Source organism: Marinomonas phycocola (genome assembly GCF_047525455.1).
GTDB lineage: Bacteria > Pseudomonadota > Gammaproteobacteria > Pseudomonadales > Marinomonadaceae > Marinomonas.
Genome location: NZ_JBLIXL010000016.1, coordinates 1 through 57671, shown reverse-complemented (window position 1 = coordinate 57671; position 57671 = coordinate 1). Strand labels below are relative to the sequence as shown.

The window sequence follows — 57671 nt, the reverse complement described above, 5'->3', positions numbered from 1 at the left end:
CTATCTGGTAACATTGTTCGAAGAGATCCCCAAACGAAATCACGATGACACCTTAAGGACCTACTCCCGTGGAATAGTAAACGCTAAGAGATAAGCAAGGTGTGGTTGCCCGTACGCTTATAATTTTAGTGGATAACCCAAAGTACTTGTATGTACCCAATTAACGCTTAATACAGAAGATGAAATGTGTGTAAAATGCCGTTAAAAATGCACATTCCATCTTTAAAATTCTTAATTGGTACGAATAGATATTCAACGAAGTAACAAACTGGGAAGTGGCTCCCAAAGGTTATTTTTATGTCTCCGCTTAGTGAATAATCTCTCCATCGAAACGCAACAGCGATTCATTTTTTTATACATTTTGGAGATTTATTATGAACACATTGACTAAAGCATCTTTGGCTCTTTTGGCTTCTTCTGTTATCGCGACGTCTGCTTTTGCAGCAGGTTCTACTGGTGAAACGTCTTACGAAGATTACCGCACAAACGTTTCCAGTGTTGAAGCATTGTCTAACACATTAGAATCTAAAGGCATTGAGTTTAACGCTGATGTGAACCTTCAAGGCGCGAACACATTCGCTAAGAAAGCCGACGCTTACAGCGACAAGTACCAAGAATTGCAAACGATTTTTAATGCCGCTCACTTCGCTAATTAATAGCAACATCTGAGCAATCAGTTAAAAATCGAGTTACCCTTCTAAAAATCAGATTTCTAAAAGGAATCTGATTTTTTTTATGTCTAGTATTTGTCTTTTAGACGCGATCTAAAAACGACTTGATGTAATATATCCCTCTACTTTAGGCTGCCAAAAAAGAGATAACCAACTGTAATATTTCTATCACATAAAGACTTTAAGGTATTTTTTATACTTCGCTTGTTATAAAGTATTTTTAAACGGTTGTTTACGTTTTTATTAAACAGTATTTATTTTGATAGCTAATAGCTAATAGCTAAAGGAAATGTCTAATGTTGAAATCCAGTTTCGCAGTAGCCACCATTGCCTCGTTAGGCCTAGTTGGTTGTGCATCTATTCCAGGCTCGACAAACCCTCTTGATCTAAAAATCGTACATATTAATGACCACCATTCACATTTAACGCCTGATAAAGGAGTCGATTTGAAATTAGGTGGTGATAAAACTCGTGTTGCTGTTGGTGGTTTTCCATCTGTCGTAACAAAGATAAATGAATTGACGTCTACTCATGGACCGGTTATTAAAGTTCACGCGGGTGACGCCATTACAGGGGATTTATTTTATACCCTATTTAAAGGTAAAGCAGATGCCGCTCTGATGAACGAAGTCTGTTTTGATGTCTTCACACTGGGTAATCATGAATTTGATGCGGGTGATGCGGGTTTAGTCACATTCCTTGATTGGCTAAAAGAAGATCCTACGTGTAGCACAGATGTTATTTCTGCCAATGTTAAGCCTGAAATAGGTGTATCGCCTTTAACCATGAAAGGTGCAGATGATTACTTTACGCCTTATACCATTAAACACTTTAACGGTGAAAAAGTCGGCTTTATCGGTATTGATATTGCGAACAAAACCAAGAACTCATCAAGTCCAGACGCCACTACGGTCTTTTTAGATGAAGCCGAAACAGCACAAAAATACATCAATGAATTGGAAAGTATGGGCATCAATAAAATTGTGCTTGTGACTCATTACCAATATGAAAATGACTTAAAACTCGCCGCCAAGTTAGAAGGCGCAGACGTGATTATCGGTGGTGATTCACACACACTTTTAGGCGATTTTGATGGTTTAGCGTTAGATTCTGCAGGGCCTTACCCAACAAAAGTAACCGGTGCTGATGGTAACACAGTCTGTGTTGCTCAAGCTTGGCAATACTCGGCTGTTGTTGGTGAATTGGATGTTAGTTGGGACAATCAAGGTGTCGTAACAAGCTGTATTGGTACCCCTCATGTTTTACTGGCGGACAGTTTCAAACGCAAAAACTCTGATGGCAAACGTGTTGAGTTAACCGGTTCTGATCGCGATGCGGTTTACCGCGACATTGCTAAGATCAAAGAATTCAGCATTGTCGAAGGCGATGCAAAAGCGTCTGAAACCTTAGCTGGATTCTCTGCTCAAGTAGATCAGATGAAAGGTCAAGAAATTGGTCAATCTGCCTCAAACTTATGCTTAGAGCGTATTCCAGGTCAAGGCCGTTCTAAGTTATGCGATCGCTCCATGACGGCAAGCCACGGTGCCGACATTACCAATATTGTTGCCAAAGCCTTCCGTGATATGAGTAAAACATCTGATATTGCGATTCAAAATGGTGGCGGTGTGCGTGTTGATATTGCTGAAGGCAAATTAACAATCGGGGATGCTTACACATTACTACCATTTGCTAACACCATTGTTGAGCTGGACATGACAGGCGCTGAAATTCACACCGTTCTAGAAGAAGCATTAGATTATGCAATGTCGGAAGGTGGTTCAACAGGTGCTTACCCATATGCGGCGGGCTTACGTTGGAAAGTGGATGCATCAAAAGCAAAAGGCCAACGCTTTTATGACATTGAAGTTATGAGGAAAGGTGAAAGCTGGAAAACCATCGATATGTCAGCTTCTTACAAAGTAGCAACAAACAACTATATCGCTGGCGGTAAAGACGGTTACTTGACCTTTGCGGATGTTTTAAAAGATGGTCGAGTACTGGATACGTATCTAGATTATGCTCAAAGCTTTGTGGATTATGTATCCAAAGTAGGCACAATTGATAAGCTACCTTTAGATGAATACTCTACGCAGTCATTCATTAATAAAGAAGGTGTACAGCAATAATTGTTGCATCACGTTTCTCTAGAGAGTAGCAAAAAATAAAACTGAGCCCATATTATTGGGCTCACTTTTTATCTTTATTAGGGTTTTCGACCGTGAGAACTCTCTCTCAATAGTAAAGATCCTTCTTTGTTGTCAGTCTCTCTAAACCGTCATCTGTTTTCTATCTCTGTGTTTTCAAGGGTCATCCATCGGTTTTTAATCGAGTTCAGGCGTAGACTTTAAAGTTTGTGTTAAACGCCTTTTTTGCAATCGCTTCCTGTATACTTCCCGCTTTCTTCTCTTGCTTTTTTGTATAACGCGAGATTAAGGTATACGAGTATAAGTCAGCGTCCACGTTAATGGCTTCGGTAATTTACTCGATTCTAATGTTGCGGAATATTCCAGCTCATTTTCATTACGCATTGTCCATTCGTTGGTACGCTTACCTCGGTCTGATTCAAGAACCACAACAACGCGCTCCCTTGCGTGTTCTAACGTACCCAAGACCTCTCGGCCATCATCCGTGAGGATTTTGCTTTTATTCGCCGATAGTACCAGCTCAGACGCTTTTTTATCGCCACATTGCCAGATGAAATGAGTATCATCACTAGACAAAGCCCACGTCTCACAGATTTTCGCTTCTTTTTCCAAAACAGGTCGTGCTAATGCGCGAATAAAGAAGTTAATCTTCTTCACCGATTCTTCTACGGCCATATCCAATTTTGCTTGGGTATTCGCTTTATCTTGCAGATACCATGTCCCTTCGATTGGGCTAGCTGCCCAAGTATGGCAAGCAAACATCAATGCACTGCCTATTACTAACGATTTTTTCACAGCGTAACCTCTATTATTTTTATTGTCAGAGTTTATTTTTAGCTTTGACATACCCAAATTGCAATAATTAAATTACGTAAAATAACCAATTCAAATAGCATAACTAAAATGATAAACGTGAAACATGAATCAATTCAACACCCTAGTCTCGGAATAGTGTATTCCAATAGACTACTTACGAAGTAGATCCTTTCTAATAAGTATAAAAAAAGACGTGCTGTAGCACGCCCTTTTCGCTGTCAGTTTATTTGACCACTAGAGTCGCTCGATTAAATACATCATTTAAAGCGGTTCGCTCTTACTTTTCTTTTGTAAACAAAGCCACTCGTTGTGCTTCTAAAATCTCATTAATGCCTTTACGAGCCACTTTTAACATCCCCATCATTTTCTCATCATCAAACGCAGCGCCTTCCGCTGTACCTTGAATCTCGATGAAGCCGCCTTTATCGTTCATAATAACGTTCATGTCTGTTTCAGCGTTTGAATCTTCAGGGTAATCCAGATCCAATACAGGAACGCCTTTATAAACACCAACAGAAATGGCCGCTATTTGCGATACGATTGGGTTTTCTTGAATTTTTTTGGTCTCAACCAGTTTACGAACCGCATCCGCAAGCGCGACAAAACCACCCGTGATAGATGCTGTACGTGTACCGCCATCCGCTTGGATGACATCACAGTCAATGGTCAGTGTGTGCTCACCTAGCTTTTTCAAATCAACCGCTGCGCGTAAAGATCGGCCAATTAAACGTTGAATTTCAACCGTACGACCACCTTGTTTACCACGAGCGGCTTCACGGTCCATACGACTGTGAGTAGAGCGTGGCAACATACCGTATTCAGCCGTGATCCAACCCTGACCTTTGCCTTTCAAGAAACGTGGAACACCTGGCACTAATGTTGCCGTACAAATAACTTTCGTATCACCACACTCAATTAATACAGACCCTTCGGCATGTTTCGTAAAGTTACGGGTAATCTTAAGTTTGCGTAACTGATCGGTAGCTCGGCCACTTGGTCGCATAGGTCTCTCTCTATCTTCATGAATATAAACATCGTATTATAGCGAAGACTAAGGCAAAAGCGCACCTATCTCGATCACTGTTCCTCAATCTTTGGCTGAGTTACACTATTTCATAACAGACTCATCACCTTACACACAAAATAATGATTGGAAATACTTTATGACAGCAAGCATGACCGCTTTTACCCGCAAAGAAACCGCTTTTGATTGGGGAACCATCAGCTGGGAAATTCGCTCCGTAAATCAACGTTTTCTAGAGCCACACTTTCGTCTACCAGAAAACTTCAGAGAGCTTGAATTTACCTTTCGTGACGTCCTTCGTAAGCAACTAAACCGAGGTAAAGTTGAATGCCAACTGCGTTTTCAAAGCGCAGACAAAGCCACAACAGGTTTGACAATTAATGGGAAAAACACACAGAACTTAGCGCAAGCATTGGCACGCATAAGCCAACATGTGCCTTCTGCCACGCAACCGAGTACGTTAGACATTTTGCAGTATCCCGGTATTTTATCGGATTCAAGCATCGACGCAGATGTAATGAAAAAAAGCATCATCGAATTGTTTCACGACGCAGTGAAAGACCTTATTCAAGTTCGAATTAGAGAGGGTTCAGCGCTAGAGCAACTGATTCACCAACGTCTAGACGACATTGACGTGATTGTGGAGCAAGTGAAAACCAAACTGCCAACGATTCTCGCCGCACAAAAGCAGAATTTAACCGACAAATTAGACGCTGCCAAGGTTGACCTTGACCCAATGCGCGTCGAACAAGAAATAGTCTTACTCGCTCAAAAAGCCGACGTCGCCGAAGAACTCGACCGCCTATCGACTCACACTCAAGAAGTCCGTCGGCAACTAGCACAAAAAGGCCCAATTGGCCGCCGCCTCGACTTCTTAATGCAAGAGCTCAACCGCGAAGCCAACACCTTATCCTCTAAATCCATTGTGATCGAAACCACTCAAAACGCCGTGGAACTGAAGGTATTGATTGAGCAAATGAGAGAGCAAATTCAAAACATCGAATAGTTTCCTAGGTAGAAAATTACCCGTCCAAGAATGTCTTAAAGCTCTGTATTACCATGTGAAGAGGATTGTAAATACAGGGCTTTTTTATTTTCCCTGTCCAAATCGGTTTGCAGATGTCCGTTACCAACTACCTGTTTAGTGGTGGGCAGAATAGTGAGCAGTCCCCTCATTTTGGCTCAATAAGCATTTTGCGGTGAGCAAATTGGTGAGCAGTAAGTTGCTCAATTTTCGCATTTAACTCGCCACCACAACAGGTTAGCTGCTGATTCAATAAGCAAATCGGTGGTGGGCAGCCATTATTGCCCCTCCATTATTTTCAGCAACTATGGAGTAAACATGGGAAAACTCACAGCAAAACAGGTTATTGTATACAGCAAAGCCGAGCCCAAAAAATATTCAGATGGTGAAGGGCTATACTTTTGCGTCCGCAAACAGGGCTCGCCTTATTGGATGATCCACTACACCACAGCTAAAGGAAGACGAGAAGCGGCCTTGGGAAAATTTCCTTTAATGTCGTTGGTCGACGCTAGAATTGCCGCAGCATATTTTCGAAAGAAGTACGCGACGGCATAGATCCTCTTCTGGAAAAACAGAAAATCGAATTACTTGACATTGAAACCGTGGATCAACTGTTCCATGACTGGTATCGAACCGATCTGAGCCGACGACTCAAGCACTCAAAGATTCCGTATCGGGTTTACACCAAAGACATAAGCCCAGTCATTGGCATTAAGTGTATTGCTAAGGTGACCACACGCGACGTGCGTGAAGTATTAGAGCGCATTCGAGAAAGTAACTGCCCTACCATTGCCAACGACACCTTGATGTACATGAAGCAGCTGTTTCGACATGCGATTAAGCTCGACTTAACGTTGAACAACCCAGCCGCAGCATTTACCGTTGACGATGACGGTGGCGTGGAGTCCAGTAAAGACAGAATGCTCAGCAAAGAGGAAATTCACTGCGCCTTCAGTGTGTTTCATACCCATATCAATAGCTTTGGCCGCGATAACTACTGCGCCAAGCCATTGACTGGTTTAACGAGCTGTAAATTCGTGCTTGTGGCTCGCCTTATGTTTTCCCAGCCAGACGAGCAAGCCATCGTCCGCATATGGGACCAGATACGCTTAACCGCGCCATTTCTAAACTTTTTGTACCCTAAACCAACCTCGCATCAAACTACAAACCGTTTGATTTTTTAAACCCAGAATGCAAACGATCGTTTGGCGTCTCGATTTTTTTGCACTAGTTGAATAGCACCAAACAGCGCCGCATTGGACGATATATTTCAAACAGTTAGCTGCGCACAGGCCATAACAAAAACCGATTTAACTGGTTAGTTTGATGGCCATTTCTTTCATCTATTTCACCACGGGGTCTGTACCAGACAACTGAAAATAGACAGTATGAAAAATCAACAAGGTGATAAGTAACGTGTTATGGGCTAGTGGCAACGATTGGGATAGAGAATGGATACGGCAGGTGGTCGGGTCGCTTTACTGGTTGGGCATGGCGCGTATACTCTCTATCCAGCACTAAGCCAGTGCGATAATGCAGCCGAACGCTTAACCCGCTGGCTGACCTATCAGTTACCGCGCGTTAAACAAGCGCACCCAGGCTGCCCGATTCACCAATGGCTGAACAGCATTGGCGCACAAGTGATCGTAGAAAAATGGCAGAGTCCCGAACAATGGCCAAACCTGTATTGGCTACCTTTACCTGAGGTTGATGGTCACGCGCAAGGCGGGTTGGTTTTGTTACCAGCACATTTGTTACCGGCATATGTGGATGGCACAATTCAAACCAACACATTGCAAGCAAACGCACCTGCCAACGCCTGTATTTTTTGGTGCATCACACCTTTATCTAAAACAGGAAAACGCGCTACCTTGCACCCCAAACAGCAAAACCGCGCCTTTTTCCTGCTCAGCTCGCCGGAGCAAATGGGCAAATCATGCATGGGGTTATTACTGAGAGGTTTGAAAAATGAGAGCCAAAAAAGAAACGGCAACGTGATCAGCCACCAGTTAAACCTAGCGCTGCTGCACCAGCTTTGTGGGCCGGAGAATGATGTGTGGTTGAAAGCGAATTTTGGTGCCATAACTCATTACGGTACCAAAAATTAGAAGCCGGAAAAAAGAGTAACCCCTCACAGGGCGCTGATCTAACGGATAGCGGGAGGGGCGTTGTTGATACGATTTTAATATCAAAAGTATCAAATAGCTCGATGTTTTTGGCTAGAGTGTTCTCTGTTAGGTTTTTACTCAGGCTTCACTTTGAACTATTCGGAATTTCCAGATGGTTGCGTTTTGTACAGCTCTACCAGCTTGATTATATGACTCTTAATAATTAGCTCTTCCCTCTCAATACAGCCAGGTATCCGGTCAATTCAAGCATTTCCAAACGCCATCCCAAAAAAACAAATTTACAGTAACGGCGTTTTTGCAAAATAAATATTTGACAACTTGTGGATCTCAGCTTAAACTTACTAAAAAGTTGCAGAAACGCCATTACAACGCATTTGAGGTGACAATGAAAGTTAATTTGAAAAAAATTGCCTCTGTACAGATGGGGCACTCTTTTAGGTCAAAGCTTGAGCCAGACGCTAATGGAAATATCTCTGTTATCCAGATGAAGGATTTAACTGAAGATAACCGACTAAATGTCCAAGAGCTAGTGCAGATTGTTATGCAAGATTTGAAGGATCATCACAGAGTTAAACATAACGACTTAGCATTTCGCTCTAGAGGTCAAACTAATACGGCAGCATTGATTGACCAAGAGTTGAATGATGCTGTTATTGCTGCACCACTGTTGCGAATTCGAGTTGAAAGTGATTCGGTTATACCAGCGTATTTATGCTGGTTTATTAATCAACCGACTTCACAAGCAGTATTGCAAAGTAAGGCAACCGGAACGGCGGTAAGAATGATTGGCAAACCTGCACTTGAAAATCTAGAGATAGTAGTCCCTAGTCTCGATGTACAGAAAAAGATAATTGAGATTTACCAATTATCCATCAACGAGCAGAAGCTAATGAATGCATTAGCAAAGAAAAAGGAGGTGTTAACTGACGCAATATTAATGAATTTAGCAGTGAATACCCAGTAATGACAGTTACTGGGTTTAGACGAGCCGAAAGTGTGACAGCACTTTTAGCAAAACTTTAATCCACATTTCATTTGAAAAACAGGAGCCGAAATTATGGCAAAGAATACATCATCAAGCAAGGGCAATACCCGACATGTCGTACCACATCCTGATGGATGGGCGAACAAAAAAGGCGGTGCCGAACGCGCTTCAAGCGTACACAGCACCAAACGAGAAGCCGAAGCTGCGGCGCGCGAACAAAGCAAGCGCGAAGGATCTGAGCTTGTTGTACATGGCAAAGACGGCCAGATACAACGCCAACGCAAAGATAGCCATGGTAACGACCCAAAAGACATTAAAGGATAGTCGCCCTTATGAGTGATGAATACAAAAAGAAAATAGGGTTACCTGAATCGCATACCCTCAACATCGTAGGTAGCCAGTGGTCGCAAAGAAAAGGCCAAGACATTGATACATACGAATGTGAAGAGCTAAACGATCAAGGTGACGTCATTGCACGGTACACCATAAAGGACAGTACATCGATTTACCCTTCATTTGGGCGGTCGATTACCTGGACTCAATCTACCGTACTCGATTCTTAACCTTTTAACTTACAGCTAGCGGGGCGCTACCGGTATAGCCTGCCCCGATTTATTGATACTGACCAAATTTGAGGGACATTTATGAATAAGAACATGAACAAAAGCATGACTCATGATATGAACGACAAGATTCAACAAAAAGACATCAACAATGCAGCATGGGCTGCATGCGATACTTTCCGTGGCGCGGTAGACCCTGCGCAATACAAAGACTACATCCTAGTAATGCTGTTCGTAAAATACATCTCCGATGTGTGGAATGATCACTACGCAGAATATAAAAAACAGTATGGTGACGACGATGTTCGTATCAGACGTAAGCTTGAGCGCGAGCGCTTTTTACTGCCAATGGTTGAACTCACAGAAGAAGTTGAGGACCCAGCAACCAAAGAGAAGAAAACCGTCGTTACCGACACTTTTTTGGCCAACTACTATTCATTGTTAGAGCGTAAAAACGAACCCAACATTGGCGAGCTGATCAACATTGTTTTAGAGCACATTGAAACCGCGAACAAAGCCAAGTTAGAAGGCGTATTCCGTAACATCGATTTCAACAGCGAAGCCAACTTAGGTAAAACCAAAGACCGAAACAGTCGCCTTAAAAACCTACTGGACGACTTTAACAAACCTGCTCTCGACATGAGCCCAGCTCGCGTACCTGAAGACGTAATAGGCAATACCTATATTTATCTTATTGAGCGCTTTGGTTCGGATGCAGGTAAAAAAGCCGGTGAATTCTACACCCCCCATAAAGTCTCTGAGCTGGTTGCGCGTCTGTCAGCACCAAAATCGGGGGCACGTATTTGTGACCCAGCCTGTGGCTCAGCTGGGCTATTGATTGAAGCCGCACGCCAAGTGGGTGACCGCAACTACTCACTCTATGGCATGGAGGTCAACGGCAGCACTTGGGCGCTTGCACGTATGAACATGTTTTTGCACGGCTCAGACTCTGCTCGTATCGAATGGTGTAATACCCTTACTTCTCCGGCCTTGGTCGAAAACGATAGACTGATGAAGTTTGATAACGTGGTTGCCAACCCTCCGTTTTCACTCGATAAATGGGGCGCGGACGATGTTGCCGAAGACAGATACAACCGCTACTGGCGTGGGCTACCGCCTAAATCAAAAGCCGACTTTGCCTTTATCAGTCATATGGTTGAAGCCGCCGTTGAAAAAGAAGGTCGTATTGCCGTAGTGGTGCCTCATGGCGTGCTATTTAGAGGCGCAGCCGAAGGCCGTATTCGTCAACAACTGATTGAAGAAAACCTACTGGATGCCGTGATTGGTTTACCTGGTAACTTGTTCCCAAGTACCGGCATTCCCGTGGCAATCTTAATATTTGACCGCTCACGTGAAAAAGGCGGTGCCAATGAAAACCGCAAAGACGTGCTGTTTGTTGATGCCAGCGGTAAAGATCATTACCAAGCAGGGAAAAATCAAAACATCCTACTGGATAAACACCTAGACAAAATTGTTGCGGCGGTAACAGCCCGTGAAGAGGTAGAAAAATACGCCCATTTAGCCACCTTTGACGAGATCAAAGAGAACGACTTTAACCTGAATATCCCGCGCTACGTCGACACCTTCGAAGAAGAAATCGAGATTGATATTGTGGCGGTACAGGCTGAGATCACCAGCCTTGAAAGCGAACTTGCCGATGTTCGCAGCAAAATGGCGGCGCTGTTAAAGTATATCGTACCTAACGAGGCGCAAAGCAACACAACGGAGGTGGCTGAATGAGTATGACGAACAACAACCATTTTGTTGACGCCAACAAAATGGTGTCTAAGTGTGAGTACGGCACTACAAACCAATTGAGTGAAGTCACGAAAATAGTGGGAGGTGCGCGATGAGTAACAAGCAACTTACCCAACCAGAACACACCAGCTTTGAAAGCTTAAAGCATGAATCTGAAGGTAACGAGTTCTGGTATGCCAGAGAGTTACAGACTGTTCTTGACTACAGTACTTGGGACAAGTTTGAGCGTGTTATCAAAAAAGCGATCACAGCCTGTGAGGGCTCTGGCCAGTCGAGTGAAGACCATTTTTCCCAGGTGGGAAAAATGGTCGATATTGGCTCGGGGGCTAAGCGAACTACCCGTGATTATCAGCTTTCCCGTTACGCCTGTTACCTCATTGTGCAAAACGGTGATGCCAGCAAGCCGGTAATCGCCAATGGGCAGACCTATTTTGCCGTTCAGACTCGTCGCCAAGAGCTACAGGATGACACTGGTTTTCAGCAACTAAATGAAGACCAAAAACGCTTAATGCTGCGCAATGAATTGGCCGACCACAACAAGCAACTGGCTGCGGCGGCCCGTGATGCAGGTGTTGAATCGGGTTTGGACTACGCCATTTTCCAAAACCATGGCTACAAAGGCTTGTATGGTGGGTTAGACAACAAAGCCATTCACCAGCACAAAGGCTTAAAAAAGAGCCAAAAAATCCTCGATCATATGGGCAGTACCGAGCTTGCCGCTAACCTGTTCCGTGCCACGCAAACAGAAGAGAAGCTAAAGCGTGATCAGGTCAGCAATAAAGCCCAAGCAAACCAGACTCATTTTGAAGTGGGCGCCAAAGTGCGCACCACCATTGAGGAGCTGGGTGGCACTATGCCAGAAGATTTGCCAACGCCAGAAAAAGGCATTCCCCAGTTGGCGCGTGCGCAGAAGAAGTTGGAGGGTGATAAATGAGTAGATTACAAACAACGCCTTCAGGTTGGAAATTAACAACTCTTGGTACCTTTATTGATTTTAAAAACGGCATTAATGCAGATAAAAATGCCTATGGCTCAGGTACTGAATTCGTAAACGTAATGGACATCTTCAAAAGAAATTTCATAAAAAAGTGCAATATTCTTGGAAAGGTGGAAATTACTGAAAAACAAAAAGCAGAGTACTCAGTAAAATATGGAGACATTCTATTTAACCGTACATCAGAAGTACCAGACGAGATTGCATTTTCATCCGTTTATCTTGATGAGACAGAAATAACATTTGGCGGTTTCGTTATTCGTGGTAGACAGAAAAAAGAGCTTCTAGATCCTTTATTTGCTGGTTACTGTTTCAACAATAGCAGTATTCGAAGAGAGATGATCCGACGTTCACAAGGTGTGGTAAGAGCAAATATAGGCCAAAAGGATCTAAATAAGGTTCCAATCCTTATACCACCTAAAGATGAACAGAAGAAGATCGCTAGTGTGCTAGCTCTTTGGGACAACGCCATCGCTAAAACTGAGGCGTTAATTGCAGCCAAGGAAAAGCAGTTTGAGGGCTTAACACAAAAGCTGTTTAAACCAAATCATTCTTGGAAGCCTTATAGGCTCGCAGAACTATTTGATAACCGCAAAGAATCTAACAACACAGATCTACCGTTGATATCAATCACAAGAGATAAAGGTGTTATTCCTCATTCTGAAACCAATAGGAAAGACAATTCTAGCGAAGACAAGTCAAAGTACTTAAGAATCCACCCTAATGATATTGGTTATAACACTATGAGGATGTGGCAAGGCGTATCTGCATTATCTGGTATTGATGGAATTGTGAGCCCTGCTTATACAATTTGCATACCTAAGAAAATTGTCGATCCTGAATTCATTGCTTTTTTGTTTAAAACAAAGCCAATGATTCATAAGTTTTATAGATATTCTCAAGGTTTGACTTCCGATACATGGAACTTAAAGTTCCACCATTTTTGCGAAGTGAAAGCAGAGATACCTGATATTGAAACTCAAGTTGAGATTGCGCAGATACTCAATACGGCAAAACATGAAATTGACCTGATCAAAAAAACCTTAGAGCAGTACCGCAGTCAAAAACGCGGCCTGATGCAAAAGCTGCTTACCGGTGAGTGGCAAGTGACCAGTGCGCAGCCCGCTGCTGAGGGTGAACTTCAGGATCGTACAAAGGAGAACGTCGCATGAGCACACCTCCAGTCAATTACGCAGCAAACTCGGAGCCTTCGGGCTTCGAGTTTAACGAAAAGTACTTGTCGCAAATTCCTGCCCTGCAACAGTTGATCAATTTAGGTTATCAGTACCTCACCCCTGAGCAGGCTTTGGCTGAAAGGGGTGGGCGCAGTGCCAATGTGATTTTGGAAGGGGTGCTTCGCCAGCAACTAAAAAAGATTAATCGCATTAACTATAAAGGTGGCGAGTATCTGTTTAGCGAAGAGAACATCCAAACCGCGATCCAAAAGCTCAAAAATATTAGGATTGATGGCCTGCAAAAAACCAATGAGTCGATTTACGATTTAATCACTTTAGGCTCAGCCATGGAGCAAACCATTGAGGGGGACTCAAAAAGCTTTACCCTCAATTACATTGATTGGAAAACGCCTTCTAATAATAGCTTTCATGTGGTGGCTGAGTTCTCAGTTGAGCGCGCACGCAGCACCGATACCGTGCGCCCCGATATCGTCCTGTTTGTGAATGGCATTCCCTTTAGCGTGATTGAATGTAAATCACCCAAAGTGGATGTAGAGCAAGCGGTATCGCAAAGCATTCGTAACCAGGGTGATGACTATATTCCGCGCCTGTTTACTTATGTGCAGCAAGTGTTGGCGGTGAATAAAAACGCCGCCCAATACGCGACAGCAGGTACACCTAAGAAGTTTTGGAGTATCTGGAAAGAGTCAGGGAAAGTGCAAGAAGACAAACCGGCCGATGTCGATAAAGGCGTAAATACCACCTTAGACGAAGCTACTAAAGCGCTGTTATTTAGTGGCGAGTTTGCTGCCGCACGGCCATTTCTTGATGCGCTAGAGGCTGAAGGTAAACGCTTGGTGACGGAACAAGACAATGCCATTCACAGCCTGTGCCGCCCAGAGCGTCTATTAGATTTGGTATATCGCTTTACCCTGTTTGATGGTGGTATTAAGAAAGTGGCGCGCTATCAGCAATATTTTGTGATTAAAGCGACCATCGCCCGAATTAAGCGCCTGACTAATAAAGGCAATGGCTCAAAAGAAAACCGCCAAGGTGGTGTTATTTGGCATACCCAAGGCTCAGGTAAGTCGCTCACCATGGTGATGCTCACCCGTGCGATGGCACTTGATCCGCAACTTATCAACCCCAGAATCATGTTGGTTACCGACCGGGATGATCTTGATAGACAACTGGGTAATACCTTTGCGGCCTGTGGTTTAAGCTGCGAACGTGCCACGTCTGGCCGTAATTTGGTGAAGCACCTGAAAAACAAAGTGGGCCTGATCACCACACTGATCCACAAATTTGACAAAGGCTGGGTGGCCGAGAAGTTTGTGGATGAGTCGCACGATATTTTTGTATTGGTCGATGAAAGTCACCGCACCAACTTTGGTTCATTGGCCGCCAGAATGCGCCAAATGCTGCCTAATGCCTGTTTTCTTGGCTTTACCGGTACGCCACTACTGAAAAAAGAAAAGAATAACTTTGCCAAGTTTGGTGGCCTGATTGAACCGCATTACACCATTAAACAAGCGGTTGCCGACGAAGCGGTATTGCCACTGCTGTACGAAGGCCGACATGTTGAGATGGAGCAGAATCAGTCGGCTATCGATCTCTGGTTTGAGCGCCACACCGCCGATTTAAGCAAAGAGCAAAAGGCCGACCTTAAAAAGAAATACGCCCGCGCTGAAATGCTGAACAAAGCTGATCAAGTGATATATATGCGCGCCTTTGATATCAGCGAGCATTTTCGTGCTAACTGGCAAGGCACTGGCTTTAAAGCTCAGTTGGTTGCCCCAGGTAAACAGGCTGCATTAAAGTATCAAGAGTTTCTACAGGATATTGGCATCGTCTCCAATGAAGTGGTGATTTCTGGCCCTGATACCCGTGAAGGCCACGACGAAGTGGACGAAGGACCAACAGACGCAGTGGGTAAATTCTGGGACAAAATGATGAAGCGCTTTGGCTCTGAAGAAGAGTACACCAAGCAAATCATCAACCAGTTTAAGCATGGTGATGACCCTGAAATACTCATTGTGGTGGATAAGCTGTTAACCGGTTTTGATGCACCGCGCAACACTGTGCTGTATCTATGCCGAACCCTGCGAGAGCACACGCTATTACAGGCTATCGCTCGGGTTAACCGCCTGTACGAAGGTAAAGAGTTTGGCTATATCATCGACTATGCCAGCGTATTAGGCGAGTTGGATAAAGCCCTAACCATGTATGAAGCCTTTGAAGGGTTTGACGAAGATGACTTAGCAGGCACGCTCACTTCCATCAATGAGGAAGTGTTTAAGCTGCCACAGCGTTACTCTGACTTATGGGATCTGTTTAAAGCCGTTAAAAACTCAAAAGACGAAGAAGCCTATGAGGTGTTGTTGGCCGATGACGAGTTACGTGAAGAGTTTTATGAGTGTTTATCGGCATACAGTAAATCTTTAGCCATCGCTTTATCGTCTGAGCAGTTCATCATGAACTCTGACGAAAAAAAGCTACAAACCTATAAAAACGATTTAAAACGTTTTCAGAACTTAAAGGCGGCGGTTAAGTTGCGTTACTCCGAAGCGATTGATTATCGCGACTACGAGCCGAAAATTAAAAAACTGTTGGATACTCATATTCAGGCTAATGAAGTGACTCAGCTTAATGAGCCAGTGAATATTTTTGATGAAAAAATGTTTACCGCCGTGAAAGAAGAGCAAGGGGTTTATCAAACCAAGACCACGGCGTCAAAAGCGGACACCATCGCCCACGCTACAAAGCGCAGTATTTCGGAGAATATGGACGAAGACCCTGCGTTTTATGAGAAGTTTTCGAAGCTGATCCAAGCCGCTATTGATGACTTTAAGGCCAAGCGCATCTCAGACTTAGAATATCTCAACCGAGTGATTGATATTCGTAACAAAGTGGCCACGAAGCAGCATGATGATATGCCTGATTGCATTCGTGAAAACGACGAAGCGTGTGCCTACTTTGGCTTGATTAAGCCGCAGTTTCAGCAAGTCGCGACACTCAACGAGTTAGATGATGCTCAACTTGATACCATTGCGGCACAAACATCGTTAGCAATTCAAAAGATCATTGATACTCATTGGAAAGTTGATTTTTGGGACGATGCCGACGTTCAAAAAACAGCAATGAATGATATTGACGATTTTCTTTATGACGAAGTCAAAGAACAGTACGGCGTGACGCTGAGCCTAGAGCAAATGGACGAAATCATTGAGAAAACTATGCAAGTTGCCAAATTCAGAACTGGGCACCGGAGGCATTCTTGAAGTCGTCAACCATCAAGCAGGCCGGGATACCAACGGCAAGTGCTGAAAAGCTAGCGGCTGTATACGGAGGGGGAGATATCCCCTTTCAGCTGGCTTTTTCTAAACGCAAGTCGCTAGAAATATCGGTTCACCCTGATAAATCAGTTTTTGTGAAAGCTCCTGAAGGCACCGACCGTGAGGCCATTGAAGCTAAGGTGAAAAAGCGCGCTCGGTGGATCAAACGTCAAATTCGCTACTTTGACCAGTTTGACCCAAGAACCCCTTCTCGCAAATACGTCAGTGGTGAAAGCCATTTGTATCTAGGCAAGAAGTATCGGCTAAAAATTGAAGTAGGTAGTGACAACGGTGTAGTGTTGAAAGCGGGCTTTTTTTGGGTAACGTCTGCCAATGGCAAACCTGACCATGTTGAGTCGCTACTTAATGATTGGTATCGAGAAAAAGCCGATTTTCATTTAAACAAGGTATTTTCGGATTGTTGGGAGAAGTTCAAACATTCAGATGACAACAAGCCAACCATTAAAATCATGCAACTCAAAAAGCGCTGGGGTAGCTTATCGAAAAGCGGAACACTGACCTTAAACCGTGATCTGATTAAGGCACCGAAAGAATGTATTGAGTATGTGATCATTCATGAACTGTGTCACCTAGAGCATCACAACCACGGCCCTGAATTCTATCGATTGCTCGAACGTTCTTTACCAGATTGGATGAAGCGTAAACATAAACTGGAAATGGCACTGATATAGTCAATACGCTGTATCGAATAGCTAAGTACACATCCAGTACGCTAGCGGTCTTGTCTGCAATGGACTCCAAACTGAGCCCAGCTCTTATGTTTACTGGCGGTACACTGCAAGGCGACAAGCCCAGATAGGCTTCATCGCCTCGCTAGTCATCCAAAATACTGCCTTTCACACAGTACATGCGTGGGCGAGTGTTGTCGGGCAGGCTGACTTTGCGCTGCGGCCGGTTGCCATCGGGGATTAGGTAGCCTGCGGCCATCAGTGCTTTGGCGGTACGATCTGGGCTTAGGCCTTCGGTGGCTTCACGCCAGCCAGTTGGGTAAAACAGGTAAAGGGTTTGTGAGCCGGTGACATCTATGCAACCCGCGCGTTGGCGTACTTGGCTGCTGTAACCGGTTTGTTTAGGCGTAAAGCGGCTTTCGCCATGCTGCTCAATAAAACTGCGTATTTGGCGAATGGCTTGTTGGTCTTCATTGGCGGCAACTCCACCGCGAGCGAGTATCCATTGGTTAAGCTGGCTAAAAAATGTTGGCGTACGTTTTGGAAAACGGGTCGCACCTGAGCGCTGTGCTGCGTTAAAAACTTTAACCAGTCCAAGGCCAAACTGCCGTAATGTTGGCGACTTTGTTGTTTTAGGTAATCAGCCAAATCGGCGGCGTTCATACCATATCTACGGTTAAACACACCTATTTGCGCTCCGGCGTCTGCACTGAGATCAATCACGCGCACTTGTTGCCCCGCTTTTACGCGCTTACCGATACTGGCAAGATGGCTTTCGAGTGTAATTTCGCCAGTGGATAAAAATACCAAGCGCCAACGGGCGGGTAAGCGCATTTCACCGTATTTGCCTGCACGGGTTTTACCTTGGCCATTGGCAAGCATATAAGCGACATCGCCTGCTTCTTTTGGGTCAACTTCGCCCATTTCGTCGAGCGCTAGCAAGGCATCGTTATGCGCTAATGCTGTGCCTTCTAAACCGTTGGCCGTGGCACGCCAACTATGGCGCAGTTGATTAGGCTCGCCCCACACCGATAACGCCGGATACAGCGCCGCGGTTTTACCGGTACTGCTGGCACCGTAGAGGTGTAAACCAAAACCATCCACCCCGCACAAGTGCAACAAAGGTGCAGCCAGTGCAGCGCAGACACCAACAATTAATAGCGGATTATCCAGACAATAACGGCCAACGTGTTGCCGCCAACTGTCGCTACGGCCTTGTTGAATAAAGCCTTCTATTGGGTGCATGGTTTGCAGCACCATGCGCGGGTTATTGCTGTGTTCGTTTGGGTAAAAGGTGAGGCGCGGATGCACATAAGCGTGGTGATGCCAGCCAATGCAGTTCACGCTGATAGCCTTTTGCGTGGCCAGTTCGCCCATTTGTTGAATAAACAGCGAGAGCAACTGCCGCGCTTTGACACTGTTGCTAAGCCGCATTCCTCGGCTGAGTAGGATTCGGCGGTACTCGCTGCCGTCTCCGGCCAATAGTTCTGCGGGCATAGCCCAGTAGCGATGGCGATTGTCATCGTCTAACCAGTGCAATAAATAGCCGTAGTTGTCCCCTTGCGGATCGCGGGTGCGGGCGGCCACTTGCAGCCAAGAGCAGATTTTAACTGGGCTATCTTGCCCTGCCGGTTGCATCACCAGCCAGTTTTGCGCGTTATAGGCAAAACCAGCCGGTAATGTTGGCATGTTGTTATTCATCTCACTGGCAGGTAACGGGGCTGATGCTGATGATTTATCCGCGGGCATAAGCAGCACCGATACGGTGGGTTTCAAGCCACTGGTCGATATCGCTTTCTAACCAGCCCACGGCACGCGCTCTAATACGAATAGATCGCGGAAATTCTCCGTTGGCCATCAGGGCATAAATGGTACTGCGGCCAAAGCCTGTTTTGGCTTTTACCTCGGGCAAGCGCAAAATCCGCTGTTGACGCGCTGGGTGTACTGAGTTTGTGGGTGATTGTGTAGTTGGGTTCATCGTTTGCTTCCTCACTGATCTGTTAAGTTCAGTTAGGAGTTTGCCAGTACTAATCGGACGCAGTAGGCAGATAAATGCCCAGATCATGCAGCTTTTTGAGGGTACAGGTAGCTAACTGCCCCAGTATTTACATAATGCCCCAAGTCATAAATACCCTGTGGGCAGGGTTAGTGTGTGGCTAAGTGGCGTGAATTAAGGTGTTGCCCAAACAGTCCCAGTTGCCCAAGAGGTAAGTGCCCAAAGCTATCTCAAAAGGGAAAGCCTTGCTCAACGAGAGCGCAAAAACATTTTTACGCGCATAAAAATGTAAAATATAACACTTTTATGCGCGTAAAAGTGTAGACTGAGCTATACTACAGGCAGTTAACAGTCTTAATTGGCGGGAAATGACAATGCAGCGCAACTTACTTAACGCCCTAATAGCATGGAAAAACCAACCTGTGCGCAAGCCATTATTGATTGACGGCGCAAGGCAAACAGGTAAAACCTATCTGCTGCAAGAGTTGTTTGGGAATACCTTTGCCAACATCCTTCGTATCGACTTCCTTGAAAACCCAGCTTACAAAGAGGCGTTCGATGGCTCGTTGTCACCTGACGAGCTAGTAATGAACATTGAGTTGTTAACCAACCAAGCGTTCACTCCAGAAACCGACTTGCTGATATTAGATGAAATTGGCGAATGTGAACGAGCCGTTACTTCGCTTAAGTATTTTGCCGAAAAAGCACCGTCCTATTTTGTCGCAGCCAGCGGTTCTAACATTGGTTTGCTCAATACCTTCCCTGTAGGCAAGGTAGAACAATACAATTTACGACCACTGACCTTCCAAGAATTTATTTACGCATCCAACGAGCAAGCACTGATCAAAGCATTTGATAGTCAAGCAAGCACACCGGCGGTGCATACTAAATTGATGGATAAACTAACCGACTATTTTTTTACCGGTGGTATGCCGGAAGCCGTTTCTGCTTGGTATCAGTATAAGGATTCAAGCATTCTAGAGCGTGTTGAACAAGTCACTAAAATTCATGCCGATTTAGTTGAAGGTTATCGCCGCGATTTCGGTAAGTACGCGGGCAAGGTCGATGCCACACTGATTGAATCGGTGTTTAACAGTATTCCTGCTCAGCTATCACTTGTCAGCGATGAGTCGGTTAAACGCTTTAAATTTAAGCATGTGCATGAGCGTAAATCTCGTTATAGCGACTTTGAAACCGCGATCCATTGGCTTAACTGCTGCCGCTTAGCTTTGCCAAACTACCCTATTGAAGGATTGCCGAAATCTCCGTTGGCGGCGTATAAAAAAGAAAACATGGTGAAACTGTTTCTGTTTGATGTGGGCCTGCTCAATCATATGCTGGGCAGCAGTTATAAAGAGATTAAGCAACAAAACTATGAATACAAAGGCTATGTGGCTGAAAACTTTGTGCAACAAGAGCTCACTGCTATTGGCGTTGACTCAAGCTATTCATGGAATGACGCCCGCGCCGAAATCGAATTTATTTTGGCAACCGATGAAGGCAATATCGTCCCTGTTGAAGTCAAAAGTGGTAAACGTACAAGAGCAAAATCGTTGGCATCCTACGTTGAAAAATGTGCTCCAAGTAAAATCTTTAAGTTAACGGGTACACAAGGCTCATCAGCGTTAGAACAAACCAATATCGTGATGCCTTTGTATTTCACGCAGTATTTACCTCAGAGATGGTAAAGGCGCGTTGCTTAGCCCCGAGGTCTACACAAAGTCACCTTGGGGGTAACAATTTGTAGACCTAATGCCTACCATTCGACACTCAGCCTTATCTCTCTTGGATACCATAGTATCCATAGTGAGCTTATTTTTATTAAAATGGACACCATAATGCCCATTTCAGGCTAGGTGAGTTTTCTGCTGACTCATTACTATCGCGTAGAACCAGTTAAAAAATGGCAAAGCTATGTTGACAAAAATCGTGCTCGATAACGCCTTTCAAAACTGCTATTTTTAGACCCTAACAGCAGCAAAAAAACGGAACTGTTTTTCCATTGCTAACCACTAAGATTTAGTAAAAGCCATAGGCAAGTGGTGGGCAGTTTGGTGGGCAAACAGGCATTTTTGAGCGGTTTATTTTCGATAAGTTGTTGAATTTTATAGGGTCTATGCCGCTACTCAATGAGCAAATTCAAAATACTGGGTAGAAAACGTATTTACTTCTGAATTCAAATTTGAAGTACAACCTTTTTTATTTCAAACAGTGAAACACATCGGTTTTAAAGATAACGACTGGTTGCTTGAACCCTAAATACGTCCTTGGACGATTGTTTGTTTCATCACGAAGTGGATTCTCTCTTCTGTAACACTTCTTTAAATCAGTGCTTTCAGCAGTTGGCTTCTTCTAGATTTCTTTTGCAGTACCGCGCTTATTATCTGAATTTAGGGAATTAAAAAGTTCTAAAAATGGTATAAATAGATCTAATGAAAAGTTAAAATTATTATAAAGTAAATTATATTTGATACTGTGTTTTTGTTCTGTGAATAAAAATATTTTAGAGAAAAATTTCTAAAAGATCGTTTAAAAAAAGTCGACCTTTTTCTGTTGTTTTTACCTTTTCTTTTTTCCATGAAGATGCGCATAACAGCTCTTTTTTAATGGCGGTATGGCATCCATGTATAAGCGCTTCTGGTGGTGACTGGTAACAGAATCGATGGTAGTCAGACAGTTCAAACTCTTCAAATAAACGCAAGCGATTCATCATAAATTCAAACGGTAAGTCGTCGGTGGCAATTTCTTCTTTAATGCAAAGCGCTTCTGCTAGGTTGTCTAAATAATGATTTGGGTGTCGGGTTTTTCGAGTGCGGAATATCTGGCCGTCTGCCAGAGTCAATTTACCATGAGCACCAGCACCAATACCGATGTAATCCCCAAACCGCCAATAATTTAGATTGTGGGTGGCTTGTTTACCTGCTTTCGAATTGGCGGATATTTCGTATTGTGTATAGCCATTCGCTTGGAGTTTGGCTTGGCCTGCATTCTGAATATTCCAAAGAGTTGTGTCTTCAGGTAATTCTGGTGGACGGCGATAAAATTCAGTATTCGGTTCGATTGTCAGTTGATACCAAGACAAGTGTTCAGGATTTAAATCAATGGCCGTTTGAATGTCTTCCATTGCCTGTTCCATTGATTGATCAGGCAACCCGTGCATAAGATCAATGTTGATGTTATCAAAACCGGCTAGACGGGATTTTTCAACGGCGGTAATGGCTTCTGCTCTACCATGGATACGCCCTAATGCTTTTAATAAGTGAGGCTGGAAGCTTTGAATGCCAATAGACAAACGATTGACGCCCGTTTCTCTGAATGCGCGAAACTTCTCTTGCTCAAAGGTTCCCGGATTGGCTTCCATTGTGATTTCAATGTTATCCATAAAGGGTATTTTTTGCTCTACTTGCGCTAATAAATGTTCATAAAAATGAGCGCTCATTAAGCTTGGCGTGCCGCCACCAATGAAAATACTTTGTAGTTTTCGGCCATAAGCAAAAGACAAGTCTTGGTCTAGGTCGGCAATCAACTGCGTTAAATAGGCTTCTTCTGGCAATTTCCCTTGCTCTTCAAATCGATCGACTTGATGCGAGTTAAAATCGCAGTAGGGGCATTTTTTGACACACCAAGGCAGATGAATATAAAGGCTTAACGGTGGAAGAGTAAGTTCATTGGTATGGGACATTAAAAAGAGGCTTTTGAGGTTAGGTGGGTGAGCAGTTGTGTTAATGCTTGTGCTCGATGGCTAATGGCGTTTTTAATTTCTTTTGGCAGGCTTGCTGCGCTGCAACCGCATGCGGGCACAAAGAAAACTGGGTCGTAACCGAAGCCCGCTTCGCCTTCAAGGTCTTCTAAAATACGGCCTTCCCATGAGCCATGAACCACAATGGGTGTCGGGTCGTCTTTGTGGCGCATGTAAGCCAATACACAATGGAAGCGAGCACTACGTTCAAGAGTGGGAACCCCAGCTAACTTTTCCAGCAACAGTTGATTATTGGCAAGGTTGTTACCGTGTTCACCGGCAAAACGAGCCGAGTAAATCCCCGGAGCGCCATTTAAAAAATCCACTTCTAAACCGGAATCATCGGCCAGTGCCGGTAAACCTGTTTGAGCACAGGCATTACGGGCTTTTAAGATGGCATTTTCGATGAAGGTGAGTCCGTCTTCTACGGCTTCTTCCACTTGATATTCACCTTGTGGTTTTACATCGTACCCAAGCGGTGACAGTAATTGATTAAATTCTGCAATTTTGCCTTTGTTATTACTAGCAAGAACAATGGTCGTGGTCATAACAATCCTATTTTGTAATAGCTATTTCTCTACGTATACGTGTCGCTGAAAATCGGCGCTCATTGGTACGGCATCCGCATTTAATTTTGCGTTAATAGAAAAACGTAAAATTTCATCGTTGGTTTTGGTGAATGTGGCGATATAGTAAATGGCATCGCCTTCATCAATGGTCACAAAAGACAGTTTGACGATTTGCCCAATGAGGTTGGTAACGGTGCCAGTGACAATCGCAGGTTGGGGAGAGGGTAGTTGGCCTGTTGTGTTTTTGGTTACAGCCACATTTAACAAACCTAAGCCTTTGCTACGAGTAAAGCCGTATTGTGTGGCAATGGCAGGTGTTAAAAAAGTGGACTCAAACGTATTGAAATGTAAGTCGTATTCACCAAACGATTTGACTTGATCCGCCATACTGAAGGTTGAAAGCAACAATGCAAAACAGGTAATTAAATATTTCATAATTTTTTCCTATTTACTTACGTAAAAAATAGCGGTCTCACTCATGACATTAGGGAAGGCCCTAATCCACCAGTGGTTTCTTAGGTGCCCGTCAACGGCTGCCCAGCGCTTAATGTTGATGTCTTTTTCTTTGCACAAGTTGGTGAAATCGACAAAGGTGCAAAAGTGGATGTTGGGCGTATCGTACCAGTTATAAGGTAAGAACTCAGAAACGGGCATACGGCCTTTTAACCCTAAGTGTAGACGGTTGCGCCAATGACCAAAGTTAGGGAAGGTAATAATGCATTCTTTGCCGATTCTTAACATTTCATCGAGCAGTAGATCTGGGCGACGAAACTGTTGCAGAGCGTGCGTCATTACAACCAAATCAAAGCTTTGATCACCGAAATTTTGCAAACCGTCGTCGATGTTTTGATCAATGACAGGAATGCCTTGTTCGATACAGTGATTAATGTCCTCGGCGTCAATTTCAATACCGTATCCTCGAACATTTTTTTGCCCAATGATGTGTTGCAATAATTCGCCATTACCGCAACCTAAATCGAGAACTTTGCTGTCTTCTTTGATCCAGTCATTAATAATATCTAAGTCAGAACGCATTAGCGGTTCTCCTTTTCAATGCTCAGATGCACTCTATTTAAGAAGCCACGTAGGGCAGACATATAACGAGGAATCGGGAATAAGAAGGCATCGTGACCTTTGTTTGAATCTATTTTTGCGTAACTGACGTGTTTGCCTGCCGCGACTAATGCATCGACAATTTCTTCACTTCGAGCAGGAGAAAAACGCCAATCCGTTGTGAAAGAGACTAATAAAAAATCACACTGAGCAGGGGCTAAGGCTTTGGTTAAATCGTTGTCGGTGGCCGCCGCCGGGTCAAAGTAATCCAGCGCTTTGGTCATTAATCGATAGGTATTGGCATCAAAGCGTCTGGTGAAGGCTTCACCTTGATAGCGCAAATAGCTTTCTACCTCAAAATCGATATCGTAGTTGTATTGGTATTCATCGTGACGCATGGTGCGCCCGAATTTTTTCCCCATCGAATCGTCTGATAAATAAGTAATGTGGCCCAACATGCGAGCCAAGCCAAGACCATTGACAGGAAGAGTGTTGTTTGCCGAATATTGCCCATCATGAAATTCAGGGTCTCGACAGATGGATTGTCGAGCCACTTCATTAAAGGCTATATTTTGTGTGGAAAGATTGGGGGCGGAGGCCACGATGACAGCATTCTTAATGCGATCAGGGAAACGGATACTCCACTCCAATACTTGCATACCGCCCAAACTGCCACCGATCACCGCCGACCATGTTTGAATACTAAGATAATCAGCAAGACGAGCTTGGCTTTCTACCCAGTCCGTCACGGTGACGATGGGGAAATCTGCTCCCCATTCTGCGTTGGTTTCAGGGTTAATGCTGGTGGGGCCTGTACTGCCACAACAACCGCCTAAATTGTTCAGGCACACAACAAAAAAACGATTGGTATCGATGGGTTTACCTGGACCAATTGCAGAATCCCACCATCCTGGCTTTTTATCGTCAGCAGAATGATAACCAGCGGCATGGTGATCGCCACTTAATGCATGGCAAATAAGAATCGCATTGGTAGCTTCAGCATTCAGTTTACCGTAGGTTTCGTACACGAGTTCGTATTGTGTAAGTGTGTGTTTGCCTGTTAAAACAAGGGGGGTATCAAATGCAGCAACGTGCGGGGTAACAATACCAACAGAATCGGCTGGAATGATGTCCGGCATAATACTTTGACTTCCTGATTGGAGTTGGATGTTCGAGAAAGGCGGCCACCTAATAGAGAGGCACAACTGGATGACAGTCTAACTTTTGCACTCATTTCCATCAAGGGGTTTAGAGGAGAAAGCCACAATGAAAAGGGAAAAGCATTGGGTAAAGAGTAAGGTTAGAAAGTTCAAAGGCGTTAGAGCAGTCGAATGAACGCTAGCGCCTTTTAATGTTTCTTAGGATAGGGTTTCAGATGACCTATTTATCTCAAATAGGCGATAGCAAAGCTGCCCTGCTATTTTCTCTTTCTTGAGTGTCCAGTGTGAGGGGAGCGTGGGTAGGTTGGCCTCTTTTTCCATTTCAATATAAACCAATGCCCGTGGTGCTAACCATTGATCATCAAGAAACGGTATGAGTTTTGTCAGCCAATCCTTTCGAAAAGGTGGGTCTAAAAAGAGAATGTCTAATGGTCTAGAGGGTGGTATTTTTACCAATTCGGCGGCATTTTTTGTGATCACTGTGCCTGCTGTTGATTTCAACGTGGCTAGGTTGTCTTGCATTTGTTGCGTAACCACTCGGCTGTTGTCGACAAATAAACAACTGGCTGCGCCACGAGATAAGGCTTCTAAGCCCAATGCGCCGCTGCCACAAAAAAGATCGCCACAGTGAGCACCGGGAATCCAGACTGAAATCCAGTTAAACAGTGTTTCTCGAACTCTGTTAGGCGTGGGTCTAAGACCTTCTACTTTTGGGATAGGTAAGGTTCTTGAGCGCCATTCGCCACCAATGATACGAAGTTTCGATTTATTGAGTGTGGCGGACTTATCGCTTTTTTTAGCAGGCTTCATTGATGTACTTGAACCTCATGTAATGGGTTTGTTTGAAGAAAGGTATTTCGTTGCTGCTCATAGATTTTTAATGAAAATTCACTAAGCTCGATGCCATATTGATTGATCCAGTTTTGCAACGTTTTAGTGTCTCCTTGAGTGACTTGGGAAGCGATGTTTGCCCACCATGCTGTTTGTGTTGCTTGGAGGAGAGTTCGTTGTTGGAATATTTCTAAGGAGTCGTTAAATTGATCTTCGTCCACAGTGAGCTGCTCTAAGATGGATTGAGAGTAATATTGTTCGGTGGGCATTTTATGGCTGTGCGCTGATTGAAGAACATTTGGCGCGTGCATGATACGCCACCATACCCATGGAGAAGATTGGGCGGCTTCGATATGCAATTCTATGTGATTGGCCGCATTTTCTGCATTGATTGCTTGCAGAAAATGCGTTGTCCAGAATTGCAAACTGAACCATTCTTTAGGTTGTATTAATGGCGCGATAGCAAAACTTCCATAACTTTCGACCAGCGCTTCGCCTGCATTTTTTTGTAGGCTTGGCAATGTATTGGCTTGCTTGTGAGGGGTGTTGTTAACAGCGGAAAAACTTGCCGTCATCGTGTTCGTAAATAATTGCATTTCTTCGACATTACTGAGTGAGCCAACGATGATAATGGTGTCGATTTTCTGGGTTAAGGTTTGATAGGTATTGCGAATGTCATCAAGTTGAATTGAATCATAAAAGGTCGTGCTGGTGGGGGCAGCATCGTAAGTAGCATCCAATAGTTGGGCTTTTCTCTGAGATTGGGTTTTGTGTGTATTTTGCCAATTGGCAAAGGTTCTGGGCTTAAATGTCGGGGCAGGTAACCAATCGATTAAAAAGTCTAAGCTGGGTTTGAGCAATTGAGGTCTATTATCAATGGAAATAGACAGTTCGCTTTTGTTGGATTGGATTTTATAACTAACATTTGCTGCTAAAGGGTTTAAGCGTTCGTTTATATGGGTTGTGCTTAATGGCAAAGTGTCTCTTAATAGGAGATCAAATGTGGATTCAGATAATGAGAGTTTGGCATCGCTGCTGTAGCCATGATTAAATAACACTCGCATTTCCAAACCATCGTGTGTTGTCCACTCGTATTGGTTTAACCAGATAACAGGAATACCGGAAGCGGTTTCCCATGTACGTATCTCTGGTGCCGGATATTCTGTATCTGGTGCTGTAAGGTTTAGTAACAGCACCATGGCAGGTATGATGATCATTAAGGCAGATAAAAAAGGACGACTAAATAATGGTTTTTGCGTCTTTGGCATTCTGTGTTGTTTCCAAAAAAATAGATTAAAGCGTTAGATAGACATTTCAGGACTGCTTGCCGTATTGAAAAATGTTAAAATCACGCGTTTTCTGTGTCTTTTTACCACAGAATAGCTAAAAAATTGAGCTTAACCGTTGAGTTTATTTATAAAACGGCTAAACGACATTCACCATAGAGATCGATTTGATGGAATTTGTAAACCAAATTATTAGTTTTTTTACACCTTATTTTGGCGAGTATGCTCGTTATGTTCCAACGGCTATTGGTTCGGCGATGGCATTGCTTGGATTGTACGTTAGACGCAGCTATGTAAAAAAAATAGATACAAAGATAAAAGAGGCCCATAAAAAGAATGCAGTCTCGCAAATTGAAGGCAATGCGAAGGCTCAAGAAAAAACTTCAGCGGTTGTGGATGATGCTGTAAAGGCGGATGTTGCTGATTCTCAAGCAACCGAAGCGGTCGCTTTTTCAAAAGAAGAAGTTCAACAGGAAGATCAAGCACTTGATCATGTTGAGCCAATGGATACTTCTACAATAGACACACCTATTGTGGAAATGCCAGTTGTTAACACCACTAATCAAGCACAACCAGAAGAAAAGAAAGAAAGTCTTAGCTGGGCGCAACGTATTAAGTTTGGTCTTTCTAGAACTCGGAATGGTTTGGGTAATGGCTTAGCGTCGTTGGTTGTAGGGCGTAAGCAAATTGATGACGAACTGCTTGAAGATATTGAAACTCAGTTATTAACTGCTGATGTTGGTGTCGAAGCGACACAAACGTTGCTGTCCTCTATTACTGAGAAGCTAGGCCGTAAAGAGTTGAAGGACTCGGATGCATTATTATCCTCCTTAAAAGGGGAACTGAAAACCATGCTTGAGGGGTCTGAGCAACCGTTACAGACAGATCTGAAAGAGGGGCCGTTCGTTATCTTGATGGTGGGCGTAAATGGTGTGGGTAAAACAACCACTATTGGTAAGTTGACGAAAAAATTCCAAGCAGAAGGTAAGAGTGTCATGTTGGCGGCGGGGGATACTTTTCGTGCTGCTGCGGTGGAGCAATTGCAAGTTTGGGGTGAAAGGAATGATGTGCCTGTTATTGCGCAACATTCAGGTGCGGATTCTGCATCGGTTATTTTTGACGCGATCGAGTCTGCAAAAGCAAAAGGTGTGGATGTTGTTATTGCGGATACAGCAGGTCGTTTGCAAAATAAGAGCAATCTAATGAACGAACTTTCAAAAGTCGTTCGTGTTATGAAAAAGCTTGATGTTCATGCTCCTCATGAAGTTATGTTGGTTCTTGATGCAGGAACGGGGCAGAACGCAATCAGTCAAGCTAAGCTGTTTACCGAAGCGGTAGGTGTGAGCGGCATTACACTGACTAAGTTAGATGGCACTGCAAAAGGCGGTATCATCTTTGCGATTGCCAAACAATTTGGTATACCTATACGCTTTATTGGAGTTGGTGAACAAGTAGATGACTTGCGACCTTTTGTTGGTGAAGAATTTGTAGAGGCTTTATTTGATGATGCTTAACTCTTTTTGAGTGGTGTCTTTTTATTTGTCTTAGTGTTTACTTTTTGATGATGTGAGTGGACTTTGTGGAAATAGAATTTCAACGTGTTGGAAAGAAATATGAGACTGGTCAAGAGGCGCTTAGTCAGGTAAGTTTTCATTTACAGCAAGGTGAAATGGCTTTCTTGACAGGTCACTCAGGTGCAGGAAAAAGCACATTATTGAAACTGATTATGATGATCGAACGTCAAAGTCATGGCAAAATCATCATCGACGGTGAAGACTTACGCACTCTCAATAAAAAATACATTCCCTACCATAGACGTAAAGTAGGTGTTGTTTTTCAGAATCATCAACTGCTTTTTGATCGTAGCGTATTCCATAATGTTGCTTTGCCTTTACAAGTCAGTGGTGCTGATCCACAGCATATTGCCAAACGGGTTAGGGCGGCGTTGGATAAAGTAGGTCTTTTAGGAAAAGAGAAATACAACCCTATGGCGCTCTCTGGTGGTGAGCAGCAGCGAATTGGTATCGCAAGAGCGGTCGTTAATAAGCCCCAGTTGTTGTTAGCGGATGAACCAACAGGGAATTTAGATCCTCGCTTATCTGCAGAGATAATGAATCTTTTCCAAGAGTTTAACCGTGTTGGTGTCACTGTTTTGGTGGCAAGTCATGATTTGTCATTGATCGCGCGGATGCATCATAGAGTACTGACTTTAAATCAAGGTCGAATAGTAAACGATGGAGGATTCTCTTAAATGTCTCAAAAACCAGAGCCAAGAGGTGCAACCAGACAGTCCTCAGTAACCACAACACCTAATGCTAAGATGCGTCTGCCGAACACATTTCATCTTTCTAGTTATCTAAGAGACCATCAAAAAACGCTACTTGAGAGTCTCATCCGCCTTGTGCATGACCCGTTAGCAAGTTTGATGACCGTAATGGTTATTGCGATTGCTTTATCTTTGCCTGGCGGTTTGTATGTAGGATTAAAGAATGTTCATTCGATCACCAATCAGTGGGATGAGCAATCCATCATTAGTTTGTATTTGTTTGCTAATCTTGAAGACACAAAAGCCTTGTCACTATCTCATCAGCTTTCTAGCCGTGCGGATATTGAGAATGTGATGTATGTGTCTAAAGAAGAGGGAATGCGTTATTTCGAGAGATCGAATGGATATGAAGAGATTTTATCTGCTTTACCTGAAAATCCATTGCCTATCGTCTTACAAGTTGTCCCTGTTTACGATGTGGCAATTGAAACCTTACCTAGCCTAGAAGCGTTACGGGATGAATTAGCCCGTTTTCCAGAAGTAGAATACGCTGAACTGGATGCTCAATGGTTGCATCGATTGGCCAGTGTGCTTAATTTTGGTGAGCGATTCGTGTATGCACTGTCGTTTTTATTGATTTGTGCTGTTTTATTAATTGTGGGTAATACCATTCGTATGGCAGTAGAAGGCCGTCGCGATGAAGTTTTGGTAATGAAGTTGGTCGGTGCAACCGATGGCTTTATTCGTCGTCCATTTTTATACATGGGATTCTGGTTTGGTGTTTTAGGTGGTTTATTAGCGTCTGTGACTATCCTGTTTGTTAGTTGGTGGGTAAGCACGCCAGCAGAACGAATTATTGCTTTATATCAAAGTGATTTTTCACTGCAATCTTTTAATGCAGATGAAGTTGTTTTATGCTTAACTATAAGCGCTTTAATGGGGGTCGTAGGTGCATGGATAGCAGTAAGTCGACATATTTCTGATATCGAATTGCAATAATCATTCATGTAATAGATTGTTTTTGCCTACGTATTTACTTTAATATCGCAGAAAATGCACATTTTAGTCACACTCGTGTACATTTTACTTGTTAATATCGGTTATAACTTATTTTGTAAGAGGTAGAAATAAAGATGGGTAAAGCTCTTCAGCCTATTGATTTAATGATTCCTGGGCAAAACTTAGAATCATACATTCAGGCAGTTAGCACAATTCCAATTCTGACTGCTGAAGAAGAAAAGCAGCTGGCAGAACGTCTTTATTATCATGAAGATCTGGAAGCCGCACGAACTTTGGTTATGTCTCATTTACGCTTTGTTGTCCATATTGCGAAAAGTTATTCAGGATATGGCTTAAATCAAGGAGACCTGATTCAAGAAGGTAACGTTGGTCTAATGAAAGCTGTGAAACGTTTTAATCCTGAAGTTGGGGTTAGGCTGGTGTCGTTTGCTGTGCATTGGATTAAAGCGGAAATTCATGAATTTATCCTTAAAAATTGGCGCATTGTTAAGGTTGCGACCACTAAAGCTCAGCGTAAAATGTTTTTCAATTTACGTAGTGCTAAAAAAACATTGTCTTGGTTTAGCCATAAAGAAGTAGAGTCTGTAGCAGAGGATTTAGGTGTTTCACCTGATGTTGTACGTCAAATGGAAGGCCGTATGAGTTCTTCTGATACGACATTTGATGCATCTTCTGATGACGATGATGACAGCGCATTCCAAGCACCAGCGAATTATTTAGAAGACCATCGTTACGACCCTGCTAAGTTACTGGAAAACGGTAATTGGGTTGAAGATTCGAATCGAAGATTACAAGAAGCAATGTCTGTATTAGATAGCAGAAGTCGTGATATCTTGGTTCAGCGTTGGCTTTCAGACAGCAAATCGACTCTACATGAGTTAGCTGATGAATATGGCGTATCTGCTGAGCGAATTAGGCAGCTTGAAAAAAATGCCATGAAGAAAATTAGAGATGCAATGGGTGAAAATCAATTTGCCTAATTGATAGGACTTTCTGTTATCGTTTTTAAAGAGCCTGTATTTCGCAGGCTTTTTTAGGTCTTATGTAAATAAAAATTAAACAACAATGTTACCGACTTTGTAGTTGGTTGTCAGAAAGAAACTGCCACGTACGAATGATTTCTAATTGATCGATTTCTTTCAGTAGCTCAGGCGGAAACCCTTGGAAAGGCTCGGCTAATCTAACTATGCGAATGGCTGCATCATCTAGCACTCGGACTCCAGATGATTGCAATATTTCAATGTCCTTAACATAACCATTTGATGCGATAGACACGGCCAGTCTTAATTTGCCGTAGAGTTTGTTTCTCTTGGCCTCAATGGGGTAGTGGATATTACCTATGCGTTCAATTCTTCGTCGCCAATCATCTAAATATTGAGCGTCTATGGAGGACTTTGCGGAAACAGAGGTTAGTCTTCTTATTCTGGGCCTTTTGGCAAATTCTTGACGCTGTTTATCGAGTAATGCTTCTAAACTGGCGATATCAGAGGATAAACGGCTGGGGGCTTGTGTCTGGCCTACGAACTGTTCTTCTAGTGTTCTATTATTATCATTCGGTTCATCTAAGACTTTGAAAAGAGAGTTGTTTTGTGACGACAGGGTTTTTTTATTTTGTATTGCACTATTTGATGCCAATTGAGGTTTTACTGGAGGGGTGATCTCTCTAATTTCATCTGCAATAAACTGAGCTTCTTCAGTGGATGTTAGTTTTTCTTTTCGTAACTCTGTGCCACTTGCTTGCTGATTTGCTTGAGCAATAAAGTCCGCTTCTTTTGGCGCTTCAGTCTTGTGCTGAACAATGGTGATTTCAAGTGTTTTTGACGGTGGTAGAGGGAAGTTAAAATCAAAACCAATAAAAACAACCATAAGCACATGCATGCTTATGGCGGTAAAGAGTGCGATCGAAAATCTATCAGCAGTACGCATAAAGGAAATTAATTCAATCGCTTCTCAATGGTTTGGATGAGATCCATCGCAATGTTTAAATCATACTGATTATTGAGTTCACGAACGCACGTTGGGCTTGTGACGTTGATTTCAGTTAGGTAATCTCCAATAACGTCTAGTCCAACAAATAGCAGGCCTTTTTCTTTAAGTGTTGGAATAACTTGATTGCAAATCCAAAGGTCTCGTTCAGACAGGGCTTTACCTTCGCCTCGCCCTCCAGCAGCAAGATTTCCACGTGTTTCACCTGAAGCAGGTATGCGAGCCAAGGCGTAAGGAACAGGAACGCCATCAACAATGAGAATTCGTTTGTCTCCTTGAGTGATTTCAGGGATAAATGTTTGAGCCATTATTTGTTCAGTGCCCATTTTAGTAAGGGTCTCAATAATGACACTTACATTTGGATCATCATGGCGCAACCTGAATATAGATGTTCCCCCCATGCCATCCAGTGGTTTGAAAATTACGTCGCCTTGTTCTTTGTGGAACTGCTTTAATAGGTCTGTACGACGGGTTACGAGTACCGGAGGGCAACATTCAGGGAATTGAGTAGCGAAAAGTTTTTCGTTGCAGTCTCTAAGACTGGATGGGCGGTTTACAACCAGGACGCCTTCTCTTTCTGCCTGCTCTAAGATCATAGTGCTGTAAACAAACTCTCCATCAAATGGTGGATCTTTACGCATTAATATCACGTTAAGTGCGGATAGCGATGTTTTGTTTTCTTCTCCTAACTCATAAAAGTGTTCTGGATCTTGAAAAACACTGAGTGGGCGGGTTATCGCAAAAGCTTTACCTGACTCTAGAAAAAGATCCTTTTGCTCCATATAGAAAAGTTCCCAACCTTGTTCCGCTGCGGCCCATAACATGGCTAAGGATGTGTCTTTTTTATAGTTTACAGATGCAATTGGATCCATAACTATGCCAAGTTTAATTGTCATTGAATATTCCTATAGATAAGATAAGGCGTATTTCTACGCCAAAAATGAATGTATAGGTAAGTATGCTATAGAAATATAAAGACTATGAGAAGTGGATGGTTGCAACAAACATTTCATTATTGCTGTTTTTCCATAATTAGCGTCTGTCTACACTATATATATCCCAGCGTTCTATTTTTGTTGTTGAGTGAGCGAATACTACCGCTATCCCCCGTCGGTTTTTAGATCTGCCCGCGTCCGAGTCGTTTGATGCAATGGGCTTGCTTTCTCCGTACCCAATAGCTTTGACTCGATCTGTGCTTATTTGAAAACGGTTTACTAAGACCTCTGATATGGCGGATGCTCTATTTTGAGACAAGCTTTTATTTAGCTCTTCTGACCCCACATTGTCAGTATGTCCTTCAATAATCGCTGAGCTCTCTGGATTGTCGTTTAAGAAGTCAGCCAGTTTCTTTACTTCACTGTAATATATAGGTTTTACTTCAGACCTACCTGTGTCAAAAAGAATGTTGAGTTCCGCAGACAGCAGTTTTGTATTTTCTTCGTGGCATCCAATGTTGTTTATGACTGCTTTTGCTGGTGTATTTGGACAAGCGTCTCTTATATTGATAACACCATCACTGTCTTGGTCGTTAAGGTTTCTAGTATCTACTTGATTTCCATAGACTGTCATTGCCATCAATTGAGAGGATACAAATATAATAGAGATAAATAAAACTATTGCCTTAATCATAATTACCAACCTCTTCCGTCTTCATAGTCTAGAAATAGATCACTTTCTGTTAGTGGGCTAGTCTGGCTGCCTGATGTATTAATTGGTTCATCACTTAGTAATGCGGATTCGGCTTGTTTTAGGCTTTCAATAGCGTCTTGTCTTGGTGTGGCAATATTTGATTCATCTTCAGGTGTATCGTTAAAGCCTAGTACTAGAGGGCTGTATACTCGAAGTGCTCTCATTAGTTGTCCTTTTGAATTAAATAGTCTAAATTCAGAGAATAGTTCATCATAATCGGTATTCACGTAATCTTGACGTGCTTGAAACAATTCATTTTCACTGTCTAAAACATCGAGTAGGGTTCGACGCCCTAATCTAAATTGATTTTCGTACGCCATTTGGGATTCTTTGGTTGCGATTACGTGTTGTTGCATGTACTTTTTTTGTGCTGCTGTGGCTTTATGTGCCGCCCAAGCAAGCCTTACGGTCAGTTCGGTACCACGAATGGTGTCACGACGTACTTCTTGTGCTTGAATTATTTGCTGCTCTGTAATGGACAGTCTTTGTTTGTCGGACCCACCACGATATAAGTTGTAGCGTAAGCGAACGACCGCAAGTAAATCTTCCGCGGGACCTTTCGTGCCATCAAAATTATTATTCCACGTTCTCTCTACATCAAAGTCTATTTGAGGGTAGAAGGCGGATTGAGCGGATAACTTAGCATGCTCTGTCGCCTGCGCATCAAAATTAGCAACCGCAATCGCAGGGTTGTTTTCTAGTGCTTGTTCAAGAGCCATTTCCAGTGATGTAGGCAATAAATCTCTATCTGGTACAGGTAGGATGAGGTCTTCAGGAGGAAGTTCCCCAACCACTCTGAGGTATTGACTTTTTGCATCTACAAGGTTGTTTATTGCTGCTAATCGATTTGAATGTGCTTTTGATAAACGAGCGTTAATCAAGGTAAGATCCGATTGTCGGCCAACACCCGCTTCGCTTTTTAGTTTTAACTGCTGATAAATTCTTTCATGTGCTTTCAAGTTTAATTCAGACAGTTTTAGGAGTTCTTTGAAGCGTAGTACGTTAGAGAAAACATCGGCAACATCAAGAGCGATATTTTCTATCGTAGTCAATGCCGTCCATCTGCTTGCTTCTGCTTCGTTTATGGATCTTTTAATTTCGTTTTGAGTTTGAAAACCGCGGAATAATGGCTGTGTAAAAGAGATGGATAACTCTCTCCTAGTTAATGAAACATCATCAGTATCTGTGTTATAAGTGGTTTCATGACCTAAGCCAGCGCTTAGGTCAAGACTTGGTTTATATCCAGATTTTGCTAAATCGACAGCTGCTTTGTTTTCGTGATAAATTGCAATCGACTGACGAACACTAGGATTGTTTTCGATCGCAATATAAGTTGCTTCCTCTAATGTCAGTGCAGAGCTTGTCGTGCTTAACAAGATCGAAGTCAGCAATATTGCTTTTGTATAGTAAATCTTCATTTTTGTCGTACTCAGTAGCTTTCCATAAATAGTAAGAACGATACGTTCAAATCAATGCTAATAAAAAAACTACTGGGAGTATGTACGTGTTTTGTATCTGTAATTGGAAATGTATCTATTAGTGTAAGTATGAACGTTAACGACTTATATAAGGTCTCCCCAGATTACGTTAAGCGCTGTTAATATGACAACGGGGGCCGTTTCAGTTCTGAGCACTCTGGGGCCTAGTGCAAGTGAGCTAAATCCTTGTTTATTCGATATTTCTACTTCTTTTTCTGTTAGCCCCCCTTCAGGCCCAATAAGCACTGCAACCTTGCAATCTTCAGGTTTATGTAGTTTGGTCAAATTTTTTTTTGTATGGTGATGTAAAGTTAGCCTTAACGTTTCCTTACAATTTACGACCCACTCTTCTAATAAAATGGGTCTGTATACTTTCGGAACAACCCCACGACCGCATTGTTCGGCGGCGCTTATCGCTATTTGTTGCCAGTGTTGTACTCGTTTTTCAATTCGGCTGTCATTCAGTTTCACTTCGCAACGATCACTAAATAAAGGCTGAATAGAGTAGACTCCAGCCTCTACAGCTTTTTGAATAGCGTAATCCATTCTTTCCCCACGAGACAGGCTTTGCCCAAGAGAAACCTTTATAGGCGATTCGTTGTGCAGCTCCATAAAACTACCAATAGAAATTTCTGCGGTGCGCTTTTCAACATTTTCTAGTGTGGCTTTGTACTGCCCTCCATGTCCATTAAAGACAATTAGAGGATGTCCAGATTTTAAACGTAATACTTTACATAAATGGTTAAATGTTGATTCTGGAAGGGGGTGGTGTGAATTTTCTGAAAGTGGTAGGTCGATAAATACTCTTGGAATGCGCATAAAAATAAAAGCCCTCAATGTAGAGGGCTTTTATAACGGAAAAAAAGGTTTTTATAAACCTGCAGAGGCTCTTAATGTCGCTGCTTTATCCGTTTTTTCCCATGTGAAATTTTCTTCTTCGCGGCCAAAGTGGCCATAAGCCGATGTTGGTAGGTAGATTGGGCGTTTTAGATCCAACATCTTTATTAAGCCTGCAGGTCGTAATTCGAAGTGTTCACGGACCAATTGACTGATCACTGCATCGCTCACTTTGCCTGTGCCAAAAGTATTAATACTAATGGATGTTGGCTCAGCAACACCAATAGCATAAGAAATTTGAATTTCGCATTTATCGGCTAAGCCTGCGGCAACAATGTTTTTAGCAACGTAACGGCCAGCATACGCTGCTGAACGGTCTACTTTTGACGGGTCTTTCCCAGAAAATGCACCGCCCCCATGACGAGCCATACCACCGTATGTATCTACAATGATTTTGCGTCCGGTTAAGCCGCAATCTCCGACAGGGCCGCCAATGATAAATTGACCTGTTGGATTGATGAAATATTTGGTTTCTGCAGAAAGCCATTCTTCTGGTAGCACTGGTTTGATAATTTCTTCCATGACCGATTCACGAAGGTCGTCTTGTTTTACGGATGCGCTGTGCTGTGTTGAAAGAACGACGGCATCGATCGCACATGGCTTACCGTTTTCATCGTATCTAAAGGTAACTTGGCTTTTTGCATCTGGGCGTAAAAAATCTAACGTGCCGTTCTTACGGACTTCTGCTTGACGCTGAACTAGGCGATGGGCGTATGTGACTGGAGCAGGCATTAGAACGTCGGTTTCATTTGTAGCGAAACCAAACATTAAGCCTTGGTCGCCTGCACCTTGTTCATGGTTTGATGCTTCATCGACACCCACTGCGATATCGGCAGACTGTTTACCAATGGCGTTCATTACCGCACAAGATTCCCAATCGAATCCCATATCCGAGCTGTTGTAACCTATATCACGAATAACACCACGAGCGATTTCTTCGATATCAACCCAGGCGTTTGTGCGAACTTCGCCTGCGACTAAAACCATGCCAGTTTTCACTAAGGTTTCACACGCTACACGGGCTTCTGGGTCTTCTGCAAGGATGGCGTCAAGGATAGCATCGGAAACTTGGTCTGCGATTTTATCTGGATGACCTTCTGAAACAGATTCAGAGGTAAATAAAGAGTATTCTGACATTTTAGTGCCTCGATCAAGAATGAATAAAGCGCTAAAACAGGTATAAAAAACCCGCTTAGCTTTAATATAGTTGCTAAACAGGTCGTAGTGCTTCTGTTTAGCTGATTTTATATAGCGTCCGCAAGCCGAAAACAAATCGACGCTTTTAAGTATGCAAATTCTGACCTAGAACAGATCTAAAATCAAGCCGACCACTCGGTTTTTGGCTTTCTCTTATGAAATTCTCATGAGATAGGGGACTTTTTTATGAAATAACCATCATAAAGGAAGGAGATATGGGTATTAGGGCGTTGCATAGGTTGGCGATAGAGGTGAGAATAGCGAGATATTTTAAAGCCATCAGGAGCCGAAATAGATGTCATCTCGTAAAGAACTCGCTAATGCAATCCGAGTATTAAGTATGGATGCAGTACAAAAAGCTAACTCAGGTCACCCAGGTGCTCCAATGGGTATGGCAGATATTGCCGAAGTACTTTGGAACGATTTTTTAAAGCACAATCCAACAAACCCTAATTGGGTTGATCGTGACAGATTTGTTTTATCAAACGGTCATGGGTCAATGTTGATTTATTCTTTATTGCACCTTTCTGGATACGCTTTACCTATTGAAGAACTTCAACAATTCCGTCAGTTACATTCAAAAACACCAGGTCATCCTGAGTATGGGTATACACCGGGTGTTGAAACAACAACTGGGCCTTTAGGTGCTGGTATTAGTAACGCCGTAGGTATGGCTATTGCTGAAAAAACTTTGGCAGCGCAATTCAATCAACCTGGTCATGATATTGTTGATCACTTCACGTATTGCTTTTTAGGTGATGGTTGTTTGATGGAAGGCATTTCCCATGAAGCATGTTCTTTAGCTGGAACCCTGGGTCTTGGGAAGTTAATTACCTTCTGGGATGATAACGGTATTTCGATCGATGGTCATGTTGAAGGTTGGTTTACAGACGACACATCTAAGCGTTTTGAATCATACGGTTGGCATGTTATTGCTGGGGTTGATGGGCATGATCCTGAAGCGATTCGTGCTGCGATTCTAGAAGCACAATCTGTAACAAACAAGCCAACTATGATTTGTTGTAAAACAATTATTGGCTTTGGTTCTCCAAACAAATCTGGCAGTCATGATTGCCATGGTGCGCCTCTTGGTGACGCTGAAATTGCAGCAGCACGTGAGTTTTTAGGTTGGGGTCACGCTCCGTTTGTGATTCCTGACAATGTATACCAAGGTTGGGATGCAAAAGACAAAGGAATAGCAGCAGAATCCACTTGGAATGAGAAATTTGCTTCTTACAAAGCCGCGTTTCCTGAGCGAGCGGCTGAATATGAACGTCGCGTACTAAAAGGTGAACTACCTGCGGATTTTGAAGAGAAGTCTCAGGCGTTTATTCAAGAATGCCAAGATAAAGCGGAAGGTATAGCAAGTCGTAAAGCCTCTCAGAACGCAATTGGATTTTATGGTGCCATGTTGCCTGAATTACTTGGTGGTTCTGCGGATCTAGCGGGTTCTAATTTAACGCTTTGGTCCGGTTCTAAGGGCATTCAAGATGATGCTGCGGGTAACTATATTTATTATGGTGTACGTGAATTTGGTATGAGTGGCATTATGAACGGTGCCTCTTTGCATGGTGGTTTTATTAACTATGGCGCTACTTTCATGATGTTTATGGAATACGCGCGCAATGCGGTGCGTATGTCTGCGTTGATGGGCATTCAAAATATCTTTGTATATACGCATGACTCTATTGGACAGGGAGAAGATGGGCCTACTCATCAGCCAGTAGAGCAATTAGCAAATTTGCGTATGACGCCAAATATGACGGTATGGCGTCCATGTGATGCAGCTGAAACGGCAGTGGCATGGAAGAATGCGATTCAACGTAATAAGGCACCGACGTCATTGATTTTTAGTCGTCAAGGTCTTAAGGCACAAGCAAGAACCGCAGCCCAATTAGCTAATGTCGAAAAAGGTGGTTATATATTACAAGATGGTAATGGTACCCCTGACGTTATTTTAATTGCGACGGGTTCAGAGGTTCAATTGGCTCGTGAGTCTGCAGCACAGTTATCTGAGCAAGGTAAAAATGTGCGAGTGGTTTCCATGCCATCAACGAATGTATTTGATCAGCAAGATGCAGATTACAAAGAATCCGTACTACCAGCATCAGTGTCGAAGCGTGTTGCTATTGAAGCTGCTCATGTTGATTTTTGGTATAAATATGTGGGGTTTGATGGTGCTGTAGTTGGCATGAGTACATTTGGGGAATCTGCGCCAGGTGGTGCTTTATTGAAACATTTTGGTTTCTCTGTTGAAAATGTCGTTGAAACGGTAAATCGTATTTTATAAATACAATGATTGAAAAAAGGGCCTTAAGGCCCTTTTTTACTTAGATAAATGATTTGTTGGAGCATGATAAATCAATGATACGAGTGGCAATAAATGGGTATGGGCGGATTGGTCGATCTGTATTGAGAGCGCTGTATGAAAATGGCTATCGAGATAATATACAGATTGTTGCGATCAATGAGTTATCTAATTTGGATACAATTAGTTATCTCACTCGTTATGACACTACCCATGGGCGGTTTCCATTACCAGTATCTTGTGACGATGATGCATTGAGAATAGGTGAAGACCTCATTCAGTGTTTTTCTGAATCGGAACCTGAAAACATTGACTGGAAGCAGCTTAATATTGATATGCTGTTGGAATGCTCTGGCAGCTTTTCTTCTAGTGATCAGGCGAAGTTATATGTAGAAGCGGGTGTCAGTAGGATGTTGTTGTCGCAACCTGCGGACAGTGAGGTGGATGCGACCATTGTTTATGGTTTTAATGAATCTGAAATTGAACCTTTTCATACGATTGTGTCGGCAGCGTCTTGTACGACAAATTGCCTTATTCCTATTTTAGAAGGTGTTGAGCATTTGGTCGGTATTGAGCAAGGAATGACTCAAACTATCCATTCAGCGATGAATGATCAACCGATTATTGATGCGTATCATAAAAACGACCTGCGCTTGACCCGGTCCGCGATGAGTTCGATTATTCCTGTTGATACTGGGCTATCTAAAGGTATCCAGAGGTTAATGCCTGAATTAGGTTCAAAAATAGCGTGCAATGCGTTGAGAGTGCCAACTATTAATGTTTCGGCGATTGACCTTGTTATTCGTACTAAAAAACCAGTCACAGTAGAGCAGGTAAATGCATGCTTTGATGCATTGTCTGTGGGTAAGTATAAAAATATAGTCGGGTTTACTAAAGAGCCTCATGCGTCAGTTGATTTTAATCATGACGCTCGCTCTGTGATTGTTGATGGGACACAAACTCAAGTCGTCGATGGCCGCTTGATCAAATTGCTTTGCTGGTTTGATAATGAGTGGGGTTACGCGAATAGGATGTTAGATGTTGCCAGTTACTGGGGGCATAAAATTTCAAAATAGATAGTTTAAAGGTTTGTTTCAATAAGTGGGGGAATGACATGACCGTAGTGAAAATGATGGATTTGGATTTAACGGATAAACGAGTCCTAATTAGAGAAGATCTTAATGTGCCAGTTAAAAATGGTAAGGTTTCTAGCGATGCTCGTATCCGTGCTGCATTACCGACATTAAAGTTTGCTTTAGAGACTGGTGCGAAAGTGATTGTCATGTCTCATTTAGGACGTCCAACAGAAGGTGTGTTCGACAAAGCATTCTCTTTACAGCCTGTTGCTGATCACTTATCTGAGTTGCTTGAGCAGCCTGTATTTCTAGCGTCTGATTGGCTTGATGGTGTGTCTGTTGAGTCTGGGCAGATTATCCTTGTTGAAAATGTACGATTTAATTTGGGCGAGAAAAAAGACGACGAAATGCTGGCTAAGAAAATGGCTGCGTTATGTGATGTGTTTGTCATGGATGCATTTGGTACAGCTCATCGAGCGCAAGCATCCACTCATGGTGTTGCTAAATTTGCACCGACTGCCTGTGCAGGGCCTTTGCTTGTTGCTGAGTTAGATGCTTTGGAAAAAGCATTGGCATCACCTGACAAGCCGGTAGCTGCAATTGTTGGTGGTTCTAAAGTTTCGACCAAATTAACCGTTTTGGAAACGTTGTCTGATAAAGTGGATCAGTTGATTGTTGGTGGTGGTATTGCTAATACGTTTTTGGCTGCGGCGGGTTATCCTGTTGGTAAGTCTTTGTATGAAGAAGACTTAATTCCAAAAGCAAAAGAGTTGATGGCAAAAACATCCATTCCTCTGCCTGAGGATGTGGTTGTTGCGAAGGCGTTTTCTGCAACAGCGGTGGCCACTGTTAAAAACGTAAGTGATGTCGAATCAGATGATATGATTTTAGACATCGGTCCGAAAACAGCAATAAAGCTTGCTTTTTTATTAGAGTCATCAAAAACCATCATTTGGAATGGCCCTGTTGGTGTGTTTGAATTCGACCAGTTTGGTGAAGGGACGAAAGCCTTATCTTTGGCTATTGCTAATAGTGATGGATTTTCTATTGCTGGAGGAGGAGATACATTAGCCGCAGTGGATAAATATGGGATTCAAGACAAAGTATCTTACATTTCTACTGGAGGTGGTGCCTTCCTTGAGTTTGTTGAAGGAAAAGTATTGCCTGCCGTTGCTATGCTAGAAAGCAGAGCAAAAAATTTAGATTAATACATAATATTATAAGGCTAAAGGCCATAAGCAACTGGACTTCAATAAAAAGAGCCGTTGCTTAACAAAAACTAGAGAGTTTACCCCACAACCATAGTAGTTCGTTATTATTAGTTAGTAGCGATGTATTTTCAGAGGAAACGTTTATGCCTTTAATTAGTATGCGTCAGTTGCTTGATCATGCAGCAGAACACAGTTATGGCTTGCCTGCATTCAATGTGAATAACATGGAACAAGTTAAAGCGATTATGGAAGCGGCTGATGAAGTAAATTCTCCTGTTATTATGCAGGCTTCAGCAGGTGCTCGTAAGTATGCAGGATCACACTTTTTGCGTCATTTGATAGCGGCAGCCATTGAGGACTATCCACATATTCCTGTAGTAATGCATCAGGATCACGGTACCTCTCCCGCTATTTGTCAACGATCTATTCAGCTTGGATTTTCATCCGTTATGATGGATGGTTCTTTACTTGCGGATGGTAAAACACCTTCCAGCTACGACTACAATGTTGATGTTACTCGTCGTACTGTTGAATTCGCACACGCTTGTGGTGTGTCTGTAGAAGGGGAGTTAGGTTGCCTTGGTTCTTTGGAAACAGGTCAGGCTGGTGAAGAAGACGGCGTTGGTGCTGAAGGGATTTTATCTCTTGCTCAAATGTTAACAGACCCCGGTGAAGCGGTTGATTTCGTTAATGCAACGGGAATCGATGCACTGGCTGTCGCCATTGGTACTAGTCATGGTGCATACAAGTTTACACGTCCGCCTACTGGTGATGTATTAGATATTGAGCGCATCAGCAAAATTGTTGAACTGTTGCCAAATACTCACATTGTATTGCATGGCTCGTCCTCTGTTCCTCAGGATTGGTTAAATATCATTAATGAATTTGGTGGTGACATTCCTGAAACGTATGGCGTACCAGTTGAAGAGATTGTGAAAGCGATTCGTTACGGTGTGCGTAAAGTTAATATTGATACCGATCTGCGCTTGGCTGCGACGGGGGCAATTCGTCGTAGTTTAGCAGAGCATAAAGGTAACTTTGATCCTCGTAAGTACTTAACTGAAAGTATTAAAGCGATGAAGTCTGTTTGTATTGATCGTTATGAAGCGTTTGGTTGTGCAGGACAGGCTTCAAGAATTAAAACAATTGACCTAGAAGAAATGGCAGTTCGTTATGAGCAAGGTTTATACAATGATGGTCGTAAATTCTAGGGATCGTTAATGTTTTTTTCAATATTGTTATTTTCTTATGATTTTATTAAAAAAATAGTTGACGTTGAAAAAAACTGACCTATAATGCTCGTCATTCCTTGCGGGAGTGGTGGAATTGGTAGACACGCTGGATTTAGGTTCCAGTGCTTCACGGCGTGAGAGTTCGAGTCTCTCCTTCCGCACCAAATTAAAAAAGCTGACTTTATGTCAGCTTTTTTTTGCTTTTTTTTCTTTCTTTAGCTCCCTAGTAGTACACTGTCCAACGTTAGCTTTAAGACTTGGATAAAACTATGCTGCGTTATTTCTTATTACTTTTTTGTATTGCTACCGATTTTTCTTATGGATTCGAATTCTGGAATGGTAATGCGTATATTAAGAAGCATCCTCGGCAGATTGAGTTAATCAAAAACTTCAATTCAGTGGTAAATAGCACTGCAGAGCCTATACAAAGCCGCCAAGTGAAAACCATTAATATATCGGCCATTTTACCCGCAGTGATGAGTGATGAAACACGTACTGTTTTTTTACGCTATTTCAAAAAGAGAATGCAGGCTCTTCAAATTGACTATCGTTTGGATGTTTTTGAATATGATTCAAATGTCGAAGATGATGTGCTCCTTGGGAAATATAAAGCAATCATGCAATCTCCACCGGATTATTTGATCACTACGTTAGAAAGGTTTTCACAAAAATCCATTGTTGAATATATTTTGCGGCAGCACAGCACTCACGTTATCTTATATGGTGTTTCTTCACCTGTTGTGGGTTGGGGAAATGAACAGAGTGTCTTCTATGCTGGTGTGAATTACTCTTCTACCTTTGGCGCTTTATCTGAAATGATAAAAGAATCAGTGGCATCCAGTATGGAAATTATTCCTATTGCTTTTTCGAAGGGGTATCGTAATCATCAGTTTTGTAATGCCTTTTTGGATGTGCTCTCAGAGAATAAGGCGAATGTTAAGCAAGTGCTTTATTTTGATGATTCACTAGTGTCTAAAAAACGTATATTACAACGGATCAACGAAATAGATAAAAAAACCTTTATTTTCCAATGTGATAATTTTGTAGACGCGACTCAGTTTGATCTAATAGAAAAAAATAGCTCACATAAGATCATGATGAATTATTGGTTATCTGACGATAAAGAGTTGAGCCGTAGTGACATACAAATGATTGGCTTTCGTATTCCTTTTGAAGAAATTGAAGTGTCAATAGCAGAGATGATTCACCACCATCTAGAAAAGAAGAAATTTCCTAGTCTGTACATGGTTGATTTAAGTGTTGAACGCTCTTAACCATAAATGGAGTAGGTTAAATTACAATAGCACGGAGTACGCTAGATGTATTTAGAAAAAGAAAGTTTAGAAATACGCTTTAAGCGACGAATAGGTGTTTTTTTGTTTCTTGTTTTTGCTGTGCTGTCTGTTATTTATACCATGATGAAATACAGCGAAGCAGAGCAAATGGTATTAAGTCAATTAGAAAATAAGCACAATCTCGTTGAGCGGGCTTTTTCTTCCTATCTCCAGAAAGCGGAATTTGAACTTAGTAGTATCTCTCAATTATTTTCGAATGCACAGCTAGAAGAAGGAAGAGAGATGAACTCCCTTTTCTCAAATCATGACGATTTTTTATTGGGAGCTGTCGATTTTCTTTATGTGAAGCGTGATGATGGGCGGTCCATAATTGATCCTAGAAGCTCTCTTTATTTGGATGACTCTGCGGCCCTCTACAGCGTGTTTTCTAAAATAGGGCAATGGCTGATTTTTGCTACTGATGAAAGTAGTTACTTCTTGGTTTTTAAAAAGAATATGGTGGCAAACGAAGGGGAGAGCATTGGTTATATTTATGGCTTTATTTCGTTAAACAATAATTTTGTATTGGCTCAATCTCTATTAACAAATGTCAATATTGATGGAGTTATGCTTTCTACGGCTGAAGGGGTGACGGTTTTTGATGGGAAAGGGGATGATTTTACATCTGAGGAGTTGATGAGCTCTTACGACAAAAATTTGGACTTGTCTGGTAGCTTTTCTACTTTGCAGCTTAAAGTATTTTTGAAGAAGGCTGATTTTTTCTTATTTGAAGAAGTACTGGTGTATCAAATATTGTTGCTGGCGTTTGGCCTCTTGGGAGGCTATTTCATGATTATGTTTTTATCTCAAAAAGCCGTTTTTAATGTTATGTCTGATGCTATTAGCGACCTGAGTATAACAAAAAAGACAAAGTATAGAGAGTTTGATGAAATTGAGAAAATTATACATGGGAAAAATGCCAGTGAGGAAGAGCAAGCGAGAGCGCTGCAAATTCTAATGGAGGGTGCTTCCATTGCGATTATTTTTTGTGATGAAGTCGCCTCCGTTTTAAGGATGAACCAAGAGGCGAAACAGTTATATAGCGATGCAGAAGGGGCAAGAACACTTTTTGATTTTATGCCTATTATCAGTCACTCGCCTATTCAGCAAGCATTAAAAGGCGAAGCAGGGACGAGTTTTACTCTTAGCTTCTCACAAGTAAATAAAATATTTCATTGGAAATTATATCCTTACATTGCTGAAAGTGGGTTTCGAGGTTTAGTCTTGATCGGTAATGATATTACAAAAGAAACTCAGTTGGAGTGGCAGTTGACGCAAACACAGCCATCATCCTTACTTGGGTCTCAACAAATAAGCAATGAAAAACTACAGTCAGAGTTGCTTTTTCTTGCTGCTCGTTGTGATAGATCAACGGATTTTCCTATTAGTGAATGGTTGAACTCTTTGGCATTTGGCCTTCAAGGAGTCGGTAATCATGAGTCATCAGAGGAAAAAGTAAGCACACTGGGACGATTATTGTGTGATGAGCTGACGCGAATGCCAGTAGAGCTTCAGTCTCATGATAATTTTTTTATTGATTGTGGGTTAGATGTGGCTTGTATCTCATACCCCTGGCCCAGAGAGCTGAAGTCTTTATTATCCTCTATTTTGATGATGATCCATTCGAATGAGCTTGTAGAGGAAAAAGCACTCTGTTTTAAACTTGAAGAACAAAAGCTGATAATACAGGCGGTTGGTGTGAGTCATTCAAGAGCTATTTTTCTTCAGCTTGTTGAGTGTTTGGTTGAGAAAATGGGTGCTAAGCTAAATATTTCTAACGGCAGGCGTTTTTCGATTGCATTACCTTATGCAGTCACAGGGTGTAGCGCTATTGAATTACCCGTAGATTCTCAAGTTATTTGGATTGAAAATGGATATGAGCAGAGCGAGTTAGTTAAGTCCACTCTAAATGATTTAAATGTTGAATTAGTATGTATTAGTTCTGCAGAAGACATTTTCTTGCACTCTATGCAGCTAGAGCGCATTGATGCGATTTTGGTGGGGTGTTCTCATCAATACGATGAAGATTATAACGAATTGCTCGAAACCATGTCGATGATGTTAGGGCGCAGTGATCTACCGATTGCTCGGATTAGTTGTAATAGTAAAGGTTGCTATGAATCTTTGAGACTTGAGCACTATCCTTTTTCTTATAGTATTGCTGAGCTTTTAATCTCTTTGTTTCAACTTAGGCCTATATCGCCAGATGACATGCTACCTGAAGGTCGCAATTGGTTATTAACTGGTGGTACAAAAGTTAGTAAAGCCATTATGAGAAATGAGCTGATAGAGCATGATATAGTGCCGCACTTTATAGATGATATAGATTCATACTTGCCCTTATTAAATCATTATAGGATAGAAGTTATTATTGTTTTGGATCAAATATCTCCGAAAGTGTTAATGAAGATACAGTTAGAATTTCCACAAGTTATGGTGCTATTGACTCAGAAAGAAAGTCATAACAATGACGCAAAATACTTTGTTATTCGACCTCCGTATGACACGATTCGAATCAAAGACATGGTAACATTTGTTAATAAGTCGACTGTTATAGATAGGATAGAGGAAAAGTAAATGAGCTTAGTGGCAATTATTGGTGCAATGGATGAAGAAGTTGTATTAATCAAAGAGTGGCTGTCAGGCGTGTCGTGTCAAACCATTGCCGATTGTGAGTTCTACTTCGGAAAGTTAGACGGGAAAGACGTTGTCTTATTGAAGTCTGGAATTGGTAAGGTAAATGCCGCAGTATCAACATCATTGCTATTGTCTAAGTTTGATCCTGATAAGGTGATTAATATCGGGTCGGCGGGCGGTTTTGATATCGAATTAAACGTAGGTGATGTGGTTATTTCGGATAAAGTTATTCATCATGATGTTGATGTTACTGCGTTTGGGTATGAGATGGGGCAGGTGCCAAATATGCCAGTAGGGTTTGAGGCGGACTCAGAGCTGGTCAAGAGTGCTCAGTCGGCAATTGCTACGCTAGAGTCAGTGACGGCTAAAGTGGGGTTAATTGGAACTGGCGATAGCTTTATGAGTGATTCCGTTCGTGTTCAAAATGTTAGAGAGACATTTCCTACACTAATGGCTGTTGAAATGGAAGCTGCGGCAGTGGCTCAGGTTTGTCACAAGTTCGGGACACCTTTTGTTGTTGTTAGGGCGCTATCTGATATCGCTGGCAAAGAATCTTCCCAAAGTTTTGAATCGTATTTGGAAATGGCCGCAAAAAATTCATCGTTAATGGTTCGTTCGATGTTGAAGGGATTCTAATGTTGCTTGGTTTTAAAGGGTATGCAGACTCATCACGCTCGTTATTATCAGCGTGTGTGTTGTCACTTTTTTGCCCTAATGTCTCTTTTGCGGATGACATTACTTATACGGAAGAAGATGAGTGGTGGGCACTTTCTCATAAAAATGCATCTCAAACTGTTAGTGAATGGTCTAACGGATTGGACGCGTTTTTTTCAGGGGAGAGCTCGACTCTGCCGAGCCAAAGTTTTGTTAGCGTTCAATTAGGAGGGGTCTTCAGTGATACTGGAAACGCTTCTCCTTTTTTAGGCTTGCATATGGGAATAAGGCTTCCGAACACAAAAAACCGATTGCGCTTGGTTATTGACTCTGATGCAAATGAGTTAACGGAAAATAATAAAGTTCAAGAGGCAAGTTCTTCCAGTTTTCAAGAAGAGGCGGTGAGTGAAACCTTCTCTGCAGCAATCCGTTATGTTAAAGAAGAATGGAATGCTAATTTCGATGCGGGGATTCTAATCGACTTCCCCTTAGATCCATTTGTGAAGGTGAGGTTTACTCAAGATTATCAGGCATCCGATTGGTCTTTTTTATTTAGAGAGTCTGTATTTTCCTATTACTCTCAAGGTTTCGGGGCAAGTTTTTCGTTAGAAGCGACGACATCATTGAGCGATGGCGTAATTTTTGGCGTTTCCGTTGGCTCCACATGGTTAAATAGAGATGAAGAATATTATTACAGAGAAAACCTATTTTTAAATCATGCTATCGATGAAAAAAGCAAAGTACGTTATCAGTTTAGTGTGCTTCAATCTGGAGATCCTGCTCCAAAACTGGATACGTATTTGTATTTAGTTAATTACAAAAAAATATTATATGGCAATTGGTTGATCGGACAGGTGACTCCTCAAATAACGCATGAGCTTGATAATGACTTTGATGCTGAGTTTTCATTTACATTGTCTTTAGAAATTCTACTGGGTGAAGATTATTTAGGCTCTAGTAATCGTCATTAGATTTGTTCAAGCTCCTTCCGTATAATTCACTAATTAAAACTCTCCTTTCTTTCATTCTTAGAGCGAACTCAATGAATCCAAATCTCATTCAGCCAGAACACTATGATTCCCAGTTACTGGAAAAAGTTACAACGTTAGAGACATTATTTCAAGAGTTGGAAATGCCTGAAGTAGAGGTGTTTGAGAGTGCGGTGTCTAACTATCGTATGAGGGCAGAGTTTAGGGTTTGGCATGATGACGATGTTATGTATTACGCTATGTTTGATTCTAAGGATCCACGAAAACCAATTCGAGTGGATCAGTTTCCAGTCGCATCTGTATTAATAAACCGACTTATGCCTAAATTATTAGATGCTGTAAAAAACATTCCTGTATTGAGGAATAAGTTGTTTCAAGTTGACTTTTTAACAACGCAAACCGGTGAGGCCCTAATCAGTTTGCTCTATCACAAGCCAATTGATGAGGAGTGGAAAGACGCGGCTCAGAATTTGTACGAGCTATTTCCAGCGTGCCATTTTGTGGGACGTAGTCGTAAAAAAAAGATGGTTTTAACGCGAGATTTTGTTCTTGAAACCTTAACGGTAAATGGCAAGAAATATCACTATCAACAAGTTGAAAACAGTTTCACCCAACCTAATGTTGGTATCAGTGAAAAAATGCTGGAATGGTCTTTAGATGTGACGCAAGGTGAGTCGGGAGATTTGTTGGAAATGTATTGCGGTAATGGTAATTTTTCCATTCCATTAGCGAGGCAATTTGATCGTGTGGTTGCCACTGAAATTTCTAAAGTATCTGTAAATTCTGCACAGTTAAACATAGTGCTTAACGGAATGAAAAATGTAAGTGTGGTAAAAATGGCAAGCGAAGACGTTTCTGCTGCTTTAAATGGTGAATCTGAATTGCCTAAGCAACTTGTCGAAGCGGGAATGGAATTACTGTCTCCGAATGTCGTTTTGGTGGATCCACCTAGGGCTGGCTTGGACGATGCCACTGTTGAGCTTGTGAGGAAAGTTGATAAAATTTTATATATTTCATGTAATCCAGAAACATTGAAAAATAATTTAATTGCTTTAGTGCGAACTCATAAAGTTGAGCGCTATGCGATCTTTGACCAATTTCCGTATACACACCATATAGAATGCGGTGTGTATCTTAGCCGGATATAAAAATTAATCCAATCTAATGTTGTGGCAAATCGTCACGACATTAGATGGATTAAGCTTGGATGCTAATAGATTGCCCTATGATGGAATCCGGTGTGACATTGTATTGAGTTACGAGGCTAGCATTCTGATTTGTTCTAACTGGTTGTGGTGGTGCTGTTTCGACAGCTTGAGTATCGTTACTGGATGCTCCAGTTGTGTTAACTGAAGCGCTTCTTTCTTCTGTGTCAGTATTTCTTTCTGTATTGCTTACGGTCGAGTTAGTTAATGGGTCATTAAGGTTTCGTCTCGTGACTTCAGTGGCTGACGGTGTAGAGTTTTCTTCGCCGACTGAAAGTACTTCGGTATTCGCAGATGCTTCTCTTACCGAGCGAGGAGAAGTGGGTTCTGATTCGTTTGTTTCTTGTACTGAGTTTCTTTGCTGAGATTCAACCGCAAGTTGTCGTGCTGTATCGGACAAATCAACACGCACACTCGGAGGTGTGGTCGAGTCGTTTTGGCCGTTACTTGTACTGCTTGCAGCCGGTGTTGTATTTGCTCGAATAGAGCTGATTAGGTTTGCTCTATCGGCGGCAACCAATAAACCTGCTTCCATAATAGTAGCCCCCATTTAAAGTTGTTCAAAAATTATCCTTTTATTCTAGACCCTATTTTCAAAAAGCACCATAAATTTTTGCATATGAGTTGTAATCATTATTATGAAGCCTACTCATTATTCATAATGAGCGACATTCTTAATCTGTCCATTATGAGATTGATTGTTGTGTGTTAATATAAACGACCTTATCCCCCACTAAGTAGAGAAGTCGATCAAGCTATGAGTAATACCTCATTAAATAAAGATAAAATTAAATTTTTATTATTAGAAGGCGTGCATCAATCTGCAATTGATTCATTAAATGCTGCTGGTTATAACAATATTGAATATTTCAAAACTGCTTTATCAGAAAGTGAATTGATTGAAAAAATCTCGGAAGCACACTTTGTTGGCATTCGCTCCAGAACTCAACTAACTGAAAACGTACTTAGCCATGCTAATAAACTAATGGCGATTGGTTGTTTTTGTATTGGAACTAACCAAGTTGATTTGGATGCTGCAAGCGAAAAAGGGGTTGTAGTTTTTAACGCGCCTTTCTCCAATACAAGAAGTGTTGCTGAACTGGTTATCGGTCAATTGATTTTGTTATTACGAGGTATTCCTGAAAAAAATGCAATCTGCCATCGTGGCGGTTGGATGAAGTCAGCGGTTGGGTCTTTCGAAACTCGTGGCAAACGCTTAGGTATTGTTGGCTATGGAAGCATAGGCACCCAATTAAGCGTGTTGGCTGAATCTTTAGGTATGGAGGTATGTTTTTTTGATATTGTCACGAAATTGCCGTTAGGTAATGCAAGTCAAGTGAAAAACCTGAAAGAGCTTTTATCTACGTGTGATGTGATTAGTTTGCACGTCCCTGAAACATCATCCACAAAATTGATGATTGATGTCGAAGAGGTCGCAGCGATCAAGAAAGGTGCTGTTTTCATTAACGCATCTCGTGGAACGGTTGTTAATTTAGAAGCACTAGCTGACTCCATTAAAGCGGGCAATATTAGTGGTGCAGCAATTGATGTGTTCCCTGTAGAGCCTAAAGGTAATGCAGAAGAGTTTGTTTCTCCATTGAGAGGGTTGGATAACGTTATCTTAACTCCTCATATTGGTGGCAGTACAATGGAAGCACAAGAGAATATTGGTGTGGAAGTTGCTGACAAATTAATTCAATATTCTGATATTGGAACAACCACGGCGGCAGTTAACTTCCCAGAAGTAGCTTTACCTGCGCAGGATGGTTACCACCGTTTATTGCACATACATGAAAACAAACCAGGTGTTCTTTCAAGCATCAACAGTATTTTTTCTGAAAACAATATTAACATTACTGGGCAGTACTTACGTACAACGGAAAAGCTTGGCTATATGGTTATGGATGTTGCTTTTGAAACCAGTGAACTCGCCCTTGAAAAAGTTAAATTAGTAGAAGGAACGGTAAAAGCACGGGTCTTGTTCTAATTGAATGTTATGCTATCTTTCAAAAGCCAGTAAATACTGGCTTTTTTATGTCTGAGTTTTCATTGCTTTTTATGAGCAATACCTGAATAGACAGTCGTTAATTAATATGCATTAGGCTGTGAGTTGCTTTTTTGCGTCAAAATTGAGATAAACATGATACTTTTGTGAAGTTGCTGAACCTTTGCTAAAAAAGCTTTCAACTTAACGGTTCTGTCATTATTTTGTATTAATTAATGTTTAGTATCTGCACTATTGGTTAATATTAATATGTTCGCTTTCGAACTGTAAGTTTCTCAAATATGTTAACTATCGCATTTTAATGTGATTTTATTATAGGAATAAGAACATGGCACTTTCCCGTAGACAATTTCTAAAAGGAGCTTCAGTTGCTGGCGTAACTGCGGCATCAGCTTTCTCTATTAATAAAGCCGTAGCGGCAAATAAAGAACTGCGTATTTATGCGTGGGCTGGCTACATCACGGATGAAATGTTGCAAGACTTCAAAGCGAAGACTGGCATTAATGCAACGTTCACACCTTATGGTACAAACGATGAACTAATGAATTCTTTACGTGCGACAGATGGTACTGGTTTCGATATTATTATGCCTACTGTCGATCGTGTTCCTGGTTATGTTGACTTTGACTTGATTCAACCTTTAGACGCATCTCGTGTAAATTGGGCTGGTTGTTTAGAAAGTGCGGTAAGTGGCTCTGAAGTCGGAGGTGTTGTGAATGGTAAGCGCTACTTTGCTCCTTCTGATTGGGGTACAGAGGCCATTGCCTACCATAAAGAATATGCAAAAATAGATCGTGCTAACTTAAGTTACGGTGACCTTTGGAATCCAGAACACGCTGATGGAGTAACTGTTCGTGGTCATTCGGCTCTAGTCGGTGTGGGTTTATGGTTGGAAAGTATGGGTAAGCTTCCATACCCAATGCTTGAATCCTACAAAAATGAAAAAGCGATGCGCGCTAACTTCGATGTAATTGTAAAAACCGCGTCTGAACATAAAGGTATGATCGCTCAATTCTGGTCAACTGAGAATGAAGCTCAAGGCGCATTCCGCACAAATGGAGCTGTGATTGGACAAACATGGGACAGCACGGCATTTAAATTACAGTCTGAAGGTGAGCCAATTGCCTATGGTGCTCCGAAAGAAGGTGCGCTTGCATGGATGGAAGGCTTTGTTATTCCGAAGAATGCAAACAATGTTGATTCTGTTTATGAATTCATTAACTGGTATTACACTCCTGAGGCTGGGGCAATGTTTGTAAAAGCGACAGGATATAATTCTACTGCGAAAGGTGCGGACGCATTGTTACCAGAAGCAACTAAAGCATTCTTCCAAACCTCTTACACTGCGGATGAGTTGAAGAATCTTTGGTGGTGGCCAATTCAAGAACCATGGTATGTCGCATTACGTAACGAATATCAAGATCGTTATTTATCAGCATAATTTCTTTATAAAAAAGCTTCTATTCGCATTGTATGCGGATAGAAGCTTTTTCTATTTTATACATCTGAAAAAGGTTAGATAATTTCAATGGATAGCAGTGTTCATTTAGACAATGTAGTAATGAAGTTTGGGGATTTTACCGCGATTCAACAATCCAATTTAAAAATTGAGTCTGGGGAGTTTTTTAGTTTTTTAGGGCCTTCTGGTTGTGGAAAAACCACAATTCTAAATATGATCAGCGGATTTCTAGACCCTACAGAGGGGGCTGTAAGAATCGGTGGGCAAGATATGAAAGGCGTCCCCGCTAACAAGCGCCCAACATCAATGATTTTTCAAAATTTAGCATTGTTTCCATTGATGACAGTGGCAGAAAATATTGAGTTTGGGCTAGAGGTTCGAGGTGTCAGTAAAAGTGAGCGTAAGAAGACATCAGACAGATTGCTGGAGTTGGTTGCATTACCTGATAGCGCGGACAAACAAGTGTCAGCTTTGTCTGGTGGTCAAAAGCAACGTATCGCTATTGCTAGAGCATTGGCGGTTGAGCCAAGAGTGCTGTTGCTTGACGAGCCACTGTCGGCATTGGATTTGAAGCTACGTCAACATATGCGTACAGAGTTGAAAGAAATTCAGCGTAAAACAGGCATTACCTTTATTTATATAACACATGATCAAGGTGAAGCCTTAACTATGTCGGATCGTGTAGCGGTTATGTCTGCTGGTGTGATTCAACAAGTAGCTGATCCGATTACCTTGTATCGTGAGCCAGCAACCAATTTCGTTGCGTCTTTTGTCGGCGAAACTAATGCGCTTCTTGGAAGTGTGCAGGATATACAAGGTTCTGACATTACAGTGGACTGTGGTCCATTAGGTAAGTTAGTGGGTAAGGGTGTTGGTTCATTAAGTAAGGGTGAGAAAGCGACCCTATTTATCCGACCTGAGCACCTTAGCTTATTACCGGCAACGTCTGGTATGTCATTCGAAGTGACTATCAAAGAAATCAATTTTGAAGGTGCATACTTAACCTTGAATGCAGAAACGGCTTATGGACATAGCTTAGCTGTTCAAATTGGCTCTGATCAATACACATCCAGTATTGTTCCTGGAGCAAAAATTTCATTATCGTATAACTATAAAGATGCGGTAGTGATAGCTGGAGGAGAAAATGTTTAAGCAACTTAAATCTCGGTTTGGTGGGGGGCTCGCGATGGGTATCCTATCCATTATCGGAGTGTGGTTGATTGCATTAGTTATCTTGCCACAACTGTTAATGGTGGATTATTCATTTCGACCAAATTTATTGCCAGATGAAATAGGGGGAGAGAAAGACAGTTACTCTTTAGTTAACTATGAAACCTTATTTGCTAATAAAATCCATTTAACCATATTTTTAAAGACCATCTGGTCAAGCGTTCTGGTAACCTTGCTAACGCTGTGTGTGAGTTACCCACTGGCGTTTTATCTTGCTAAGGTAGCAACACCTGGGCAAGCGGCATTATGCATCCTTTTGCTTATTATTCCTTTCTGGATCAATGAAATACTAAGAACTTTTTCGTGGTATATTATTTTAGCGTACAAAGGGCCATTAAACTCTTTGTTGTTAGCTCTAGGTCTGATTGATCGTCCTATGCGATTTATGACTGGGGACGGTGCGGTAATGTTAGGTATGGTATATGCCTATATTTTGTTTATGATTTTCCCTATTTACAACGCCATTGAAAACTTGGATATGAATCAAATTAAAGCAGCAAGAAGTCTTGGTGCTGGTTGGATACGAACGCATTACCGAATTATTATACCTCACGCAAAGCCGGGTATTGCAACGGGTTGTATCATGACCTTTATGCTTGCTGCAGGTAGTTATGCGGTACCCGCGCTTTTAGGGTCCCCGGGAAGTCGCTGGTTTACGCAAATAATCTATAACTGGTTCTTTGAGGGCGGTAACTGGAACCAAGGTGCTGCCTATGCATTCCTACTCCTACTTATATGTATTGGATTTATTGGTTTGGTTATGCGTATCTTTAAAGTTGGTTTAGGAGACATTGCTCGATGAAATCGTCAACGATATTAAGGTGGGGGATTCGTTTTTATATTGGGGTTTTCTTTCTCTACTTATTCACACCTTTAGTAATCATGGGGCTGGCGACATTTAATGACAGTCGTTTTCCTACTATTTCCCCATGGAAAGGGTTCACACTAAAGTGGTTTGAGGCTTTGGCGCAAGACGGTGCGATGTGGGATGCGTTATTAACCAGTGTGATTGTTGCTATTGGCGTATTACTTATTGCTGTACCCGTTGGAATCTGTTGCGCGCTGTTCCTTTCCACTATTCAGGGTAGAGGTAAAACCTTTATCTACTCGTTAATGATGTCTCCTTTATTAACGCCAGGAGTCATAGTGGGTATCTCTACTTTGATATTCTGGAAGGGGTTATCTGTAAGTGGAGGGATGCTGTTGACGGTTATTGCTCAGACAACCTTTATCTCTGCTTATGTTATGTTAATGGTTTTGGCTCGATTGCAGCGCTTTGATCGTACTTTAGAGCAAGCTGCAATGAGTCTAGGTGCAACTCAATGGCAAACGTTTCGTCGAATTTTACTTCCGTATTTGAAGCCTGCGGTTATTTCAGCTGCAGTGATTGCTTTCTTGCAGTCATTTGAAAATTACAATACGACGCTATTTGTTAAGGGTTATGACACAACGCTAACTGTTTATATTGCTTCTAAAGTGAGGACGGGGTTAACACCGTCTGTAAATGCATTGGGCTTGTTGATGATTTTTATAACGGTAGTCATTGCTATTCTTTATGAAAGAAAGAGGCGGCAAGAAGAGGCGGCAAAGGTGAATATTGACTCTTAATGGTTTCTATCAATGAAAAAGGCGCTCCGGCGCCTTTTTTGTGTCTGTAATATGACGGTTTTGTGTAATAAGTATATGGATTTGACGTTTTTTTATCTTTTTTTCATCTTTTTATAAAAAACGCATGAAAAGGGTTGCACTAAATCTGTAGATCCTTAATATACGCCCTCGCTGACACGGACAAGCACTCAGAACAACGAGTCACAGTCCAACAAGAAGAAAAAACATCGTTTTGATTTTACTTTCTTG

51 protein-coding genes and 1 tRNA gene are annotated in these 57671 nt (G+C 42.2%); 34 read left to right on the top strand and 18 right to left on the bottom strand.

What is annotated here, in order from left to right; genetic code table 11:
• The first annotated feature begins 374 nt into the window (after nucleotides 1-374).
• The gene (locus ACMUMJ_RS12040) at nucleotides 375-656 is read left to right on the top strand and encodes a hypothetical protein (RefSeq protein WP_414679095.1); all 282 of its coding nucleotides are present in this window, start codon (nucleotides 375-377) and stop codon (nucleotides 654-656) included.
• Nucleotides 657-967: 311 nt separating this feature from the next.
• Complete coding sequence (nadN, locus tag ACMUMJ_RS12035) at nucleotides 968-2797, top strand: NAD nucleotidase (RefSeq protein ID WP_414679094.1); 1830 nt, start codon at nucleotides 968-970, stop codon at nucleotides 2795-2797.
• A 303-nt stretch (nucleotides 2798-3100) separates the two neighbouring features.
• Here the strand turns inward: nadN and ACMUMJ_RS12030 are convergent, their stop codons facing one another.
• Both ACMUMJ_RS12030 and rph read right to left on the bottom strand, forming a co-directional pair.
• On the bottom strand, nucleotides 3101-3610 hold the full coding sequence (locus tag ACMUMJ_RS12030) for a hypothetical protein (protein ID WP_414679093.1): 510 nt from the start codon (nucleotides 3608-3610) through the stop codon (nucleotides 3101-3103).
• Between the two features lie 298 nt (nucleotides 3611-3908).
• Entirely contained in the window at nucleotides 3909-4634 is a 726-nt protein-coding gene (gene rph, locus ACMUMJ_RS12025; protein ID WP_414679092.1) for a ribonuclease PH, read from the bottom strand.
• Nucleotides 4635-4794: 160 nt separating this feature from the next.
• Between rph and ACMUMJ_RS12020 the strand changes: the two genes are divergently transcribed.
• From ACMUMJ_RS12020 to ACMUMJ_RS11965, 12 genes are all read left to right on the top strand, one after another.
• Entirely contained in the window at nucleotides 4795-5661 is an 867-nt protein-coding gene (locus tag ACMUMJ_RS12020; RefSeq protein ID WP_414679091.1) for a YicC/YloC family endoribonuclease, read from the top strand.
• 336 nt (nucleotides 5662-5997) lie between these two features.
• On the top strand, nucleotides 5998-6234 hold the full coding sequence (locus tag ACMUMJ_RS12015; RefSeq protein ID WP_414679090.1) for an Arm DNA-binding domain-containing protein: 237 nt from the start codon (nucleotides 5998-6000) through the stop codon (nucleotides 6232-6234).
• 47 nt (nucleotides 6235-6281) lie between these two features.
• Nucleotides 6282-6863: a phage integrase central domain-containing protein gene (locus ACMUMJ_RS12010; RefSeq protein ID WP_414679089.1), complete on the top strand. Its 582-nt coding sequence runs from the start codon at nucleotides 6282-6284 to the stop codon at nucleotides 6861-6863.
• Between the two features lie 267 nt (nucleotides 6864-7130).
• Complete coding sequence (locus tag ACMUMJ_RS12005) at nucleotides 7131-7787, top strand: hypothetical protein (RefSeq protein ID WP_414679088.1); 657 nt, start codon at nucleotides 7131-7133, stop codon at nucleotides 7785-7787.
• A 406-nt stretch (nucleotides 7788-8193) separates the two neighbouring features.
• Nucleotides 8194-8772, top strand: coding sequence for a restriction endonuclease subunit S (locus ACMUMJ_RS12000; RefSeq protein ID WP_414679087.1), 579 nt, complete (start codon nucleotides 8194-8196; stop codon nucleotides 8770-8772).
• 93 nt (nucleotides 8773-8865) lie between these two features.
• Nucleotides 8866-9117: a DUF2188 domain-containing protein gene (locus ACMUMJ_RS11995; protein WP_414679086.1), complete on the top strand. Its 252-nt coding sequence runs from the start codon at nucleotides 8866-8868 to the stop codon at nucleotides 9115-9117.
• A gap of 8 nt (nucleotides 9118-9125) precedes the next feature.
• A complete protein-coding gene (locus tag ACMUMJ_RS11990) occupies nucleotides 9126-9356 on the top strand; it encodes a hypothetical protein (RefSeq protein WP_414679085.1) in 231 nt (76 codons plus the stop codon).
• 81 nt (nucleotides 9357-9437) lie between these two features.
• On the top strand, nucleotides 9438-11096 hold the full coding sequence (locus ACMUMJ_RS11985; protein ID WP_414679084.1) for a type I restriction-modification system subunit M: 1659 nt from the start codon (nucleotides 9438-9440) through the stop codon (nucleotides 11094-11096).
• 109 nt (nucleotides 11097-11205) lie between these two features.
• A complete protein-coding gene (gene dinD, locus ACMUMJ_RS11980; protein WP_414679083.1) occupies nucleotides 11206-12048 on the top strand; it encodes a DNA damage-inducible protein D in 843 nt (280 codons plus the stop codon).
• On the top strand, nucleotides 12045-13280 hold the full coding sequence (locus ACMUMJ_RS11975; protein ID WP_414679082.1) for a restriction endonuclease subunit S: 1236 nt from the start codon (nucleotides 12045-12047) through the stop codon (nucleotides 13278-13280). The genes dinD and ACMUMJ_RS11975 overlap by 4 nt, the downstream gene beginning before the upstream one ends.
• Entirely contained in the window at nucleotides 13277-16564 is a 3288-nt protein-coding gene (locus ACMUMJ_RS11970; RefSeq protein WP_414679081.1) for a type I restriction endonuclease subunit R, read from the top strand. Before ACMUMJ_RS11975 ends, ACMUMJ_RS11970 begins: the two co-directional genes overlap by 4 nt.
• Nucleotides 16561-17310 (top strand): M48 family metallopeptidase, encoded by a 750-nt coding sequence (locus ACMUMJ_RS11965; protein ID WP_414679080.1) that lies wholly within the window; start codon nucleotides 16561-16563, stop codon nucleotides 17308-17310. The genes ACMUMJ_RS11970 and ACMUMJ_RS11965 overlap by 4 nt, the downstream gene beginning before the upstream one ends.
• 351 nt (nucleotides 17311-17661) lie before the next feature.
• On the opposite strand, the gene ACMUMJ_RS11960 is transcribed toward ACMUMJ_RS11965, so the two are convergent.
• Nucleotides 17662-19056, bottom strand: a complete 1395-nt coding sequence (locus tag ACMUMJ_RS11960) for a DUF927 domain-containing protein (RefSeq protein ID WP_414679079.1) — start codon at nucleotides 19054-19056, stop codon at nucleotides 17662-17664.
• Entirely contained in the window at nucleotides 19043-19285 is a 243-nt protein-coding gene (locus ACMUMJ_RS11955) for an AlpA family transcriptional regulator (RefSeq protein WP_414679078.1), read from the bottom strand. The genes ACMUMJ_RS11960 and ACMUMJ_RS11955 overlap by 14 nt, the downstream gene beginning before the upstream one ends.
• Nucleotides 19286-19677: 392 nt before the next feature.
• Between ACMUMJ_RS11955 and ACMUMJ_RS11950 the strand changes: the two genes are divergently transcribed.
• Complete coding sequence (locus tag ACMUMJ_RS11950) at nucleotides 19678-20991, top strand: ATP-binding protein (RefSeq protein ID WP_414679077.1); 1314 nt, start codon at nucleotides 19678-19680, stop codon at nucleotides 20989-20991.
• An 815-nt stretch (nucleotides 20992-21806) separates the two neighbouring features.
• Here the strand turns inward: ACMUMJ_RS11950 and hemW are convergent.
• The 7 genes from hemW to ACMUMJ_RS11915 form a co-directional block, all read right to left on the bottom strand.
• On the bottom strand, nucleotides 21807-22985 hold the full coding sequence (gene hemW / locus ACMUMJ_RS11945; RefSeq protein WP_414679076.1) for a radical SAM family heme chaperone HemW: 1179 nt from the start codon (nucleotides 22983-22985) through the stop codon (nucleotides 21807-21809).
• Nucleotides 22985-23590: an RdgB/HAM1 family non-canonical purine NTP pyrophosphatase gene (gene rdgB, locus ACMUMJ_RS11940; protein ID WP_414679075.1), complete on the bottom strand. Its 606-nt coding sequence runs from the start codon at nucleotides 23588-23590 to the stop codon at nucleotides 22985-22987. Before rdgB ends, hemW begins: the two co-directional genes overlap by 1 nt.
• A gap of 21 nt (nucleotides 23591-23611) precedes the next feature.
• On the bottom strand, nucleotides 23612-24046 hold the full coding sequence (locus ACMUMJ_RS11935; protein WP_414679074.1) for a DUF4426 domain-containing protein: 435 nt from the start codon (nucleotides 24044-24046) through the stop codon (nucleotides 23612-23614).
• A gap of 9 nt (nucleotides 24047-24055) precedes the next feature.
• Entirely contained in the window at nucleotides 24056-24646 is a 591-nt protein-coding gene (gene metW, locus ACMUMJ_RS11930) for a methionine biosynthesis protein MetW (protein ID WP_414679073.1), read from the bottom strand.
• On the bottom strand, nucleotides 24646-25803 hold the full coding sequence (gene metX, locus ACMUMJ_RS11925; protein ID WP_414679072.1) for a homoserine O-succinyltransferase MetX: 1158 nt from the start codon (nucleotides 25801-25803) through the stop codon (nucleotides 24646-24648). The genes metW and metX overlap by 1 nt, the downstream gene beginning before the upstream one ends.
• Before the next feature lie 219 nt (nucleotides 25804-26022).
• Nucleotides 26023-26634 (bottom strand): 16S rRNA (guanine(966)-N(2))-methyltransferase RsmD, encoded by a 612-nt coding sequence (rsmD, locus tag ACMUMJ_RS11920; protein ID WP_414679071.1) that lies wholly within the window; start codon nucleotides 26632-26634, stop codon nucleotides 26023-26025.
• Complete coding sequence (locus ACMUMJ_RS11915; RefSeq protein ID WP_414679070.1) at nucleotides 26631-27923, bottom strand: hypothetical protein; 1293 nt, start codon at nucleotides 27921-27923, stop codon at nucleotides 26631-26633. The genes rsmD and ACMUMJ_RS11915 overlap by 4 nt, the downstream gene beginning before the upstream one ends.
• A gap of 188 nt (nucleotides 27924-28111) precedes the next feature.
• Here ACMUMJ_RS11915 and ftsY point away from each other — a divergent pair, with 188 nt between their 5' ends.
• The 4 genes from ftsY to rpoH all read left to right on the top strand — a co-directional run bounded on the left by ftsY (nucleotide 28112) and on the right by rpoH (nucleotide 32207).
• A complete protein-coding gene (gene ftsY, locus ACMUMJ_RS11910) occupies nucleotides 28112-29455 on the top strand; it encodes a signal recognition particle-docking protein FtsY (protein ID WP_414679069.1) in 1344 nt (447 codons plus the stop codon).
• Between the two features lie 65 nt (nucleotides 29456-29520).
• Nucleotides 29521-30192: a cell division ATP-binding protein FtsE gene (gene ftsE / locus ACMUMJ_RS11905; protein WP_414679068.1), complete on the top strand. Its 672-nt coding sequence runs from the start codon at nucleotides 29521-29523 to the stop codon at nucleotides 30190-30192.
• Nucleotides 30193-31206, top strand: coding sequence for a permease-like cell division protein FtsX (gene ftsX, locus ACMUMJ_RS11900; protein WP_414679067.1), 1014 nt, complete (start codon nucleotides 30193-30195; stop codon nucleotides 31204-31206).
• Nucleotides 31207-31340: 134 nt separating this feature from the next.
• Entirely contained in the window at nucleotides 31341-32207 is an 867-nt protein-coding gene (gene rpoH, locus ACMUMJ_RS11895) for an RNA polymerase sigma factor RpoH (protein WP_414679066.1), read from the top strand.
• An 88-nt stretch (nucleotides 32208-32295) separates the two neighbouring features.
• On the opposite strand, the gene ACMUMJ_RS11890 is transcribed toward rpoH, so the two are convergent.
• The 6 genes from ACMUMJ_RS11890 to metK all read right to left on the bottom strand — a co-directional run bounded on the left by ACMUMJ_RS11890 (nucleotide 32296) and on the right by metK (nucleotide 38414).
• Nucleotides 32296-33153: an energy transducer TonB gene (locus ACMUMJ_RS11890; protein WP_414679065.1), complete on the bottom strand. Its 858-nt coding sequence runs from the start codon at nucleotides 33151-33153 to the stop codon at nucleotides 32296-32298.
• 8 nt (nucleotides 33154-33161) lie between these two features.
• Nucleotides 33162-34109, bottom strand: a complete 948-nt coding sequence (gene gshB, locus ACMUMJ_RS11885) for a glutathione synthase (RefSeq protein ID WP_414679064.1) — start codon at nucleotides 34107-34109, stop codon at nucleotides 33162-33164.
• Nucleotides 34110-34245: 136 nt separating this feature from the next.
• Nucleotides 34246-34842 carry an OmpA family protein gene (locus ACMUMJ_RS11880; RefSeq protein ID WP_414679063.1) on the bottom strand — a complete coding sequence of 199 codons (597 nt, stop codon included), beginning with the start codon at nucleotides 34840-34842 and terminating at the stop codon, nucleotides 34246-34248.
• A 2-nt stretch (nucleotides 34843-34844) separates the two neighbouring features.
• On the bottom strand, nucleotides 34845-36320 hold the full coding sequence (locus ACMUMJ_RS11875; protein WP_414679062.1) for a TolC family outer membrane protein: 1476 nt from the start codon (nucleotides 36318-36320) through the stop codon (nucleotides 34845-34847).
• Nucleotides 36321-36464: 144 nt separating this feature from the next.
• The gene (locus ACMUMJ_RS11870; protein WP_414679061.1) at nucleotides 36465-37199 is read right to left on the bottom strand and encodes a 16S rRNA (uracil(1498)-N(3))-methyltransferase; all 735 of its coding nucleotides are present in this window, start codon (nucleotides 37197-37199) and stop codon (nucleotides 36465-36467) included.
• Between the two features lie 51 nt (nucleotides 37200-37250).
• Nucleotides 37251-38414 carry a methionine adenosyltransferase gene (metK, locus tag ACMUMJ_RS11865; protein ID WP_414679060.1) on the bottom strand — a complete coding sequence of 388 codons (1164 nt, stop codon included), beginning with the start codon at nucleotides 38412-38414 and terminating at the stop codon, nucleotides 37251-37253.
• 355 nt (nucleotides 38415-38769) lie between these two features.
• Between metK and tkt the strand changes: the two genes are divergently transcribed.
• The 10 genes from tkt to trmA all read left to right on the top strand — a co-directional run bounded on the left by tkt (nucleotide 38770) and on the right by trmA (nucleotide 51063).
• Nucleotides 38770-40764: a transketolase gene (gene tkt / locus ACMUMJ_RS11860; RefSeq protein WP_414679059.1), complete on the top strand. Its 1995-nt coding sequence runs from the start codon at nucleotides 38770-38772 to the stop codon at nucleotides 40762-40764.
• A 74-nt stretch (nucleotides 40765-40838) separates the two neighbouring features.
• The gene (locus ACMUMJ_RS11855) at nucleotides 40839-41858 is read left to right on the top strand and encodes a type I glyceraldehyde-3-phosphate dehydrogenase (RefSeq protein ID WP_414679058.1); all 1020 of its coding nucleotides are present in this window, start codon (nucleotides 40839-40841) and stop codon (nucleotides 41856-41858) included.
• Between the two features lie 38 nt (nucleotides 41859-41896).
• On the top strand, nucleotides 41897-43066 hold the full coding sequence (locus ACMUMJ_RS11850) for a phosphoglycerate kinase (RefSeq protein WP_414679057.1): 1170 nt from the start codon (nucleotides 41897-41899) through the stop codon (nucleotides 43064-43066).
• A 146-nt stretch (nucleotides 43067-43212) separates the two neighbouring features.
• On the top strand, nucleotides 43213-44280 hold the full coding sequence (fba, locus tag ACMUMJ_RS11845; protein ID WP_414679056.1) for a class II fructose-bisphosphate aldolase: 1068 nt from the start codon (nucleotides 43213-43215) through the stop codon (nucleotides 44278-44280).
• A gap of 100 nt (nucleotides 44281-44380) precedes the next feature.
• Nucleotides 44381-44465, top strand: a tRNA-Leu gene (locus tag ACMUMJ_RS11840).
• Between the two features lie 105 nt (nucleotides 44466-44570).
• Nucleotides 44571-45575, top strand: coding sequence for a type 1 periplasmic-binding domain-containing protein (locus tag ACMUMJ_RS11835; protein ID WP_414679055.1), 1005 nt, complete (start codon nucleotides 44571-44573; stop codon nucleotides 45573-45575).
• A gap of 45 nt (nucleotides 45576-45620) precedes the next feature.
• Nucleotides 45621-48212, top strand: coding sequence for a LuxQ periplasmic sensor domain-containing protein (locus tag ACMUMJ_RS11830; RefSeq protein WP_414679054.1), 2592 nt, complete (start codon nucleotides 45621-45623; stop codon nucleotides 48210-48212).
• Complete coding sequence (gene mtnN, locus ACMUMJ_RS11825) at nucleotides 48213-48908, top strand: 5'-methylthioadenosine/S-adenosylhomocysteine nucleosidase (protein ID WP_414679053.1); 696 nt, start codon at nucleotides 48213-48215, stop codon at nucleotides 48906-48908.
• Entirely contained in the window at nucleotides 48908-49897 is a 990-nt protein-coding gene (locus tag ACMUMJ_RS11820) for a hypothetical protein (RefSeq protein ID WP_414679052.1), read from the top strand. The genes mtnN and ACMUMJ_RS11820 overlap by 1 nt, the downstream gene beginning before the upstream one ends.
• Nucleotides 49898-49968: 71 nt before the next feature.
• A complete protein-coding gene (trmA, locus tag ACMUMJ_RS11815; RefSeq protein WP_414679051.1) occupies nucleotides 49969-51063 on the top strand; it encodes a tRNA (uridine(54)-C5)-methyltransferase TrmA in 1095 nt (364 codons plus the stop codon).
• A gap of 49 nt (nucleotides 51064-51112) precedes the next feature.
• On the opposite strand, the gene ACMUMJ_RS11810 is transcribed toward trmA, so the two are convergent.
• Nucleotides 51113-51655, bottom strand: coding sequence for a hypothetical protein (locus ACMUMJ_RS11810; protein WP_414679050.1), 543 nt, complete (start codon nucleotides 51653-51655; stop codon nucleotides 51113-51115).
• A gap of 222 nt (nucleotides 51656-51877) precedes the next feature.
• Here ACMUMJ_RS11810 and serA point away from each other — a divergent pair, with 222 nt between their 5' ends.
• The 5 genes from serA to ACMUMJ_RS11785 all read left to right on the top strand — a co-directional run bounded on the left by serA (nucleotide 51878) and on the right by ACMUMJ_RS11785 (nucleotide 57422).
• Complete coding sequence (gene serA / locus ACMUMJ_RS11805) at nucleotides 51878-53107, top strand: phosphoglycerate dehydrogenase (RefSeq protein WP_414679049.1); 1230 nt, start codon at nucleotides 51878-51880, stop codon at nucleotides 53105-53107.
• A 346-nt stretch (nucleotides 53108-53453) separates the two neighbouring features.
• Nucleotides 53454-54566: an extracellular solute-binding protein gene (locus tag ACMUMJ_RS11800; protein WP_414679048.1), complete on the top strand. Its 1113-nt coding sequence runs from the start codon at nucleotides 53454-53456 to the stop codon at nucleotides 54564-54566.
• Nucleotides 54567-54653: 87 nt separating this feature from the next.
• Nucleotides 54654-55736, top strand: coding sequence for an ABC transporter ATP-binding protein (locus ACMUMJ_RS11795; protein WP_414679047.1), 1083 nt, complete (start codon nucleotides 54654-54656; stop codon nucleotides 55734-55736).
• The gene (locus ACMUMJ_RS11790; RefSeq protein WP_414679046.1) at nucleotides 55729-56616 is read left to right on the top strand and encodes an ABC transporter permease; all 888 of its coding nucleotides are present in this window, start codon (nucleotides 55729-55731) and stop codon (nucleotides 56614-56616) included. Before ACMUMJ_RS11795 ends, ACMUMJ_RS11790 begins: the two co-directional genes overlap by 8 nt.
• Nucleotides 56613-57422 (top strand): ABC transporter permease, encoded by an 810-nt coding sequence (locus ACMUMJ_RS11785; protein ID WP_414679045.1) that lies wholly within the window; start codon nucleotides 56613-56615, stop codon nucleotides 57420-57422. Before ACMUMJ_RS11790 ends, ACMUMJ_RS11785 begins: the two co-directional genes overlap by 4 nt.
• Nucleotides 57423-57671 lie beyond the last annotated feature (249 nt).

Bases quoted from the DNA above. Each gene is read 5' to 3' on its own strand.
- ACMUMJ_RS12040 (WP_414679095.1), top strand. From the start codon at position 375: ATGAACACATTGACTAAAGCATCTTTGGCTCTTTTGGCTTCTTCTGTT.
- nadN (WP_414679094.1), top strand. From the start codon at position 968: ATGTTGAAATCCAGTTTCGCAGTAGCCACCATTGCCTCGTTAGGCCTA.
- rph (WP_414679092.1), bottom strand. From the start codon at position 4,634: ATGCGACCAAGTGGCCGAGCTACCGATCAGTTACGCAAACTTAAGATT.
- ACMUMJ_RS12020 (WP_414679091.1), top strand. From the start codon at position 4,795: ATGACAGCAAGCATGACCGCTTTTACCCGCAAAGAAACCGCTTTTGAT.
- ACMUMJ_RS12015 (WP_414679090.1), top strand. From the start codon at position 5,998: ATGGGAAAACTCACAGCAAAACAGGTTATTGTATACAGCAAAGCCGAG.
- ACMUMJ_RS12005 (WP_414679088.1), top strand. From the start codon at position 7,131: ATGGATACGGCAGGTGGTCGGGTCGCTTTACTGGTTGGGCATGGCGCG.
- ACMUMJ_RS12000 (WP_414679087.1), top strand. From the start codon at position 8,194: ATGAAAGTTAATTTGAAAAAAATTGCCTCTGTACAGATGGGGCACTCT.
- ACMUMJ_RS11995 (WP_414679086.1), top strand. From the start codon at position 8,866: ATGGCAAAGAATACATCATCAAGCAAGGGCAATACCCGACATGTCGTA.
- ACMUMJ_RS11990 (WP_414679085.1), top strand. From the start codon at position 9,126: ATGAGTGATGAATACAAAAAGAAAATAGGGTTACCTGAATCGCATACC.
- ACMUMJ_RS11985 (WP_414679084.1), top strand. From the start codon at position 9,438: ATGAATAAGAACATGAACAAAAGCATGACTCATGATATGAACGACAAG.
- dinD (WP_414679083.1), top strand. From the start codon at position 11,206: ATGAGTAACAAGCAACTTACCCAACCAGAACACACCAGCTTTGAAAGC.
- ACMUMJ_RS11975 (WP_414679082.1), top strand. From the start codon at position 12,045: ATGAGTAGATTACAAACAACGCCTTCAGGTTGGAAATTAACAACTCTT.
- ACMUMJ_RS11970 (WP_414679081.1), top strand. From the start codon at position 13,277: ATGAGCACACCTCCAGTCAATTACGCAGCAAACTCGGAGCCTTCGGGC.
- ACMUMJ_RS11960 (WP_414679079.1), bottom strand. From the start codon at position 19,056: ATGCCCGCGGATAAATCATCAGCATCAGCCCCGTTACCTGCCAGTGAG.
- ACMUMJ_RS11955 (WP_414679078.1), bottom strand. From the start codon at position 19,285: ATGAACCCAACTACACAATCACCCACAAACTCAGTACACCCAGCGCGT.
- ACMUMJ_RS11950 (WP_414679077.1), top strand. From the start codon at position 19,678: ATGCAGCGCAACTTACTTAACGCCCTAATAGCATGGAAAAACCAACCT.
- hemW (WP_414679076.1), bottom strand. From the start codon at position 22,985: ATGTCCCATACCAATGAACTTACTCTTCCACCGTTAAGCCTTTATATT.
- rdgB (WP_414679075.1), bottom strand. From the start codon at position 23,590: ATGACCACGACCATTGTTCTTGCTAGTAATAACAAAGGCAAAATTGCA.
- ACMUMJ_RS11935 (WP_414679074.1), bottom strand. From the start codon at position 24,046: ATGAAATATTTAATTACCTGTTTTGCATTGTTGCTTTCAACCTTCAGT.
- metW (WP_414679073.1), bottom strand. From the start codon at position 24,646: ATGCGTTCTGACTTAGATATTATTAATGACTGGATCAAAGAAGACAGC.
- metX (WP_414679072.1), bottom strand. From the start codon at position 25,803: ATGCCGGACATCATTCCAGCCGATTCTGTTGGTATTGTTACCCCGCAC.
- rsmD (WP_414679071.1), bottom strand. From the start codon at position 26,634: ATGAAGCCTGCTAAAAAAAGCGATAAGTCCGCCACACTCAATAAATCG.
- ACMUMJ_RS11915 (WP_414679070.1), bottom strand. From the start codon at position 27,923: ATGCCAAAGACGCAAAAACCATTATTTAGTCGTCCTTTTTTATCTGCC.
- ftsY (WP_414679069.1), top strand. From the start codon at position 28,112: ATGGAATTTGTAAACCAAATTATTAGTTTTTTTACACCTTATTTTGGC.
- ftsX (WP_414679067.1), top strand. From the start codon at position 30,193: ATGTCTCAAAAACCAGAGCCAAGAGGTGCAACCAGACAGTCCTCAGTA.
- rpoH (WP_414679066.1), top strand. From the start codon at position 31,341: ATGGGTAAAGCTCTTCAGCCTATTGATTTAATGATTCCTGGGCAAAAC.
- ACMUMJ_RS11890 (WP_414679065.1), bottom strand. From the start codon at position 33,153: ATGCGTACTGCTGATAGATTTTCGATCGCACTCTTTACCGCCATAAGC.
- gshB (WP_414679064.1), bottom strand. From the start codon at position 34,109: ATGACAATTAAACTTGGCATAGTTATGGATCCAATTGCATCTGTAAAC.
- ACMUMJ_RS11880 (WP_414679063.1), bottom strand. From the start codon at position 34,842: ATGATTAAGGCAATAGTTTTATTTATCTCTATTATATTTGTATCCTCT.
- ACMUMJ_RS11875 (WP_414679062.1), bottom strand. From the start codon at position 36,320: ATGAAGATTTACTATACAAAAGCAATATTGCTGACTTCGATCTTGTTA.
- ACMUMJ_RS11870 (WP_414679061.1), bottom strand. From the start codon at position 37,199: ATGCGCATTCCAAGAGTATTTATCGACCTACCACTTTCAGAAAATTCA.
- metK (WP_414679060.1), bottom strand. From the start codon at position 38,414: ATGTCAGAATACTCTTTATTTACCTCTGAATCTGTTTCAGAAGGTCAT.
- tkt (WP_414679059.1), top strand. From the start codon at position 38,770: ATGTCATCTCGTAAAGAACTCGCTAATGCAATCCGAGTATTAAGTATG.
- ACMUMJ_RS11855 (WP_414679058.1), top strand. From the start codon at position 40,839: ATGATACGAGTGGCAATAAATGGGTATGGGCGGATTGGTCGATCTGTA.
- ACMUMJ_RS11850 (WP_414679057.1), top strand. From the start codon at position 41,897: ATGACCGTAGTGAAAATGATGGATTTGGATTTAACGGATAAACGAGTC.
- fba (WP_414679056.1), top strand. From the start codon at position 43,213: ATGCCTTTAATTAGTATGCGTCAGTTGCTTGATCATGCAGCAGAACAC.
- ACMUMJ_RS11835 (WP_414679055.1), top strand. From the start codon at position 44,571: ATGCTGCGTTATTTCTTATTACTTTTTTGTATTGCTACCGATTTTTCT.
- ACMUMJ_RS11830 (WP_414679054.1), top strand. From the start codon at position 45,621: ATGTATTTAGAAAAAGAAAGTTTAGAAATACGCTTTAAGCGACGAATA.
- mtnN (WP_414679053.1), top strand. From the start codon at position 48,213: ATGAGCTTAGTGGCAATTATTGGTGCAATGGATGAAGAAGTTGTATTA.
- ACMUMJ_RS11820 (WP_414679052.1), top strand. From the start codon at position 48,908: ATGTTGCTTGGTTTTAAAGGGTATGCAGACTCATCACGCTCGTTATTA.
- trmA (WP_414679051.1), top strand. From the start codon at position 49,969: ATGAATCCAAATCTCATTCAGCCAGAACACTATGATTCCCAGTTACTG.
- ACMUMJ_RS11810 (WP_414679050.1), bottom strand. From the start codon at position 51,655: ATGGAAGCAGGTTTATTGGTTGCCGCCGATAGAGCAAACCTAATCAGC.
- serA (WP_414679049.1), top strand. From the start codon at position 51,878: ATGAGTAATACCTCATTAAATAAAGATAAAATTAAATTTTTATTATTA.
- ACMUMJ_RS11800 (WP_414679048.1), top strand. From the start codon at position 53,454: ATGGCACTTTCCCGTAGACAATTTCTAAAAGGAGCTTCAGTTGCTGGC.
- ACMUMJ_RS11795 (WP_414679047.1), top strand. From the start codon at position 54,654: ATGGATAGCAGTGTTCATTTAGACAATGTAGTAATGAAGTTTGGGGAT.
- ACMUMJ_RS11790 (WP_414679046.1), top strand. From the start codon at position 55,729: ATGTTTAAGCAACTTAAATCTCGGTTTGGTGGGGGGCTCGCGATGGGT.
- ACMUMJ_RS11785 (WP_414679045.1), top strand. From the start codon at position 56,613: ATGAAATCGTCAACGATATTAAGGTGGGGGATTCGTTTTTATATTGGG.